A 56253-nucleotide genomic window follows, 5' to 3' on the forward strand; every position below is an offset into this window, starting at 1 on the left:
CGCCTGGAGCGTCGGCGAGCTTGCCTTCAGCCCCCGGAGTCGCGCCGAATAGGCGATGTTGTGGGCGACGATCGCCGAGTTCGGATCGGCCTGGAGGGCGCGGGCATAGTACCGGCCGCTGAGGTCGAAACGGCCCAGTTCGTCATAGACCACGCCCTGGGCGTTCAGCACCCGGACGTCGCCCGGGGCACGGGCGGCGGCCACCTGCAGCAGGTCCAGCGCCAGGGCGTAGTCGCGCGCCCGGATCGCGTCGGCCGCCCGCGCGTAGAGCCGGTTGACCACCGCGGCGGGATCGGGCGGGGCCAGGTCGGGGTTGGGCACGGCGCGGATGCGGACATCCATCGGCGCCCGGCTGGCGAGCTGCCCCTGTCCGGTCAGCCGTCCCCAGATCGAACACCCCCCCAGCGCCGGAAGCACCAGGCAGCAGCACGCCGTCAGCAGGAAGCGTCGCATGTCAGTGATGTCCTTTCAGGGCGGGCAGCAGGTTGTGGGCGACGTCCAGGCCCGCCGGCAACAGCAGGGCCGTGACGATGACCGGCAGGATGCAGGCCACGAGCGGCATGGTCAGCAGCACCGGGATGCGCATGGCCTTCTCCTCGCCGCGCAGGAACCGCCGTTCGCGCAGCTCGCTCGAATAGGACCGCAGGGTCTGGGTGATGCTGGCCCCGAGGCTCTCGGTCTGGATCATCAGCGCGGCGAAGGCCCGCAGGGAGTCGACGTTGATCCGCTCGGCCATCCGTCGCAGGGCGTCGGAGCGGCTGCGCCCGGCGCGCAGTTCCTGGGAGACGCGATTGAACTCGCAGGCGATGTCGCAATGCGAATTGGCGATCTCCTGGCTGACCCGCACGAAGGCCGCGTCGACGCCCAGGCCCGCCTCGACGCACACCATCATCAGGTCCAGGGCGTCGGGGAACTGGTTCTCCAACCGCTCACGACGGTCGGTGGCCCGCAGGTCCACGTAGATGGCCGGCGCCGTCAGGCCGACGCCGCACAGGAGAAGGGCCCCGATGATCAGCTGCGCGCCGGTGATCGGCGCCGAGGTCAGCTTCTGCGAGACGACCAGCAGCAGGGGCAGGCCCGCGGCCGTGATCACGCGGATCAGCACGTACAGGGACGGGGCCGACGGATGGGTGAAGCCGGCCTCGATCAGGGTGCGCGCCTGCCCCCGCGGGGTCTTGTCGGCGGCGCCGGGCAGTCGCGACTGCACCCAGGCCAGGACGGGATTCTTGACCTCGGAGTCCTTCAGCAAGCCTTCGCCGGTCGGACCGGTCAGCGTCCCATCCGCGGTCGGACGATCCTTCATCCGCCGCCGCAGGACGGCCACCCGCTCTATCCGCTGAAGCACCACCCAGGTCACGCCGACCACGCCCAGGAAGATTCCGATCAAGAGGAGCATGTCCATGTCCGACCTCAGTATTTGAAGTTGACGATCCGGCGGATCATCAACTGGCCGATGAGGTAGAGCACCACCACGCCGCCGACGACGGGCCAGAAGGCCGGGTCGGAGAACTTGCTGGTGTAGAACTCGGGATGGAAAATGCTGACCGCCGAGACGCAGAGGATCGGCAGCAAGCTGAGGATCAGGGCCGACATGCGCCCCTCGCTGGACAGCGCCTGGATGCGCTTGTTGAGCGAGGCGCGGCCGCGGATCACCGTCGCCAGACCCGCCAGGATCTCGGCCAGGTTGCCGCCGGTCTCGTTCTGGATGGCGATGCTGACGGCGAAGAAGGCGACGTCGGACGAACCGGTGCGCCGCGCCAGGCTGGCCAGGGCGTCCTTGAACTCGCCGCCATAGGTGGTCTCGTCCATGACCAAGCCGAACTCGGTGCCGATCGGGTCGGACATTTCCTGGGTCACCAGGTTGACCGCCGAGATCACCGGATGGCCGGCGCGCAGGGCCCGCACCATGACGTCCAGCGCCAGGGGCAGTTGTTCCTCCAGCCTGCGCAGGCGGCTGGCGCGACGGCCGACGATCCACATCAGGGCGACGGCGCCCGACAGGCCCGCCGCGCCCACGGCCGCCATCATCACCTGGGGAAAGGGGGTGCTGATCGGCGAGGACCGCAGGAAGACCATGGCCACCAGCCATAGCCCTCCGGCCACGGCGGCGGTGAAGCCGACGACCTGCAGCGGCCCGGCCGTCAGTCCGGCCTGGCGGCAATAGAGCGTGGCGCGGTCGTGCAGCGCCCCGTAGGGCGTGCGGCCGATCCAGCTGGCCCGCGTCTTGCGCAGGAGCGTCTGGTAGACTTGGTCGGGCGCCATGCCGCTGGCCATCAGGGTCAGGCGGCGATTGACCCGCTGGCCGTGCTCGCGAGCGCCCATGTACAGGCCGAACAGCGCCTGGCCGCCCAGCACCACGGCCGTGAAGACCAGAACCAGAACCATGGGGGGGAGAAAGCTTTCCATGGCGTCACGCCGAGACCCGGCCGGGCGCGAACAGGTCGATCGGCAGCTCGATGCCGCGCGCGCGCAGCACCTCCATGAGCCGGGGCCGCACGCCGGTGGCCTCGTACTGGCCGACCACCTTTCCGTCGGTCCCGCGACCGATCCGCCGGAAGCGGAAGATTTCCTGCATGCAGATGACGTCCTCTTCCATGCCCGAGATCTCGGAAATCGAGACGATGCGGCGGGCGCCGTCCTCCATGCGCTCGGCCTGGACGACGACGTGGATGGCCGAGGCGATCTGGCCGCGGATCGAGCGGGCCGGGATGTCGAGCCCCGCCATGCCGATCATCTGCTCGACGCGCGACAGGGCGTCGCGCGCGGTGTTGGCGTGGACGGTCGTCATCGAGCCGTCGTGGCCGGTGTTCATCGCCTGCAGCATGTCGAAGGCTTCGCCCGAGCGGACTTCGCCGACGATGATCCGGTCGGGACGCATGCGCAGGGCGTTGCGGACCAGTTCGCGCTGCTGCACTTCGCCCTGGCCCTCGATGTTGGCGGGCCGGGTCTCCAGCCGCCCCACATGCGATTGCTGCAGTTGCAGCTCGGCGGAGTCCTCGATGGTGATGATCCGCTCGTGGTCGTCGATATAGGCCGACAGGGCGTTGAGCAGGGTGGTCTTGCCCGAGCCGGTGCCGCCCGAGATCAGCACGTTGCGCCGCGCCTGGACGATGGCCTCGAGCACCATCGCCATCTCCTGGGTGATGCTGCCCAGCTCCACCAGGCGGCTCATGGCCAGGGGCACGCGCGAGAACTTGCGGATCGAGACCAGCGGCCCGTCCACGGCCAGCGGCGGGATGATGGCGTTGACCCGCGAGCCATCGGCCAGGCGGGCGTCGACCATCGGCGCGGACTCGTCCACCCGCCGGCCTACCGCCGCGACGATCTTGTTGATGATCCGCACCAGGTGCCGGGTGTCCTGGAAGCGCACGTTGGTGCGCTGCAACCGCCCGGCCCGCTCCACATAGACGGCCTCGTGGGTGTTGATCAGGATGTCGGTGATGCTGTCGTCCTTCAGCAGCGGCTCCAACGGCCCCAGTCCCAGAAGTTCGTCGAGGATCTCGTCGATCAGGAGGTCGGTCTGGCCCGGGGTCAGCAGGCGCTTTTCCTCGGCCAGCAGGCCGATCACCGCGCCGCGGATCTCCATGCGCAGGGTCTCGCGCGGGGTCCTGTCCAGCAGGCTGAGGTTCAGCAGATCGATCAGCCGCTGGTGCAGCCGCACCTTCAGGCCCAGGGCGTCGTCGATCGGCGTGGTCAGCGGATAGTCCGCCGGAACCGCCGTTGCTTCGATATGTCGGGACTCGTCGTTCCAGAACATGACAGCCTCACCTTCCCATGACGGCGGCGGCCGGCCCGGCGTGGACGGGCGCGACGACCTCGGCCAGGCGGGCGATCGCCGCCTCGATCTTGCTGCCGCGCCGCAGGGCGCTCAGCGCCACGCCCTCGTCGATGGCCTGGTGCATCAGCCGGCGGTCCTCGGGGATCACCAGGTCGAACGGGCGACCGATGGCCTGCTGGGCGGCCTTCAGCGAGATGCCGCTGGCGCTCTCGGATTCGACCTGGTTGCAGATCAGGGTGACGGGGATGTCGTCCAGGGCCTGGGCGGCCAGCATGTGCAGCTGCCGGCGGGCCAGATAGACGTGCGGCACCGACAGGCGGGTGACCAGCAGGATGCGCTGCGACTGGCGCAGCAGCCGGTTGGTCCACGCGGTCCACACCGTCGGCAGGTCGATCAGGGTGATCTCGAAATCCCGGCGAAGCCCCGCCAGCAGGCCGTCGATCAAGGCCGGGTTCAGGGTCTCGATCGGCATCAGGTCGTGCGGTGCGGCCAGCACGCAGGCGCCGCTGCGGTGCGACGGCAGGGACGAGGCGAAGGGCACCTCCTCCACGGCGCCGCCGGCCGCCAGCACCTGGGCCACGGTCACCGTGTCCGGCACGTCGAGATAGAGGGCCGCCGCGCCCATCTGCAGGTCGAGATCGGCCAGGCAGACGCCGGCCAGGGCCGGGTTGACGGCCAGCATCACCGCCAGCTGGGCCGCCAGCGAGGTCGCCCCGACCCCGCCCCCGGCCTTCAGCAAGGTGACGACCTCGCCGCGCCGCCGCTGGGCGCGACCGGTGTCGAGGCGGCAGAAGATCCGCTCCAGGGCGATGGCCAGGGCTGTGTCGGTGACCGGCGCGGGCAGCACGTCCGCCGCCCCCAGATGGATCAGTCGGCGCGTGGTCTCGATGTCGGCGGCCCGCACCAGCACCAGCACCTCCACCCGACCGGCGCTGGCGGCGACGCGCGTGGCCAGCCGCTCCTGTTCGGCCACGTCGGCGGCGTCCAGGCCGACGATCAGCAGATCGAAGGTCTGGGCCGCGCGCTCCGGCCAGGCGCCGTCGAGGACCTGGAAGGTGACGGCCGGGAACATGGCCGACAGCATGGCCACCGGCGGTTCCGGGCCAAGGCCCGGCCCGCACAGGCCCACGCGCCAGGCGCAAGGCCGCCTGGGCGCGGCGACGGGATCCTCTGTCTTCGGCCGTCCGAAATGGAGCAGGCTCATGAAAGGCTCTCCCCGCTAAGTGTCGACGCCGTCGCCGGCAAGGTGAACGGCTGAACGCCGAAGATCTGGAGGGCCGCGCTCTGGAAGGTCACGCCGGTCAGGCTGACCGTGACCAGAGGCTCCATGTCGGGCGCGTAGGGGTTGCCCACCTTGCCCAGGCCGACATGGCGATAGGTGATGACCACGTTGGCGGCGGCGATGTCGGGGTCGTAGGCCTGCATCTTGGCCAGCACCGCGTTAAACGTCGTGGTGTCGAAGCCTGGGCTGCCGCCGCTGCCGACGATCTGGGTGCAGGTCGAGCCCGCCCCCGTGCATCTGAAGGCCATGTCGGGCACCACCTGGCCGCCGCCCAAAGTGGCGGAGCCGTCGTAGTTGGCCATGTAGGTCGCGATGATCGGGCTGACGACGGCCAGGCGCACGCCCTCGCGGGTGGCGGCCTTGGCCGTGTTGATGCGCCAGGCCAGGCGGCCCATGTCGACGACGCCCAGCAACATCGAGACGAACACCAGGCACACCAGGCCGAACTCGACGGCGGTGGTTCCCCGCTGTTCACGGACCAGGCGGGAGAAGAGGCTGGCGCGGCGCATCATTCGGTCCACGCTTGCTGGGCGCTGACCGAGAAGGTGGTCAGGCTGACGCCGGTCAGGCCGCCGAAGGCGTCGATATAGGGCGGCGAGGCCGTCACCTTGACGACCGGCACATTGGCCATGTCCTCGTAGCGGCCCAGATAGGTTCCGCCCGCGTTGCTGACGCAGCTGACCGTGACGACGACGCTGGCGTCGCTGGTCCAGTTGGCGATCAGGGGCCCGCCGGTCGCGGTGATGTCGCCGGTGCGCGCCAGGTGCTGCACATGCAGTTGATCGCTCGCCGACAGCCCCGCGCAGGTCATCGGCAGGGGGGCGGCGTAGCGAGCCGCGTCACGCACCGCCGAGACGGCGATGTGGTAGTTCCAGAACAACCGCCCGACGCCGATGAAGGCGAACATCAGCAGCATCAGGAACGGCAGGACCAGGGCGAACTCGACCGCCGCCGAGCCGCCGCGCCCGGCCAGGAACCGGCGCAGGTGGGGGGCGATCCGGCTAATCATAGAGCCGCACCGAATAGAGCTTGGTCTCCGCGCCCACCGACGAGACGTCGGTGGTGGCGCCGATCACCTCGCCGTAGATCGTGTTGTTGACCGCCGGCGCCGTCAGGAACAGGTCGACATAGGAAATGATGTGCACGGTCGAGCTGCCGTGGACGTTGTCGGCCTTGCAGTTGGCGACCACGACCGAGATCGTGCGACGGTCGGGCGTGGACTGGGAGCCCAGCTTGTTGCACTGGGGCGCGGCGTAGTCGTGCGAACCGCTGACGGCCGTCTGGCCGTCGGAGAACGCGCCGGCCGGCGTGGCGATCGCGCCGCTCAGCATGGCCAGCTCCCACTTGTAGACCTGGTAGCGGGTCGGGGACGTGCCGCCGGCCGCCGGGGCGGGTCCGTAGGCGGCCCAGCCCGAACCCGTCGCGCCGGCCGGGACCTGCGGGATGTAGGTGCTGGGCGTGATCCCCGAATGGTTGGTGGCGAAGTACTTGGCGGCGTTCCAGACGCCCGTGCCGACCACGTTCGCGGTGGTCTGGTCACAGTCGAGCGGGAAACTCATGCCGCCGGCGACCGCCGTGGCGTTCGCGCAGGAATTGTCGGGCGTCGAGACGGTCGGCGTGCAGGCGCTGTTGCCGGCGGCGGTCTTGCCGCCGATCATGGTGTTCATGGCCGGGGCGAAGAAGATGTCGTTCTTGTTGCCGCCCGCCGACGACTTGTAGATATCGAAGCGGGTGTTGAACCAGTCGTCGGCCGAGGCGATGTTGCCAGGCTGCGTCTGGGCCGTCGTGCCGAAGCACTCGGTCAGCGGCGGGTTGCGGCCCATGGCGTTCTTGACGTCGGCCGCGCCGGACCCCACCGACAGGAAGCCGAAATTGCCGGGGCCCCATGCGCCGTTGCCGCCGGGCGGCGGGGTCAGCAGGAAGCTGTGGCCGATATAGGCGTCGCCGTCGAAGGTCAGGTTGCCGCCGACTTCCGTCGGATTGCAGATCAGCAGCGGCGGCACCTTGCAGATCGCCGTGCCGTAGCCGGCCACCGCGTGGGCGGTGGCGTTGAAGCCGGTGGCCCCGGTCAGCATCCCGAACACCAGGCCCAGCGACCGCGGCGTCAGGTTGATGCGGATGAACTGGGCGCCCGCATCGGTGGTGGCCACGACGTCCGGCGCGCGGGCGCTGAGGAAGGCGATGTCGGCGGGCACGACCGCGACATTGGTCTCGAAGGCGTCGGCCAGGGCCTCGCGGTTGCCGACCAGGCTGCCCATGGCCGCGGACTGCGCCCGCCCCATCGCGCCGGAGCTTCCGTCCAGCTGGCTGGCCCCAGCCAGGGCCGCGGCGTCGACGGCGCTTTCCAGCTCGGCCCTCAGGGCGTAGGCGCGGCTGATGTCGTAGGCCAGGCCGCCGATCCCCACCAGGGCGATCAGGGCGACCCCCGTGAGGGCCGCCACCGCGCCGGACTGGTCATGCAGAAAACGTTGGACGAGTGACATGATCAGTTACCGGGCGATCCGCCTTTCGCCCCTCCCTTGATTTCGACGCTGGAGGTCGAGGCAGAAGCCGGCTGAATGACCTGGTTCTTGCCGTAGCGGGTGGCGGCCAGCGCCGCCCGGGCCCCGTCGCCGCCCGGCTGCAGCACCCGGTCGTAGCGGGCCTCGGGATCGGCGATCTGGGCGGCCAGGTTGGCGCGCACGGCGTTGCCGAAATCCGGGCTGAGGTCGCGGCTGGCGTCGGCGCAACCGGCCATGGCCAGCAGGGCGGCCAGGGCCGTCAGGGGGCGGACGATCATCCTAGTGGAGCACATAGCCATAAGGTCCATCGACCCCTCCCTTGGCGTTTCCGGTCAGGAGCACGCGATCTTCGGGCGACAGGGCGCCCTTGCCTGACTGGGTCCTGCCCAGCAGGAACAGTTCGGTGTCGGAAGGCGGCACGAAGCCGTCGGCGGGCGTCGCCATCTTGCCGCGCGTCGGCCGGACCAGGTGCGGCGTGACCACGATCACCAGCTCGGTCTGGTTGCGCTGGTAGCTGGTCGAGCGGAACAGGGTCCCCAGCACGGGCAGGTCGCCCAGCATCGGGAACTGGCGGATCTGGTTCTGGTAGTCGTCGCGGATCAAGCCGGCGATCGTGAAGGACTCGCCGTCCCTCAGCTCGACCGTGGTCTTGGCGCGCCGCACCTTGATGCCGGGGATGCGCAGGCCGTTGCTGACGAACGAGCTGTTGGGGTCGATGCTCGAGACCTCGGGATTGACCACCAGGTTGATCATGCCGTCCTGCAGCACCGTCGGCGTGAAGGCCAGGGCGATGCCGAACTGCTTGAACTCGACGGTGATGGTCGTCAGGCCGCCGCTCTGGTTCTGGGCGACCGGCACGGGAAACTCGCCGCCGGCCAGGAAGTTGGCCGTATCGCCCGACATGGCCGTCAGGTTCGGCTCGGCCAGGGTCTTGACCGCGCCCTTGGTCTCCAGGGCGTCGAACAGGACGTCGAGGTCGACGTCGCCGGCCCGCAGCGGGAACTTCAGCAGGCCGAAGCTGTCGAGCACGCCGCCGATCACCCCGGTGTCGCCGGTGCCGATGACGAACTTGTGGTAGCTGGGCGAGGTCGGGTCGGCGGTGGCGACGTTCAGCCGCAGGGCCTTGGCGGTCGCCCGCTCCATCTCGACGATGCGCACCGACAGGGTCACCTGCTGCGAGCCCTGCACCGTCATCAGGTTGACCACCTGCCCGGGAGCGAAGCTCTCGGCCAGGGCGGCGGCGCGGCCGGCGGCGGCGCCGCTGCTGACCGGACCCGACAGCAGGATCGACTGGTTGCTGGCGGCCACCGCCAGGCCATCCTCGCCGGGCATGATGTCGTGCAGGCGCTGCCGCAGCGTGTCGACGTCGGCCGTGACGATCACGTTGGCGGCGGCCAGCAGCGAGCGGCCGGGGCCGTAGACGGTGAGCGTGGTGGTCCCCAGCTTCTTGCCCACCACATAGACCGAACGCGCGGTCAGCGGCAGGACGTCGGCGGTGTCCGGGTTGGCGACCATCAGGTCGGTGTAGGGGCCAGGCAGTTCCAGCACCTGGGCCTTGCCCACCGGCACCCCGACCTCGACCCTGCGGACAGAGGTCTCGGAAACGGCGGCGGCGGGCTGGGCGAGGCCGGTCGCGGGAAGCGTGGTCGCCAGGCTGGCGGCGGCGAGCGCGAGGCCGCAGGCGACCGCGGGGCGGACCAGCAGGAGTTTTCGGGTCATGGTCAAGCGTCCGGTTGCGCGCGGCGTCCGGCCGCGCAGGCAGGGATGGAGCGGGATAGGCGGGGCGGCGGTCACAGCGCCACCTGATAGCCGGTGGTCACCACGCCACGGGTCACCCGCACTTCGGTGGCGCGGGGCTCGAGGCGGGGAGCGGCGGCGCGGCGCGGAGCCGGAGCCGGGGCGCGAGCGCGGACCGGCATGGCCGGCGCCGCGACCCGCGGCGATCCGCCGCGCGCCAGGTCGGCCACGGTGGTGACCTGGCGCAGAAGGGGCGCCTGGTCGGAGATCTGCCGCAGCGACAGCGACACCGCGCCGACGGCCTGGGCCAGGGTGATGACCTGGGCCTGGTCGGGCGTCACCTCGACGGTGATGGCCTTGACCACCACCGGCTTGTCGGCCGCCTGGTTGTCGGACTGGTCCACGCCCACGACACGGACATTCTCGGCCAGCACCTGGGTCAGGCTGGTCTCCGGCGCGTTGGAGTCCGCGCTGCGGGTCAGCAGGACGTCCACCCGGTCGCCGGGCAGGACGAAGCCGCCGACGCCGGCGACGTCATTGGCGCGCAGCGACACCGCGCGCATGCCCTCGCCTAGGGAGCCGGAAAGGTTGGCGCGCCCACCGGGTCCGGAGACGCGGTCGGGCAGGACGGGTTCGTTGGACCCGATGTCCTTGAGCACGATACGCGCGCCGCCCTGGGCCGAGGCGGCCTCGGCGACGGTGCGGAAAGCCCCGGGAGGAACGGCGTCGGCAGGATAGCGGGCTACCTTGAGCACCGCCGGTTGCAGCTTGAAGCCCCGGGCCAGCGGCTGGGAGGCCACGACCACGGGAATTGAGCCCACGTCGCGGGCGGCGGGCTCGGCGTTGTGAGCCGACCCCAGATAGACCCGGGCGGCGAGAACGGCTCCCAAGCCGAGCACGACCGCGACGGCCAGCGAAACGACGGTTCGCGTTTGCATGCGCACCCCTCCCCAGCTCGGCGACGCGACCTCTCGGGCCCGCCGCCTGGATCGGCGACGCGGCGTGCGGGCCGCGTCGCCGACAGTTCAGTCAGCAGTTGGCGGCGGTCGGGTTGGCGACGCAGTTGGCCGCGTCGGTGATCGCCTGGCCGATGTTCGTGCCCAGCAGCACGGCGGCCACCGCGATGGCGCTGCCGATGATCGCCAGGATCAGCGCGTACTCGGCCGCCGCAGCGCCCTCTTCCTCGAGAATGAAGTCACGCAGAATATTCATGGACCTATACCTCGCTATTATTGACCATCCCCAAGTTTGGGGATGTTTTTGAGAAGAGGACACCCCCTTCGGGTCCACATTTAAGGTCTTAATGGATTGTTAAGTAAATAGATATTGGTACGTAATCAATGTTACATATATTAAAATCGAATATTTAGTTAGTTCGCATCATGTGGTGAGGAATGATTATCATTTGGATCGCGCACCCGGCGATTAGTTCAACCGCGAAACGCTCTAAGGCCTGAAGATAAACACTGGAAGTTGGTGCACAACTTCTGGGATACCCAGGCCAAACGGCGTCGATGGAGGCACGGCGGCGCTTCAAAGCATTGTGATCAAGCGCGACAGGCCGGCGACATCGATCAGCGCCATGACCCTGGCGGTCGGCGCCCCGGGGCAACTCCCCCTCCACGCCGCCGATGCGTTCGCCGCAAGCCCCACCCGACGCCAAGCCAGAGCGCCCACACCGGCGCCAGCGCAAGGCCCCGGCGCACGAACCGCACATGCCAATGCTCCAAGATTGAATAGCAACGACGCATTATGGAGCTTTCCAAAACATAAAATTGAGATAGTTGTATCTACAAATGTCCCAATCTGAAGTATCTGTACAATTTTCGTAGATCACTCACAGTGACTACTTTTATCTAGACGCATATACTATTGACATAACCCGGAACCGGGATGATCTCTAATTACTGTTTCGCTTCGCGTTGGCGAACGCGGACCGAGTGGGCGGCAACGGTCGTGGACAAGGGAGGCCTGCCCCCTCCCCCGTCTCCCCGCGTTCACGAGGCCGCGCGCGCCTCCGGCATCGACGCTGGAGTTCTCCCCAGCACGCTCTGGCGTCGATGCCGTGACGGCGCGGTGACCGAACTGTCGATCGACGACCTCTACCGACGGCAAGACCGGCGCCCACGCCTTCGGGAGACGCCGCCATGCGCGTTCGGCATGATCGGCGCCGGCATCGGCATGGGCGTCCGCCGCACCGCTCCCCTAGACTGGCCGCCAGCGGCGCGCAGTCGTCGCGGCGATGGCCTTGGGGGAAACGCACCGATGAAGATCTCGAACACCCGCCGCCGGCTCGCCCTGCTGGCGGGCGTGATGCTGGCGAGCGGCGCGGCGAGCGCCCAGGCCCAGTCGGTCAACCGGTTCCCCGAACGCGTCTGCGACGTCCGCGACCACGGGGCCGGCGGCACGCGGATCTGGTTCGACACCGAGGGCTTCCAGGCCGCCATCGACGCCTGCGCCAAGGCCGGCGGCGGCACGGTGCGGGTGACCCGCGGCGAGTACCTGATCGGCCCGATCTGGCTGAAGTCCAACATCCGCCTGGAGCTCCAGAAGGGCGCCGAGGTGCTGGCCGCCACCGACCCGGCCCTGTTCCCCCAGGGCGAAAGGGCCGGGCTGATCAACGTCAAGGACGCCGACAACGTCGCCGTGGTCGGCGAGGGGCTGATCGACGGCCAGGGCGCGGTGTGGTGGGAGCGGATCCGGGCGATCTGGCGCGCCAACCCCAACTTCGCCACCGACGGCCAGGCCCGCCAGCAGCAGAAGGACGATCGTCCCCGCCTGATCCTGGTGTCGCACAGCACCAACATCCGCTTCGAGGGTGTGCGGATCGAGAACTCGCCGTCGTTCCACCTGGTGCTCAACGACACTGATCACGTGACCATCGACCGCGTGCGCATCACCGCCCCGGCCCACGCCCCCAACACCGACGCCATCGACCCGATCGACAGCCGCCACGTGGTGATCACCAACAACGTCATCAGCGTCGGCGACGACATCGTGGCCATCAAGTCCAACGGCCCCGATCCCCGCCATCCCGACGCGGTGTCGTCCGACATCCTGATCTCGGGCAACACCATCCTGGCCGGGCGCGGCATCTGCATCGGCAGCGGAACCAGCGGCGGCGTCACCCGCGTGCGGGTCGAGAACAACAGCTTCGACGGCTCGATGTACGGCCTGCGGATCAAGACCATGCGCGGCAAGGGCGGCAAGGTCCGCGACGTTGTGTTCAAGAACAACCGCATGAAGAACGTCGAGACCCCGCTGGTCTTCACCAGCTACTACGAATACCGGCCGCTGGACCTGAAGGCGGCGACGGCGCTGTTGCAGCCGGGCGGCTTCCTGCTGGGCAACCAGATCTGGCCGGGCCCGACCGATCCCGCCCAGCCGATCGCCGCCGACAAGACGCCGGACATGGCGGACATCGTCGTCGACGGCCTGACCGCCACCGGCGCCGACCTGGCGGGCATCGTCGTGGGCCTGCCCGAACGACCGATCGCCGGCCTGACCCTGCGCGACGTCCGCATCGAGGCCAAGCACGGCCTGCTGGTCCGCAACGCGGCGATCTCGACGTCGAAGGCGGCGATCACGGCGACGGACGGAACGCCGTACAGGCTGGAGGCCGGCGCGACCGTGGCGCGCTAGCGCATTTTCGAGCGAAGTGGTTTCCGGTTCGCGTGAAGAAAATGCGCCAAGACAAAGATCTAGAGCCCCGGCCTGATGCAATCAGGTCTGGCTCTAGCGCCGCGGGTCGGAAGCGCGGCGCCCATGCCAAACGGGCATCGGTCCCAACCGGATCGGCATTGGCCTCAGCGCTCGCGCCAGGCCTAAGCTGCCAGGCGGCTTCGTCCTTCCTACCCCGGGCGGCGCTCGCGAACTTTCTCCCCCAAACATCAAGGGGCGCCGACCCCGGGTTCGCCCCGGTCGGCGCCCTTCTTTTTTCAGCGAACCGCCAGTTCGCTCCAGAACGCCTCGGCCGCCAGGCTCTGGCGCGCGGTGGGACGGAAGACGCGGATATCGACGGGAGCTTCCCAGTCGGCGCCGGCCGCGCGCACCAGCCGCCCCTGCGCCACCTCGTTCTCGGCCAGGCTGACCGGCAGCCAGGCCACGCCCCGGCCGTCGCGCGCCATGGTCATCAGGCTGGCGGCCAGCCGCGCGGAGAACACCACTCGCAGCCCTTGGGCCCGGTCCGTGAAGCGGTGGGCCTCGATGATCCGCCCCAGTCCCGACTCGTCGCTATAGGCCAGGTAGGGGATCTCGTCCGCCCCGTCCGACAGGCTCCAGCGCGGCCCGCCATCCGGACCCGGCGCGACGAACGGCGCCAGGGCGTCCTGGCCGACCACCTGCGAACGGAACTGCGCCCCGAACCGGCTGGGCGCGGCGGCGTGGTGGTGGCACAGCAGGAACTGCGCCTCGCCATGCAGCATCAGGTCCTCGCAGGCCTGCATGCTGTCGGAGATCAGCCGGATCGGACCCAGCGTCGTCCGCGATTCCAGCTCGCGCATCCATTGCGGGAAGAAGGTGAAGGACAGGGCGTGGGTGGCGGCAAACAGCAGGGTCGCGGCCTCCATCCCACCGGCCTCGCGGCTCTCGCGCCGCAGCTGGTTGATGCGCCGGATCAGCTCGTCGGCGCCGGTGCGGAACTGCTGGCCGGCCGCCGTCAGGGTGACGCCCGGCGTGCTTCGGTCGAACAGCGGCGCGCCCACCCAGTCCTCCAGCGCCCGCACCCGCCGGCTGAAGGCGGGTTGGGTCACGTGGCGGTTTTCAGCCGCCCGCGAGAAGTTTCCGGTCTCGGCCAGGGCGACGAAATCTTCGAGCCAGATCAATTCCATGGATGATGCCTGTTGCGCATAGCGATCGCCGGGAACGGCATTGGCTCGCGATTTGACGCTTGCCTAGGGTCCAGTCGCCAACTGGAGAACACCGTGCGTATCCTCGACATCCGCGAGAAGACCGTCTCAATCGCCTCGCCGATCGCCAATGCCTATATCGACTTCTCGAAGATGACTTGCTCGGTCGTCGCCGTCATCACCGATGTGGTGCGCGATGGCAAGCCGGTGATCGGCTACGGCTTCAATTCCAACGGCCGCTACGGCCAAAGCGCTTTGATGCGGGAAAGATTCCTGCCGCGCCTAGCCGAGGCCGCGCCCGACAGCCTGATCGACCCGGAAACCGGCAATCTCGACCCCTTCGCCATCTGGAAGACCCTGATGGCCAACGAGAAGCCCGGCGGCCACGGCGAGCGCTCGGTGGCGGTGGGCACCCTGGACATGGCCGTCTGGGACGCGGTGGCCAAGATCGCCGAAAAGCCGCTCTATCGCCTGCTGGCCGACCGCTATCGCGGCGGCGTGGCCGACGACAAGGTCTGGGTCTACGCGGCCGGCGGCTACTATTATCCGGGCAAGGACGACGCCCAGCTGCAGGCCGAGATGCGCGGCTATCGCGACCGCGGCTACCAGGTGGTCAAGATGAAGATCGGCGGCGCGCCGCTGGACGTCGACCTGCGCCGCATCGAGTCGGTGCTCGAGATCGTCGGCGACGGCCAGAACCTGGCGGTCGACGCCAACGGCCGCTTCGACCTCGACACCGCCCTCGCCTACGCGCAAGCGCTCAAGCCCTACAACCTGTTCTGGTACGAGGAGGCCGGCGACCCGCTGGACTACGGCCTGCAGGCCGAGCTGTCCCGTCACTACGACCTGCCGATGGCCACCGGCGAGAACCTGTTCTCGCACCAGGACGCCCGCAACCTGCTGCGCCATGGCGGCATGCGGCCCGACCGCGACTTCCTGCAATTCGACTGCGCCCTGTCATACGGCCTTGTCGAATACCTGCGCACGCTGGAGGTCCTGGAGCAGAACGGCTGGTCGTCGCGCCGGATCGTGCCGCACGGGGGGCACCAGATGTCGCTCAACATCGCCGCCGGCCTGCACCTGGGTGGCAACGAGTCCTATCCCGACGTCTTCAAGCCGTTCGGCGGTTTCGCCGACGGCATCGCGGTCGAGGACGGCCATGTCGCCCTGCCCGACGCGCCCGGCGTCGGTTTCGAGGCCAAGTCGGAGCTCATCGCCCTGATGCGCACCCTGACCGAGGACGTCACCGCCGCCAGTCACGCGGCCTGAACCACGCGACGACCCGGCGGTCAAAGCCGGGCGCATTAGGGGGTAACGACCATTCAGACGCTCAAGCGACTGCTGTCCCAGATCTACGTCCAGGTGCTGATCGCCATCGTCGTCGGGGCGCTGGTGGGCCTGTGGTTCCCGCAGATCGGAACCGCGCTGAAGCCCCTGGCCGACGGCTTCATCAAGCTGATCAAGATGCTGCTGGCGCCGATCATCTTCGGCACCGTGGTGGTCGGCATCGCCAAGATGGGCGACCTCAAGGCGGTCGGCCGGATCGGCGTCAAGGCGCTGGTCTATTTCGAGGTGCTGTCGACCATCGCCCTGGTCGTCGGGCTGGTGGTCGTCAACGTGCTGAAGCCCGGCGTCGGCATGAATATCGACGCGTCGAACCTGGACGGCCAAGCCCTGGCCGGCTTCACGGCGGCGGCCAAGGAACAGGGCGTCGTGCCCTTCCTGCTCGACATCATCCCCACCACCCTGGTCGACGCCTTCGCCAAGGGGGCGATGCTGCAGGTCATCCTGCTGTCGGTGCTGATCGGAGTCGGGGTCGGCCAGATGGGCCCGCGCGCCAAGCCCTTGGTCGAGATGATCGACCTGTTCCTGGAGGCGATCTTCAAGGTGGTCGGCATGGTCATGCGCCTGGCCCCGCTGGGCGCGGGCGCCGGCATCGCCTTCACCATCGGCAAGTACGGGATTGGCGCCCTGTGGTCGCTGGCCCACCTGCTGATCGCCCTCTACGTCACCTCGCTGTTCTTCGTGCTGGTGGTGCTGGGCGGAGTGATGCGTTCGACCGGCCTGCCGTTCTTCGCGTTCCTGGGCTTCATCCGCGAGGAGATCTTCGTGGTGCTGGGCACCTGCTCGACCGAGGCCGTGCTGCCCCGGCTGATGCAGAAGCTGGAGGACATGGGCTGCGCCAAGCCGGTGGTCGGGCTGGTGCTGCCGACCGGCTACACGTTCAACGCCGACGGCACCTGCATCTACCTGACCCTGGCGACGGTGTTCGTCGCCCAGGCGACCAACACCCACCTGAGCCTCGTCGACCAGCTGGTGATCCTGGCGGTGCTGCTGCTGACCTCCAAGGGCTCAGCAGGCGTGGCGGGCGCGGGCTTCGTGACCCTGGCGGCGACCCTGTCGACCCTGCACGCCGTACCGGTCAGCGGCCTGGTGCTGCTGCTGGGCGTCGACCGCTTCCTCAACGAGGCCCGCGCCGTCACCAACCTGATCGGCAACAGCGTCGCCACCGTGGCCATCGCCAAGTGGGACGGCGCGCTGGACATGGACAAGGCGCGCGAGACCCTCGCGCGCCGCCCTCAGGCCGACGCGACTTGATCTCGACATCACTTTGAATGACACCGGTTTCCACAACAGACTCGATACGAGCGAATTCAGGGAGGGCGCCATGGCCCGCGTAACCAGACAGACCCTCAGGGCCGCGCTGCTGCTGTCGGCCGCGCTGATCGCCGCCCCGGGGCTGGGCCACGCCGCCCCGGAACAACAGGGCGACGGCGGCCTGCTCTTCCACCTGACCGGCGACAAGGGGCTGACCGCCGACCTCGCCGCCGGCCAGGCCGCGCCCAACTTCGCCGACAAGATCAAGATCCAGACCGACCCCGTCCACGGCCCCTATATCGAGGCCTCGGGCGACGAGGTGCTCAGCTGGATGGCCCCGGGCAACATCTACGCCCAGCGCGGCACGCTCAGCTTCTACTGGCGGGCCCGCGACCCGGTCGGCCCGACGCCCTTCCCACTGTTCCGCGTCGGCTACGCCGACCACACCAGCTGGGACATGGCCTGGCTGCGCATCGACTGGAACGGCAAGGGCTTCGACGCCTTCGTCACCGACAACAACCTGGCGCGCGTCCGCGTGAGCGTCGACGCCCCGGCGCCCCGGCCCGACCAGTGGATCCTGGTGACCTTCACCTGGGACGAGGCCAAGGGGGTCGCCCTCTATGTCGACGGCAAGCCGGTGGCCGCCAAGGCCCAGGCCGCCGCCCTCGACGCGGGCCTGGACCAGTTCGGTCCGCACAGCCGGGTGATCTCGCCCCACCAGGTGCAGAGCGCCTACCAGTTCATCCGCGGCGGCGACGTCGACGACATCCGCGTCTACGACCACGCGCTGGGCGACGCGGACGTCGCGGGGCTGGCGGCCGGCCAGGAACCGACGGCCGCGCCGACGACCGCCGCCGACGCCAAGGCCTGGCTCCACCGCTACGGCTGGGACCGCCCGGCCGATCCGCCGCCCTACCTGGCCGACGTCGCGACCCGCGTGCGCAAGGTCGAGTTCACCGACCAGTACGACCTGAAGGAACGCATGGACCTGGGCTCGGACGGCATCGCCGAGACCACCTGGCCCGGCATCTACAACCGCTCCAAGCTGCCTGGCCGCCACGACTATTTCGAGCTGCCCGACTGGAACGTCTATGTCGAGGGCGGCAAGGCCATCACCTTCACCCTGCCCGACGAGCCCTGGAACCGGCTGGAGTTCCAGGGCGCGGCCTATGGTTCGCTGACCTCTATCGACGCCGCCGGCAAGGAGACCCCGCTGGCCAAGCGGGCCCAGGGCCCGTTGCGCACCGTCAACCAGTTCGCGCCCCTGAAGGGCGGCAAGCTGCGGTTCGACAATGTCGTCCAGGAAACCCCGATCCAGGAACTGGCCGCCTACGACGTCACGGCCGGCGCCGAGCCGGACGAGTTCACGCTGAGCTATGTCGTGCGGCCGGGCGCCGATCCCGCCGCCTATCCGACGCTGGACGACCTGACCACCTTCGTCAGAGGCCGGTTCGCGGCCGGCGAGCGGACCCTGGTCGCCGCCCTGCCCGGCTCGGCCCCGGTCAAGGCCCGAGCCGAGGCCCCGGGCCCGAAGCTGCCGATCGTCCACGTGCTGATCCCCGCCGACTTCCGCCTGGGCCGGGCCGGCGGCCCGGTGGGCAAGTTCCAGTACGGCTGGCAGGGCATGGACGCCGGCCTCGACGGCGTGGCGATCGACATCCCGGCCCTGAACGTCAAGGCCACCCACGGCGGGCTGTTCCCGCTGAACATCAAGGTCAAGGACCCGCTGTGGCCGGGCCGCGACCTGATCGACGTCAACGTCTCGGTCAAGCCGGGCGAAGCGCGCACGGTGTTCCTCGACACCCGCGACCGCCTGTTGCCGCCGGACAGGAGCCTCCTGCTGACCATCGCCGGGGCCGGCGGCGACTTCGACGCCCGGCAGCTGGACGGCATGGCCGTACGGTTGAAGTTCAAGCCCGCCCAGGACGCCAGGCCCGAGCACGTCGCCGACCGCCTGGTCCAGGCGCGCGACAACCTGGCCTTCCTGGTCGAGGAGCACGACGTCTCCAAGCGCCTGGCCCGCTACGCGCGGCTGGACCTGGAGCTGTCGAACCTGTTGCGGGTCGATCCCCAGAACCGGCACGGGCGCGAGATGTGGGCCGAGCTCAATCCGGAGCAGCCGGGCGCTCCCGTCACCCTGCCGGTCGCCCCGGCCGGGGTTCCGAAATGGGCCTTCCTCCAGGTCGAGGACCTCAAGCGGGTCCGCCACTTCATCGAATGGTGGATCGACAACCGCCAGGTCCCCTACGGCGATTTCGGCGGCGGCATCTCCGACGACAACGACCTGACCCAGCAGTGGCCGCCCCTGGCCCTGATGGGCGACATCCCCGACAAGACCACCGCCTCGCTCAACGCCCTGGCCGACGCGGCCTACAAGAACGACATGCTTCCGCTGGGCCTGTCGAAGATCAAGACCGACGAGCTGCACTCCTACGAGGAGGGGATCAACCTCAAGGCCGAGGCGATGTACACCGGCTACGGCGACCCCAAGGTCGTCGAGCGGCTGATGGAAACCGCCCGCGCCTATCCGGCTGTCATGGGCAAGGGCGAGGACGGCCACGTCCACGCGCTCAGCCGATTCTTCTCGGCGACCGACGTGTCGCGCGACGGCCCGTGGGGCTGGTCGCACCCCTATTCCTACCTGATCCTGCATCCCGGGATCATGCTGGCCGACTTCAACGGCGACCCGACCCTGCGCAAGCTGGTCATCGACCTGGCCGACGGCCACATGGCCCACGGCAAACAGGATCCGGACGGGACCTGGCGCTATCCGGAGGACATCAACGCCGCCACCGGCCAGTCGCGCGGCGAACTGGCCGGCAAGGCGCGCGGCAACATCTCGGCCATTCAGCTGTTCTGGGCCGCCTGGCGCTGGACCGGCGACGAGAAGTACCTGCTGCCGCTGAAGGGCGAGATGGCGCACGGCAAGCTGCGCGGCATGGACGAGCTGAACAGCGACGTTGTCGACATGCTGGGCCAGCGCGCGACCTGGGGCGCCGAGTTCGAGCGTCGGGCCAAGGCCGGCGACGACGATCCCTTCACCCTCTACGAGGCCTGGCGGACCAGCGGCGACACCCGCTTCCTGGAGAAGGTCTATAGCGACGAGATCACCACCGCCGAACAACGGATGTGGATGATGACCGACGCCCACTGGTGGTCGGACCGGGTGGAGCTGTTCAGCGACATCCTGCAGCGCTCGCGGCTGGGCGGCATGGCCCTGCGGCGCAACCAGATGTTCCCCGGCCACCTGGTCAGTTGGCGCTTCGACACCCCGACCGGCGCCGAGGACGTCGGCATCCTGGTCACCGGCGGCCCCAAGGGGTTCAGGGTCACCGGCTACAATCTGACCGGCCGACCGATCCACGCGATGCTCACCGGCTGGGACGTCGCCGCCGGCCAGTGGAAGATGGTCCGCGCCGTCGAGGGCGCCGCCGATCCGGAGGTCAAGCTGGCCTTCGAGCGCACTACCGGCGTCGACGTGACCTTCGCGCCCGGCCAGACCACCACCTGGGACTTCGCGCTGGAAACCCCCGCCGCCCCGGTGACCGAGCGCGCCGACCTGGGCATCGGGCGTGACGACGTCAAGGCGACACGTTCAGGCCTGAGCGTCACCGTCCACAGCCTGGGCGCCAAACCGGCCCCGGCCAGCGTCGTGGTGCTGGAAGACGCCGACGGCCGCGAACTGGCCCGCGCCACCACGCCCGCCCTGCCCGCGCCGCTGGACCTGAAGCCCAAGACCGCCCAGGTGAGCCTGGCGTCGAAGGCCGGCTGGAAGACCGGCTACCGCGTGCGGATCGTCACCCCGGCCGGCGCGCCGGAGATCACCCAGCTCAACAACGTCGTCACCGCCCCCTGACCAAAACCGGAGACCCCGGAGCGAACGCGCTCCGGGGGCGTTGCCTAACCCATGGCCGAAACCCTCACCGTTCCCCGCGATCTCTTCCTGCGCCTGCGCGCCCGGCTGCCGGCCGTCACTCGCGAGCACCTGTTTGACTGCTACGCGATCAGCGAAACCACCTGGACCAAGCTGCGCGACGGCAAGCCCGTCAAGCGCTCCACCCTGGAGCGGATCCTGCACCGCTACGAAGGGCTGATCGCCCGCGCCGCGTGATGCCGGACCGGCATCAACAGGTTCGAGAACGGCATTGGCGGCGCGCCGCCGCCGGCTCCTAGTCTCCCGGCGGGATGAGGTCCCGCCGCCGAACCGAAAGCCGGTCGGCGCCCGGCCCCTCCCGAGAACAAGACCGAGCATCGGTCAGAAAATGTCCCGTCGGGAGGGAAATGGGTATGCATACTGTTCAACGCCGCACATGGCTGGCGAGCGCGTCCTTGGCCGCCGTCTGCCTGGGCCTGGCCGCCACGCCGGCCCTGGCGCGGCAAGAGGCGGCGCCGGCCGCGCCGGCCACGCCGAACAATGACGCCGTCTCGGAAGTGGTGGTCACCGGCTTCCGCTCCAGCCTGGCCAAGGCCCTCAACGTCAAGCGCCAGGAGTCCGCCGCCGTCGACTCCATCCTGGCCGAGGACATCGGCAAGTTCCCCGACCTCAATCTCTCGGAATCCATCCAGCGCATCCCCGGCGTCGCCCTGGCGCGCGACGGTGGCGAAGGCCGGCAGATCTCGGTGCGGGGCCTGGGTCCCCAGTTCACCCGCGTGCGCATCAACGGCATGGAAGCCCTGACCACCGGCGGCGGCTCGGACGCCGGCGGCGGCATCAACCGCGGCCGCTCGTTCGACTTCAACGTCTTCGCCTCGGACCTGTTCAGCGCCATCACCGTGCGCAAGACCGCCGAGGCGGCCACCGAGGAAGGCTCGCTCGGCGCCACCGTCGACCTGCGCACCGCCCGCGCCTTCGACTATCACGGCTTCAAGATGGTCGGCTCGCTGCAGGGCAGCTACAACGACCTGGCCAAGTCGACCAATCCGCGCGGCGCCTTCATGGTCTCCAACACCTGGAAGGACGACACCTTCGGCGCCCTGCTGTCGGTGGCCTACACCAAGCGCCAGCTGGACGACGAGGGCTCCTCGACCGTCCGCTGGGCGACCGGTAACGCCTTCGGCCCCGGCTTCGACGCCCTGCCCAACGGCGCGGGCCTGCCGACCACCGTCAACCCGGCCGCCGCCGCCAACAACGCCGCCTTCCACCCGCGCTTCCCGCGCTACGACAACTATATCGACGACCAGGAGCGCATCGGCGGCACCCTGTCGCTGCAATGGCGGCCCAGCGACAAGACCCTGATCAGCTTCGACGGCCTCTATGCCGACTTCAAGGGCACGCGCGAGGAACAGTACCTCGAGGCGCCGTCGTTCAGCGTCGGCGGGGCCTGCACCGCGGCCAACGTCGCCACCTCGTGCGGCATCGCCCAGACCCACGTGGTGTCCTCGACCATCGACAGCCACAACACGATGATCGCCGGCAAGTTCGACAACGTCGACCTGCGGGTCGAGAACCGCTTCGACGAACTCGACACCAAGTTCACCCAGCTGGGCCTCAACCTCGACCAGCAGATCACCGACGACATCAAGATCACCGGCCTGCTGGGCCATTCGAAGTCGGACCACCAGAACCCGGTGCAGACGACGGTCCAGTTCGACCAGTTCAACGTCCAGGGCTATGCCTACGACTACAGGAACGGCAACCTGCCGGTGATCGACTACGGCAGCGCCCAGCTGACCAATCCCTCGCGCTGGGTGCTGACCCAGATCCGCGAGCGGCCGCAGACCGCCGTCAACACCTATGACGTCGCCCAGATCGACGGCGAATGGGCCAATCTGGGGATCTTCAAACTGAGCGGCGGCGCGGCGTTCAAGGAATACAAGTTCACCACCACCGAGCTGCGCCGCTCCAACGGCACCAGCACCAATCTCGAGCCCACCGTGCCGGCGGCCCTGGTGGCCCTTCCGACCTCGTCCTACGGCAAGATCGCCAGCTTCGCCGGCGCCGACGTGCTGATCCCCGACGTCCAGACCGCCGCCGGGGTGCTCAGCCTCTATGACCAGACCGCCTATGGCGGTGCGTTCCATCTGGGCAAGGAGCCGGCCCTGGGCAACAACCGCGGCGTCACCGAGAAGGACGCCGGCGGCTACGTACAGGCCGACTTCGACACCCAGGTCGGCGGGCGTCCGCTGCGCGGCAATTTCGGGGTGCGCTACGTCAAGACCCAGCAGCAGTCGCAGGGCTACACCTATGTCAGCGGCGCGCCGCTGGCGATCACCGCCGAGCGCGAATACAGCGACACCCTGCCGTCGATGAACGTGGTCTACGAGCCGATCGACAACGTCCTGATCCGCTTCGGCGCGGCCAAGGTGATGTCGCGGCCCGACCTGGGCAGCCTGACCCCGGGCGCGACGATCAGCGTCTCGGGCGCCGGCCGCAGCGTCACCGCCGGCAACCCCAACCTCGACCCCTTCCGGGCCAAGGCCTACGACCTGTCGTTCGAATGGTACTTCCAGCAGTCGGGCCTGCTGTCGCTGGCGGTGTTCAAGAAGGAGATCGGCAGCTTCGTCCAGACGCTGCAGACCAACTCGACCTTCACCGGCAATGCGTTCGGCCTGCCCGACAGCGTGGCCATCGCCGCCTGCGGCGCGACCAACGGCTGCAGCCCCGGCGCCCAGTGGCAGTTCACCGTGCCGAGCAACACCCCCGGCGGCGACCTGACCGGCTACGAGATCAACTACCAGCAGCCGCTGACCTTCCTGCCGGGCTTCCTCAAGCACACCGGCGTGCTGCTGAACTACACGCACGTCAAATCGTCGATCAACTACCTGAACGGCGCCGGCGCGGTGGTGGCCACGGCCAACCTGACCGGCCTGTCGCCCAGCTCGTACAACGCCACGGTCTATTACGAGGACAGCAAGTGGAGCGCCCGGGCCTCGGTGGCCTACCGCGACGCCTACCTGACCCGGATCCCGGGTTCGGAGGCCGGCACCGACGCCGACGGCACCAGCGAGACCCTGAACGTCGACGCCTCGCTGCAGTACACGGTCAACGACCACTTCAAGCTCACCCTGGAGGGCGTGAACCTGACCGACGAGAACCAGGACCAGTTCAACGACTCCGTCGCCGACCGGTCCTCGTTCTTCCACCACACCGGTCGCGAGTTCATTCTGGGCGTCCGTTACACCTACTGACGACCAGATGAAGCGAGGACGCGGCGGCTTGTCCCCGTCGCGTCTCGACAGCAGAGGTGCGCGGACGTCCCTCCCGGCGTCCGCGCGCTTTTCCGTTTCCCCAATCGCGGTGGCGCGGGATGCGTCGCTCGTCCAGGATCAGCCATGCTCGTTCGCGCCCTTCTCGCCGCCGCCGCCTTCAGCCTTGCGGCCGGCGCCCAGGCCCAGATCGCGGTCTCGGCCAATGACGGCAAGCAGGTGCTGGACGACGGCGAGCAGGTGGTCCCGGCCCATCCGGCCCCGGACTCCGTCACCCTGATCGACATGTCCGCCTCGCCGCCCCGGATCATCGGCGAGATCGCCGCCCCGACCAGCGTCATCGGCCCGCCCTCCAGCGTGGCGGTGGCGCCCGACGAGTCCTTCGCCCTGGTCACCGCGGCCCGTCAGCTGACGCCCGGCGATCCCACCACCATCAGCCCGGACGACGTGGTCAGCGTCATCGACCTGAAGACCCGGCGGGTGACGGCCACCCTGCACGCCGGGGCCGGCGCCTCGGGCGTCTCGATCAACCGCGCCGGAACCCTGGCCCTGGTGGCCAACCGCGCCGAGGGCACAGTCAGCGTCTTCACCGTCGCCGGCGGCGTCCTGACCCCGGCCGGCAAGGTCCGGGTCGGCGAGCCGGACTCCTCGCCGGCCATGCCGATCTTCTTCGACGACGACCGCCGGGCCCTGGTGTCACGCGACCGCGATCACAAGATCGTCCAGCTGAGCATCGACGGCGCGACCGTCACCGTCACGCCGGTGATCCTGGCCCCCGGCCTGCGCCCTTACCAGATCGACACCGACGGCCCGCGCCGCTTCGCCGTGTCAGGAAACATCGGCGGCGGCGGGCGCGACGTCGATACGGTCAGCCTGATCGACCTGGCCCCGCCCGTTCCCCGCGTCGTCGACGTCGTGGCCGTCGGCCTGACGCCGGAGGGCCTGAAGATGTCGCCCGACGGCCGCTACGTGGCCGTCAACGTCAACAACGGCTCCAACCTCGGCGTCAACGCGCCGGGCTATCACCCCAGGGGTCTGGTCCAGATCTGGCGCATCGACGGCGAACGCCTGACCAAGGTCACCCAGGCCGGCGTCGGCGGCTGGGGCCAGGGCGTGGCCTGGTCGCGCGACTCCCGCCGCCTGCTGGTCCAGTGCGTGGTCGGCCAGACGATCGAGGCCTTCGCCTTCGACGGCCGTCGCCTGCGCCACACCGCCACCCTGCCCATGCCCGCCGGCCCGGCGGCGATCAGGACCGCCGAACCCTAGGGGCCTTGGCCTTCCTCCGTCAGGCCGGGGCGATCGGGCAGTAGCGGTTCACGAAATCCTGGTGGCTGGGCATCCTGTCCACCGCGCGGGCGATATTGCCCTTCAGATCGTTCAGCGCCTGGCGCAACTGCTCGGGCGGCATCAGGCGACCCATGTGGTGGTGGCCGCCGGGTTGCAACCTCTGCCCCAGCATCACCTGCAGCCAGGAGTCGGTCTGGAACAGTTCGCCCGGGGCCCTGAACACGTGGCCGTTGTCGCGGAACAGAGCGATGCGATGGGCCAGGCTGTCGGGGATTGCCATGGTCCGGCAGTGGTCCCAGAACGGGCTGTCGGTCCGCTCGGTCAGCTTGTAGTGCAGCACGACGAAGTCGCGGATCTTCTCGATCTCGTCGTCGGCCAGGTGATTGAAGCGGTCGCTGAGCGCCTCGTTGCAACCGGCGAACGGAAACAGCTGAAGCAGCCGGTGCACCGCGACCATGATCATGTGGATCGAGGTCGATTCCAGCGGCTCGATGAAGCCAGCGGCCAGGCCCAGGGCGACGCAGTTCTTGTGCCAGGCCTTGCGACGGCGGCCGGCGCGGAAGCGGATGAGCCGAGGCTCGGCCACCATCTCGCCCTCGATCATGTCGCGCAGTCCCGCCTGCGCCTCGTCGTCGCTCATGTGGTCGCTGGAATAGACGAAGCCGTTGCCGATCTTGCCCTGCAACGGAATGCCCCACAGCCATCCCGCCCGGTGGGCGATGGCGCGGGTATAGGGATAGGCCGGAGCGTCCGAACGCGTCTGAACCGCCAGGGCGCTGTTGTTGGGCAACCAGTTGGTCCAATCCTCGAAGCCGACCTCCAGGGCGCCTCCCATCAGCAGCGACCGGAAGCCGGTGCAGTCGATGAACAGGTCCCCCTCGATCACCTCGCCCGACTCCAGCACCAGGGCCTCGATGAAGCCGTCGTCGGAGCGTTGCCTGACGCTGGTGATCTTGCCCTCGACCCGCCGGACGCCCTTGCCCTCGCTCTTCGCGCGCAGGTACCGGCCGTAGAGGGTGGCGTCGATATGATAGGCGTAGTTCAACGAGGCGTTTTCGTCGGTGAAGAACCGGTGATCCTCGGCGGCCTTCAGCTCGAGACAGTAGTCGCCAAGGTCGCCGCCGAACCCCTGCGCCTTGGCCTGAAGCCAGAAGTGGTGGAAGTCACCGAGCCAGGTGGACTTCCCGATCTGGCCGAACGAGTGGATGTAGCGGTCGCCGATCTCGCCCCAGTTCTCGAACGAAATCCCCAGCTTGAAGGTCGCCTGGCAGGCGCTCATGAATTCCGGTTCGTCGAGATTGAGCAGGGCGTTGAAGGTGCGCGCCGTGGGCACGGTCGACTCCCCCACCCCGACCGTGCCGATGTCGTCGGATTCGATCAGGGTGATGTCCAGCAACGGCCCCAGTTGCTTCGACAAGGCGGCGGCGGCCATCCAGCCGGCGGAGCCGCCGCCGGCGATCACCACCTTCTTCACGACCTGTTCGGCCATCGCAGCCTTCTCCTCGTTCATCGGTTCAGTCGGTTGAGCAGGTAGGCGCGCAGGCGGCGGGCCTTGAGGTCGTCCATCGGACCCAGCGCGCCGCGCGCCGCCTCGGGCAGGTGGGCGCCCGCGCGGTCGGACGGCCCGAAGACGTAGTGGTCGAACAGTTCGCGCCAGGCCCGCTTCTCGAAATCGGGGCGATCGCGCAGGCTGAGCAGGCCGTGCAGCAAGGTGTTCATGGGCGTGTCCATGAAGCCCGGCGCGCTGTTCCACCAGTAATTGACCAGCACGTTGAAGGCGTCCAGGGCCTCCACCTGATGCCACCACAGGGCCGGGTAGACCAGCACGTCGCCCGGCTCCAGTTCGGCGACCTGGGCGGCGGCCAAGGCGTCGCGGAAACCCGGGAAGCGGTCGTGGTCGGGGTTCTCGAAATCGACCATGCTCACGGCCTGGCCGCCGGGCGTCGGCTCCAACGGACCGGGATAGAGGTTGTGGACCTGGTCGGGCGGAAACAGCGTGAAGCGGCGGCGTCCGACCACGCAGCAGGCGATGTTGTTGGACATGTCGTAGTGGGCGGCCGCCGTCGTGCGATTGCCGATCCAGATGCTGACCAGCGGCGGCTCGCCGCCGAACGTCTCGGGATCAAGCCCCAGGTCGTTGCGCGCGCGAAAGCCCGGCAGATAGGTGTCCAGGTCGGTGGAACCGACATAGACAGAGGGGCCAGCCTCATCATCGAGATGACGCCGGATGTCGTCCAGGACGGCGTCCAGCGGCTCGCGCCCGGCCTGGAAGTTCATCCCGGTGACGGTGTCGTCATAGAAGAACCGTCCCTTGATCTCCGGCGCGCCGCGATAGGCGACCACCCGCTGGCCCTTGGCGAAACCGGCGAGGTAGGCCATCGCCGGCTCCGGGCCCTCCAGGCCCAGCCGAACCAGCGGCCAGTCGCGGGCCAACCCCCTGAAGATCATCGGCCTCTGCTCGCGCAGGATCTCATCGAAGGGGATGTCCTTCGGCGACGAGACGGCGACCACCGGGGTCCTGCGCGCGATATCGACCATGTGTTCAGACCGCCGTCAGCCGGCGGTTCTTCAGGTCGATCAGGGTCCGCAGGTTTCCCATTGACGACACGACCCACTGGGCCGCGCGCAGAAGCCCGGACCGGTGAAGCCGCAGGAGGTCGGCCGCGTCCAGCCCCACCAGGCGCTCCTGGGAGATCGTGTAGAGGTCGGGCAGGTCGTAGGACCGCTCGTCGTCGAGCTTGATCTCGACCGCGACCGGCTCGATCAGCGCCAGGTCGTCGAAGGCCGCGAACATCGACGGGGCGATCTCCAGGCCGTCATAGATGGCGCCGAGAAGACCCACGACGCCCTGGAGGTAGGGCGCGTTGCCGCCGGCCGGCAGGAATACCGCCTCCCCTTCCGTCCGGCTGATCCGGGGATGATCCAGGTCGACATGGATCATCAGTTCGGGCTGAGCGGAGTCGGCCGAGCGGTCGCCCTGCAGCGCGATCGAGAACGGCCCGCGTTGCTGCACGGCAGGGACATAGCGGGCCCGCCAGCCCCCATCGTCCAGGAACAGGTTCTCGTCGCGGTCCAGCCCCAGCAGGGCGATCGTCTGGTAGGCGCCGTTCGCGTCCTTGCGGAAGAACATCGGGTATTCCCGCTGGACGTCCTCGAACTCGGTCGGCAGCACCAGAACCTGGTTGATGTCGTCGCCGAACCGCGCGCCATGCCCTGTGAGGACGCGCAGGTCCCCATGGTCGACATTGTTCAGCAGCACTCTGTTGGTCATGTCCGCCTTCCGGGCTCACGAAAAGCCGAGCCCTTGCCCCGCGCCTCCAGAAGAAAAAGGTCGCTGCGAACAGCGACCTTTCCCTCATCTTGGATCGACGTCCACCGCCTAGAAGCGATAGCGCGCTCCGAGCAGGAAGCGGCGATCCAGTTCCTGGGCGAACCACAGCTGGTTCTCGTCGCGGGCGTAGGTCCGCAGGCTCTCCTTGGTCAGGTTGATCCCTTCCAGCGAGATGGCCAGTTTCTCGGTCACGTCGTAGCTGATGTTGATGTCCAGCTGGCCGAAGGGCTCGACGAAGACCGGGTTCCGGGAGCCGCCGCGGTTGGTGGCCTGCAGGAAGCGGTCACGCCAGTTATAGGCCACCCGGGCCGAGATGCCGTGCTTGTCATAGATCAGCGTGGCGTTGGCCGTGTCGCTGAGCCCGAGCAGCGCGAACTGGTCCTGCGACGGGTCCGCGGCGATGTCGAAGCCGATGTCGCCCCGGACCATGGTGTAGGCCGCGGCCACGCCGAACCCGGTGTCGCCGAAGAAGTGCTGGGCGGCGATTTCGAAGCCGTGGATCTTGCCGGTCTCGTTGTTGATCGGCTGCGCGACCTGGAAGTTGAACAGCGGATCGGTCGCGGTCGGCTCGATATCGACGGTGGCCAGGATGTTATCCACGAACGCCTGGTTCAGGTCGCCGCTCGGTCCGCGGTTGGCCTGGAACTGGGCGGTCGCGGCGGCCACGGAGCCGGTCTGCTGGATCAGGGCCGTCATCGTGAACAGGTTCACGTCGGTCTGGTCGGCGCCGATCGTCGTGAGCGAAGCCTTGGCGTCGCCCGAACGGGTGCCGGCCGCGCCGGAGCTGGGATCGCGCAGGCCGAACAGGTTCTGCGTGACCGTGCCCGTCCCGACGAAGTTGTTGACCCGCTTCTCGAAGAAGCCCGCCGAGATGAAGCTGCTGGGCTTGTAGTACCACTCCAGCGAAACATCGAAGTTGTCGGAGATCAGCGGCTGCAGGTTCGGGTTGCCCGAGGTGCCTAGCGGGATGGCGCCGTTGGCGATCGGACGGTTGGGCGCTCCGGCGGTCTGGGCGGCGAACAGGTTGCCGTAGTCCGGTCGAGCGATCGTGCGGCTGAACGAGAAGCGACCCACGATGTCGTCGGTCAGGTCCACCTGGAAGTCCATCGCCGGCAGCAGGTTCGAATATTTGCCCTTGCCGGAGATCGGCGCGTAGGTGGAGAGCGTATCGACGCGGAAGTCGTTGTCGGCGGTCCAGATGATCGCGCGCGGCGAACGGACCAGCGACGTGGACGTGACCTTGGTCTCTTCGTAGCGCACGCCGGCCACCAGGGTCGCCGGGCGTCCCGCCAGTTGCGCCTTCCAGGTCAACTGGAAGTATCCGGCCAGGATATCCTCGTCGACGCGGTTGTTGGCCTGGCTGGTGACGGCGACGGCGTTGCCGCGCTGGGCGTAGACCGGCGACAGGGCGTTGTAGAGGTCGACCGCGTTGGCGCGGAACGAGATCAGGCCGGGACCGCTCTGTTTCGGATCGAAGCTGTCGAACTTGCAGGCCATGCAGAAGGTGCTGACCAGGCTGCCGGCGTACTGGTTCACGTCACGCGGGTTGGAGATGCCCCAGCTGCCCAGGTCCTGTTGGGTGTTGATGGCCGACTGGGTCATCTTGGAGGTGCGGTAGTTCACCCCGAAGTCGAACCGGCTGCCGCCGTCGTCGTCCAGATCCCAGGTGGCGTCGGCGCGGATTTCCTTGATCTCGTGCTGCTGGCGCTGGGCGGAGGTGCGGGCCACCTGGCTGCCGAGGTCGCCGACATCCAGCACGCCGTTGGCGTTGCCGCGCGGCAGGGCGTCGTTGATCGTGAAGCTCTGGACCGGGATCTTGCCGCTATAGTCCACCGAGTGGCTCGAAACGATCGGCGCGCCGATGCTGACCGAGGTCGAGCTGGTTCCGTTGGGAGCGTCGGGCGCGCTGTCGGCCTTGGAGATGTGGCCGTCCACCACGACCTTGAACCGGTCGCTGAGGTCCCAGGCGGCGTTCAGCCCGTAGGACTTCAGGGTGTCCTCGTTGGCGCGATACTGCTGCTCGAAGCCCATGTCCTTGGTGCCGCTGAGCGTTTCCTGCAGCAGCACGGCCGTGGCGACGACGGGGTTGTCGTCGAACGTCACCTTGTCGAACGGACGGTTGAACCAGTTGGTGCTGTCGTTGCGCTTCTCGTAGGTCTTGTTGCGGGCGTAGAGGGCGTCGGCCGTCAGGGTCAGGTTTTCGATCGGGCGATACTGCGCCGTGAACTGGCCGTTCAGACGTTCGCGCTGGCCTTCGGAGAAGTGGTAGCGGCTGTCGTTGGGGATCGCGACCAGGGTGTTGAGATCCTTCGGCGCGTTGGTGATCTGGGTGGCGCCGCCGTTGCGGACGAAGCCGTTGGCCGGATTGATGAAGTCGGCGTAGCGGCGGATGTTCCAGTCGTTGGAGGTGGCGGCGCGGCTGGTGTAGTTGCGCTTCTGGTAGGCGCCGAACAGGGCGACGCCGAACTTGTCGCTGTCGTCGGTCCAGTTGAGCAGGCCGGAGACTTCCGGCGTCAGCTTGTCGGCGTCCTCCAGGCTCTTGTCGACGCCGGTGTCGTAGACCGCCTTGACGCCGATGCTGCCCGAAAGCCCGGACTCGCGCGCCTCGAACGGGTGGCGCGTCTTGACGTTGATCGTCGCGCCGATGCCGCCGGAGGGGATCGCGGCGCGGCCGGTCTTGTAGACCTCCAGCGTGCTGACGCCTTCCGAGGCCAGGTTGGAGAAGTCGAACGAGCGGCTGGTGCCGCCGGCGAAGTCCGCCGCTTGGTCGCCGCCGACGGTCACCACGTTGGCGGTCGGCATGGTGCGGCCGTTGACCGTCACCAGGTTGAACCCGCCGCCGAAGCCGCGCACCGTGACCTGGGAGCCCTCGCCGTTCGTGCGGTCGATGGACACGCCGGTGATGCGCTGCAGCGACTCCGCCAGGTTGGTGTCCGGGAACTTGCCGATGTCCTCGGCCGAGATCGCGTCGACGACGCCGCTGTTGCTGCGCTTGATCTCGATGGCGCGGTCGAGCGAGGCCCGAATGCCCGTGACGATGATCTCTTCCACGCTATCAGATTTAGGCGCCTCCTGGGCCGCGGCATGGCCTGCGGCAAGCGCCGCCGACAAGGCCAACAGAGACGCAGACGTAGTCCACCGACGGTGCCGCTTCATGATCGTTTCCCCGCGCTGTGCCCGTGAATTGGGCTTCAATTTTTTTGTTGCGACGCCGTCAAAAAACCTCCGGGACGCCTTGCGGAGGCCCCAAACTTCAACTTGACGACGAAGTCATCGGTAGCGGTAACATCGCTATATGAAACAGGTCAAGCACTCCGAAAGGTCTTTCAGACACTTTTTGACAGCGCTGTTTTGCCGATTTGTCGCGAATATTCGCCAAACCGTTACGGCGTCAGTGGTTCCGTCACTTTTCGACACAATTGTATTATTATTGCTACATCAGCACAAAACTACTTTTGCGCGCACTCAAAACCGGCTTGTCAGGCGCTTGAGCGCGCCGTGACGCCGTGTCGCCCGGGAATCGCGGCCGGACCGGCCGCCCCGGGACGAAGACCGTCCGAACCCCGCCTAAGTTGTCGGCCGAACGGGCATCTGGATCAAGTTGAAGAAGGTCAGCACGACGACGTCGTCCTGGTTGACAACGGTGGTGGCGGTGCGGACCGTGCCGCGATCAGGCCGGGTCCGGGACGGGGTCACGGCGACGAGCTCGCGTCGCACCAGCAGCGCGTCGCCCGGCCGCACCGGGTGCAGCCAGCAAAGCTCGTCGATCCGCATGCCCAGCATCGGCGTGGCGCCGAACGGCGCGAGCTCGACATATTCGCGCATCACCCGCGAGGCCACGTGCCAGCCGCTGGCGATCAAGCCCCCAAACCGCCCCCGCGCGGCCGCGACCGGATCCAGGTGCATCGGCTGCGGGTCGAACTCTCCGGCGAAGGCGATGATCTCGGCCTCCGAGATCGTGAAGGGCTCGCCTTCCCAGGCCTCCCCCACCCGAAGGTCGTCGAGATAGCGATCGGGATAGGCCAAGGCCTACCGCCCCGGCTCGGTCATCGACGGCGGATCGCTGGCGGGAAAGCTCTCCTCCAGGGCCTCGTCCAGCCGCGCGTCTTCCCGGGCCTTGGCGTTGATCGCCAAGCTGGCCTCCATGCGGGCCAGCTGCTCCGGGGTGGCCGACTTCTGATGCCGGGCCTTCCAGTCGGCGAAGGGCATGCCGTAGATCGCCTCGCGCGCCTGGTCGCGATCGAGCGCGCCGTCCGAGGCTTCGCTGACCCAGTCGGCCAGGCAGTTGCGGCAAAACCCCGCCTCGCCCATCAGGTCGACATTCTGGACGTCGCGCCGCAGCCGCAGGTGCTCGATCAGCCGCCGGAACGCCGCCGCGGCCACCCGATCGTCCAAGGAAATCTCGCTCATCACCGCCTCGCTGGTCCGCACGCGCCTGACCTATCCCACCCTTCGCGCGCGACGCAACGCCGGCCGGTCGCTTCAGGCGCCGAGCAGCGCTTCATAGCGGGCGATGTTCTCGATCAGCCACTGTTCGAGCCGTTCCAGTTCGTTGATGTGGGTGGGGGTCTCGTCGCGCTCGCCGCCATCGCCCTCACGGGCCTTGACCTGCAGATCGCCGCTGCGCAGGGCGCCCAGGCGCTCGGCCAGGGCTTCCTGTTCCTGCTTGTGGCGCTCGATGACGCGATTGAGTTCGGCCTTGTCCATACGCGGTCTCCACGGCGGGCCTGACGCCACGGCCAGACCCCAGGCGTCGAGCTTACGACCACCGCCCCCGCGCGTCGATCAAGCCGCCGGGGTACAGGCAAAAAAAAGCCCGGCGCAAAGGCCGGGCAGTCATTAGGGAGGAAACGCCCAGGAAGGGCAGGAGCGCCAGAGGCGGCTCCACGGGTTGATATCTAGTGGGCCCGGTTCGAGGATCAAGGTGGGTCTCCACCTTTGATGCGCACATCGCCCAGAAAGGATGACCTCGCCGACAAACCGAGCAAGCTGCGCCATGATGCCCAAATCATGGGCGCGAAAACCCTCGACCCCGGACCCCGAGGGGAATCGCGGCGGCGTCGCCTCAGCCCTTCAGGCGCACCTTCACGGTCGTCGACAGGCCCGGACGCAGGCGCTCCAGCCCCGCCTGCCCCGGTTCGATGCGAATCCGCACCGGCACGCGCTGGACGATCTTGGTGAAGTTGCCCGTCCCCGGCTCGAACGGCAGCAGCGAGAACTGCGAGCCCGAACCCGGCGCGAAGCTTTCCACCGAGCCCTTCAGGGCCGGACCGTCCAGGGCGTCGACCTTGATGGTCGCGGCCTGGCCGATGACCATGCGCGACACCTGGGTCTCCTTGAAATTGGCCACCACATAGAGCGCCCGCATCGGCACCACGGTCAGCAGGCGCGTGCCCGGCTGCACATAGTCGCCCGGCTCGGCCTGGCGGTCGCCCACCACCCCGTCGATCGGGGCGCGGATCAGGGTGTGGGCCTGGTCCTGACGCGCCAGGTCGAGGGCCGCCTGGGCGCGGGCGACCGAGGCCTGGGCCTGGGCCAGGGCGGCGTTCAGCGAGGCCCGCTTGGCGGTCGTCACCGAGGCCTGGTTGCGGCTGACGTCGAACTCGGCGCGGCTGCGCTCGGCGGTCGACTGGGCGGTGATCGCCGCGGCCTGGTAGCGCTCGACGTCGCGACGGGCGACCGCGCCGCTGCTAGCCAGGGCGTCGAAGCGGGCCCGGTCGGACTGGGCCTGGACGTTCTGGGCGTCGGCGGCGCGGATCGAGGTCTGGGCGGCGCGGATGTTGGAGGCGGCCAGCTGCTCCTCGGCGTCCAGGGCGACCAGGGCCGCGCGCGCGGCCTCGACCGAGGCCTGGGCGTCCTGAAGGTCGGCGCCGGCCGAGGCGACGCGAGCGTCGAACTCCTCGGGGTCGATGCGCACCAGCGGATCGCCGCGCCTGACGGTCTGGTTGTGGGCGACCAGCACCTCGGAGACCAGGCCGCGCACCTTGGGCGCGATGGTCGAACTGTCGGCCTGGACGTAGGCCGCGTCGGTCGAAACCACGGCCTTGGGCGCGGCCAGGTAGACGCCGCCGGCCACGGCCAGCACGATCGCGCCACCGACCATCAGGGCGGTGCGCGGCGAGAACGGCAGGCCCTTGCGGGTCTTGGCCGTCGGGGCGACCGGAGCGGCGACGCCGACCGGCGTATCGAGGATCGCGGCGGTCATCGCTCGAACACCAGCAGGGTCGAGGTGGCCGAGGCGTAGAGCCGCCCCGCCGCGTCCTTGATCGTCGCCTCGGTGAAGGCCGCCCGTCGGCCGAAGGTCACCACCCGGCCCTCGGCGCGAACCGGGCCGGTCTTGTCGGTCATCGCCCGGTGATAGGTCACCTTCAGCTCCAGGGTGGTGTAGCCCTGGGTGGCGCTGAGCTTGGAATGGGCCGCGCAGCCGCAGGCGGAGTCGAGCAACGTCGCCGCATAGCCGCCATGCACCGTGCCGATCGGGTTGTAGACGTGCTGGCCCGGCGTGCCCTCGAAGGCCGCCCAGCCGTCACCGGCCTCGACCAGGGTGAATTCCAGGGTGTCGCCGATCGGCGGACGGCCTCCGGCCGCCACCATGGCCCGCAGTTGCTCCAGCCCGGTGACGCCGGGGGCGAGTTGGTCGGCCAGGGTGGTCATTGGGTCAGCTCCAGGCCGAGACGGCGTTGCAGGGACGTGCGGGTGCGCGCGAGGATGGCGTCCGACCGCGCGGGGTCGGGCTCGGCCCGGGCCAGGGCGACGGCCCCGACCATCTCCGACAGCATCGAGCCCGCGGCTTCCTCGGCGTCGGCGCGGCCCAGCTCGGCCAGCACCTGGGCCAGGCGGCCGGTCAGGTCGGCCACGCCCTGGGCGAAGCGCTCGCGCGACGGGGTAGCCAGGCGCGGGGCGTCGGCCGACAGGAACGGCAGGGGGCAGCCGGCGGTGCGCGTGTCGCGATGGGCGGCCGACAGGTAGAAGTCGAGATAGGCGGCCAGCCCTTCGGCGGGCGTGCGCCCCTCCACCGCCCGGTCCAGCCGCGCCCGGCCCTCGACGAACATCTGGCCGACGGCGGCGGCGACGAAATCGTCCTTGGACTTGAAATGGGCGTAGAAGCCGCCGTGGGTCAGGCCGGCCTCGGCCATCACCGCGGCGACGCCGATCCTGTGCGGCCCCTCGGCCCGAAGGGCCTTGGCCGCCGCCTTCAACACCCGCTCCCGGGTCTGCTGCTTGTGGTCCGCATCGTAGCGCATGGCTTGCGATCTCCATTGCATGATGCATATAATATTATGTCGATCATACTTTCAAGAGGGCGTCATGCGCGACACCGCCGAAATCCCCGGTCCGCCCCCCTCGCCCCCAGCGCCGGCGGCGATCAACCCGTTGAGCCTGCCCGACGCGACCAAGTACCTGATCTTCGCGGTGATGGCCTTTGGCCAGTTCATGGCTCTGATTGACATCCAGATCGTCGCCGCCTCGCTGAACGACGTGCAGGCCGGGCTGTCGGCCGGCCCCGACGAGATCAGTTGGGTGCAGACCGGCTATCTGATGGCCGAGCTGGTGATGATCCCGTTCGCGGCCTTCCTGGCCCAGGCCCTGTCGACCCGCTGGCTGTTCGCCCTGTCGGCCGGGCTGTTCACCCTGTCCAGCGCCCTGTGCGGCATGGCCTGGGACATCAATTCGATGATCCTGTTCCGGGTGATCCAGGGCTTCGTCGGCGGGGCCATGGTGCCGACGGTGTTCGCCACCGGCTTCGCGATGTTCGAAGGCAAGCAGCGGGCGATGATCCCGGCGATCCTCGGCATGGTCTCGGTGCTGGCCCCGACCCTGGGCCCGACGGTCGGCGGCTGGCTGACCGACGCGGCCGGCTGGCGATGGATCTTCTACATCAACATCGTACCGGGGATTCTCGTCACCCTGCTGGCCGCCAGGTTCATCCGCGTCGACGCGCCGAAGCTGTCGATGCTGAAGACCATCGACTATTCCCATCTGGCGGCCATGGCGGTGTTCCTGGGCGGGCTGGAATATGTGCTTGAGGAAGGCCCGCGCCACGACTGGTTCGGCGAGCCGTCGATCACCATCGCCGCCTGGCTGTCGTTCGTGGGACTGCTGCTGTTCCTGGAGCGCTCGTTCAACTCCGGCGGACCGGTCGTGCGGCTCAGCCCGTTCCGCAAGCCGACCTTCGTGTTCGCCTGCGTGTTCAACCTGGTGATCGGCTTCGGGCTCTATTCGGCGACCTACCTGATCCCGGTCTTCCTGGGCCGGGTGCGCGGCTATAACAGCCTGGAGATCGGCACCACCGTGGTGGTCACCGGCGTCGCCCAGATCCTGTCGGTGGTGATCGCCGCGCGACTGTCGCAGCGGGTCGATCCGCGCATCCTGATCACCGTCGGCCTCAGCGCCTTCGCCGGCAGCCTGTTCCTGACCTCGCACCTGACCCCGGAATGGGGCTTCCACGCCCTGCTCTGGCCCCAGGCCCTGCGGGGTTTCGCGATCATGCTGTGCATCGTGCCCAGCGTGAACCTGGCCCTGTCGGGCTTCGCCATGGCCGAGCTGCGCTACGCGTCGGGCCTGTTCAACCTGATGCGCAACCTGGGCGGCGCCATCGGCATCGCCGTGGTCAACACCTGGCTGGGCGACAACACCCGCATCCACGTGGCGCGGATGGGCGAGAGCCTGGGCGAGGCCGGCCGCGTCGCCCCCGACTTCGTGGCCGGCCTCGCCGCCCGGATCGGCCAGCTGACCCCCGACCCGACCCACGCCGCCCTGCTGGCCCAGGGCGAACTGGCCAAGGTCATCGGCCGCGCCGCCACCACCCTGGCCTTCAACGACGTCTTCCGCCTGATGTCGTGGATCTTCCTGGCCGCCCTGATCATGGTGCCGTTCTGCAAGCCGGCCCCGCAGACCTCAGCGCCGCCGCCGGACGCGCATTGAGGCGGCGCGTGGACACCCAAAGCTTGGCCGGGTAAGGATTCGGCCGCTCAACCCGACGAGGCGAAGATCGATGAACGCTCCCCTGGCCAGCGTCTTCGCCGAACGGGTGTCCAGCGCCCACCGCTTCGGCCTGGAGCGCGTCCGCCGCGCCGTGCGCTTCGCCGTCGCCCATCGCGACCGCAAGCTTCCGCGCCTGGGCCAGATCCGCAACCTCGACTATCCGGCGCCCAGCGGCCGCCGCGCCGCGCGGCTGTATGTGCCGATGGACGCTCCCGCGACCGGTCCGGCCGTGCTGTTCCTGCATGGCGGCGGCTTCGTCATCTCCGACATCGAGACCCACGACGCCCTGTGCCAGCGCCTGGCCCACGCCTCGGGCCTGCGGGTCGTTTCGGCGGCCTATGGCCTGGCGCCCGAACACCCCTTCCCGTCGCAGATCGCGGACGCCAAGGCCGCCTTCGCCTGGATGCGCGACGAGGCCGCCGGCCTGGGGATCGACCCCGAACGCCTGGCCGTGGCCGGCGACTCGGCCGGCGCCTACCTGGCCGCGACGGTGGCGGCCGACGCCAACGCCGAGCGCCCCGGCGCCGTGCGGGCCCAGGCCCTGCTCTATCCGCTGCTGCATCTGGACGACGAGGTCTGGGCCCAGACCCTGCTGCGGGACTCCCGCCTGATCGGCCGACTGGCGGTGGCCTACATCAACGCCCAGTTCGCGGGCGTCGTCGCCCCTTCCCTGCTGGACGCCATCGGCCCCGCGACGCCGCCGACCTTCCTGGTCAGCGGCACGGTGCTGGATCCCGTCCACCCCGACACCGCCCTCTATGCCCAGCGCCTGGCGGCGGCGGGGATCGCGGTCGATCTGCGGGAGTATCCCAGCCAGGCGCACGGCTTCGCCAACTTCACCCACGTCTCGCCGGTCGCCGTCGAGGCGATCACCGCGCTTGGCGAACGGCTGGGGAAGGCGCTACGAGACGGCGCATGACCTCCGCCCCTCACAAAACGACGCTCTACATCGACGCCGACGCCTGCCCCGTGAAGGACGAGGTCTACAAGGTCGCGGCGCGCTACGGCCTAAAGACCTTCGTGGTCTCCAACAGCTGGATCCGCGTCCCCCTGACCCCGGCCATCGAGCAGGTGGTGGTCGACGCCGGCCCCGACATCGCCGACGACTGGATCGCCGAGCGGGCCGGACCGGGCGACGTGGTGATCACTAACGACATCCCCCTGGCCGACCGGGTGCTGAAGGCCGGCGGCCAGGCCCTGGGCACGACCGGCCGGCTGTTCACGACAGACACCATCGGCTCGGCCCTGGCCTCGCGGGCCATCGGCGAGCACCTGCGCTCGATGGGCGAGGTCACCAGCGGCCCCAAGGCCTTCGGCCCCGCCGACCGCTCCAAGTTCCTGCAGGCGCTGGACACCGCCGTGGTCAAGGCGCGGCGCGTGGTCCGATGATCGAGATCACCAGCTGGCTGCGGATCGACGACGACGAGCTCGTCGAGAAGGCCACCCGCGCCTCGGGCCCCGGCGGCCAGCACGTCAACAAGACCTCGACGGCGATCGAGCTGCGCTTCGACGTCAGGAACTCCCCCACCCTGCCCGAGGACGTCAAGACCCGGCTCGAGGCGCTGGGTGGCAGCCGCATGACCCTGGACGGGGTGCTGGTGCTGTTCGCCCAAGGCAGCCGCTCGCAGGAGATGAACCGCCAGGAGGCGCGCGAGCGGCTGGTGGAGCTGATCAGGCGGGCGACAGAAAAACCGAAGCCCCGGCGGCCGACCAAGCCGACCTATTCCAGCAAGCTCAAGCGGCTGGAAACGAAGGGCAAGCGGGCGGGGATCAAGTCGCTAAGGGGAAGGCCGAAGGGGGACGATTAGTGGGAGGCTGGCGATGGTTAAGTTGAATCCAGAGAGGGAGGCGACCAACCGCCTCGTCTCGTTCGTGCGATCCGTGGCCATGAAGCGCGCCATTGAAGCGGCCAACCCCGGCCCCACCGCGAACTATTGGCTCGTCATCCGGTCGGGTCTCTTCGACCAGGCCGTGGTCGAGTGGTGCGTCATGTTCGGCAACCACAATCAGCCGCTTCACTGGAAACAGCGGTTCGATGAGAACGCTTTCCGCGACGGCCTCATGAAGACTACGGGCAAGACGCGTGACGAATGGGACGAATACGGTGCGGCGCTGACAACCTACCGCAACGAGATTGCCGCTCACGTCGATCTGACGCCGACCACGGTCAAATTCCCGAACATGGACGCGGCCCTTGCCGCCGCGTTCTACTACTACGAACGGCTCTGCGATTTCGGCCAAGGCGACCCGGCGGCACTCCGGCGCGAATACGATGACAACCTGAAAACCTTTACCGCCTTAAGCGAGGCGGCTGTTGCGGCCACGACCGGGACCGGCATTCTAGGGGGTTAGGCGTAGGGTTTCAGCGAACCCTAGTTGTTGCGATCACCGGCCAAGCCTGCGACCGTTGGGCGAATGCCGGGGGACCAACGTGAAGAAAATCGCCTGTCTGATCGCCACGATGGTGGCCATGTCGCCAGTCACCGCTTCCGCCAACTTCATTGAGAACCGGGCGAGCTGGAACGAACTATCTGCGCAGCAGAAAGAGGGCTACGCGGTCGGGGTCTTCGACGCCCTGCTATTCGTCTACCAAAACGACAAAGACCTATCGGCAGCGGCGCTAGGGCGTTTGGATTGCGCCGGCGAACTGGCCATCACCGGCCCTGATCTGTCGAAGATGATCAGCGACGCCTACGTCCGCGACACTGCCAATTGGCAGCAACGCCCCTCGGCGCTCCTCTACACAGAGACCTATCGGACCTGCAAAATCTACATCGACGCCGAGCGCGTCAAACTAGGCTTGAAGGTCATACCGTGACGACCGCTCCATCGGTCAGTAATCTTGGTTAGGCTCCGGCGTGTACGCGCCGCCCCTCGTCGGCTCATACGGCTGGTCGGCAAAGGCCTGATCGAGTTCCTTCTTCACGCCGCGCAACTGTCGGCGCGGAATGCCGTGAAAGCGGCCGAAGTTGTCGAGAACTCCGGCGCGGTGCAACTGCTCTCTGGCGAACGACGTAGATTCATAGGGAAAATAGAGGGTATGCTGATCGCCGACCTTCAGCGGCTTCGGCAAATCGCCCCCGAATGGTCCTAACATCGCCTCGGGGCGAACCAAGCTTTGGATCGGGTTGACGTAAGCCGCCTGCCCCTTCCGGAACAGCCCGCGCTTGATTGTGACGACGAAGTTCTGAACGCTGATGTCAGTGGGGCCGAAGTTCGTGGCGAATGCGCAGATGTAGGTTGGCCGCGTCGCGCCTTGGTAGCCACCAGTGATATAACCGATAGCGAACTGGAGCCGGATGCGCGCTTTGGGGAAAAGGAACTTTGACCAGACGTTCCAAATGAACCCGGCCAACGAAATCGTCGCCGAGAACAGGCTGATGATCAGAGCATAGTCGGCCGTGTTCAGCTTCATGGTCGTCCCCTGTCATCCGCCTCGAACCTAGGATGACGCCCGTCCACGGTCCAGCTACGGTTGAGCATGGATTGGACAACGATCATCACGTCATCGGTCGGCGCTGGCGCGAGAGGAAGGACAGAGAACAGCTTGAATTTCACCAAGTCCGTCATCGCCCGGTTCATCCGGGCGACCCAAGCTGAACTTGCCGTCTCGGCATAGGTCCCCCGAACAAGTCGGGGGATGACGACGGTGGGGTAAAGACTACCCCTGTTCCCAAGCCGCGCCATGCGGCGCCGGGCCATACGACAGCACCTCGTGCTTCCATTCGGGTTCGGAGATCAGGCCACCGAGGATCTTCTGCAGGTAGGTCGCCAGGTTGGCCTGTTCTTCCTCGGTCAGTTCGGCGCAGACTTCCTGGTTGATCGGCCGGATGTCATCGCCCACGCGACCCAGAAGTTCCGCCCCCGCCGGCGTCAGTCGCACCACCACCTTGCGGCGGTCCGACGCCTGGGTTCCGCGCTCGACGAGGCCGTCGCGGATCAGGCCGTCGATCGAGCGGGTCAGGGTGGTGCGGTCGGCGGCCGACAGCTTGGCCAGGCGGGTCATCGAGCATTCGCCGAACCGCGCCAGCGAGGCCAGGGCGACCCACTTGCCGAAGTTCAGCCCGTGCTGAGCGATGCAATCGGCCGCCAGGGCGCGCCGGTGCTGCTCGGTCTGGTACATCAGATAGCTGACATAGGTCGGCAACGGCAAACCGCGGCCCTCCTCATGGTCCTGATCTGACATGGTTCCCCCCACGCCGTTCGGGCGCTGTCTTCTCACAAGCTTGGCCGTCGCACAATCATCGCGCGCGGATCGCCCGCGCGGTCGCGCTCGAATGCACGTTTCATGGAAACTCCCGACGCCGATCCCGTGGCGTGAACGGTGATAGCGTCACCGTTCGCAAAATCCTAACGCCACGTTAACCACCCGGTTCCAGACGACAAAAACCCCGCGAACGGATTCGCGGGGTCGATGTGTCTTTCGCCTTGAAGCGAGGCGGCGGCGCCCTTCTGGCGCGCGCGCCTCTCAGTTGGGGATGGTGGCGTTGCGGGCCCGGGCCCGGGTCAACCAGTCGTCCGGATAGGTCTCGCGCACCACGATCGACTTGAACTGGCCCACCGGGATGTGGGTGTTCTCGCCGGGATTGAGGTCGCGCGACACGGAGTGGCCGGCGAACTCCTCGATGATGGTGATCACCTGGCTGCTGCCGGCGGTGTTTTCGATGAAGACCATGTTCATTGTCGTCGTTCCGAAAGCTCTGGGGTCAGCTTGAGGGTTCAGCGAAAGGCGATCAGGCGATGTGCAGTTCGATGGCCGGCGCCGAGGTCGGCTGGCGGGCCCAGGTCTTGATGTCCGAGGCCGTCTGCGGCCGGCGGAAGGCCCCGCGGGCGTGGTCGTCGCAGTAGGAGCCTCGGGCGGTCTTTTCGCGGCCGCAGAAGCCGAAGTCGTTGGCGTCGGGATTGCCGATCGGCCAGCGACAGGAATGGGTGGAGAGACCCAGGATGGTCGAGGTCGGCGCCATCTCGGCCAGTTCGATCAGGCGAAGGGCGGTCCGCGGCGCGGCGGCGATGTCGCGGACGGGACGGGTGCGGGCCGGGGCCCGGCTGGCGGAGCGCGCCGCGGTGCGCTGGCGGACCGGAACCTCGCGGACCGTGATGCCCAGGCGGTGCACCTTGCCGATCACCGCGCTGCGGCTGACGCCGCCCAGTTGCCGCGCCACCTGGCTGGCGCTCAGGCCTTCGAGCCACAATTTGCGTAGCGTGGCGGTGCGCTCATCGTTCCAGTCCATGACCTTGTTTCCATCCCGGCGCCAGAGCAGCCCCTCCGGCCCTATCTGGGTACGTTTATGGTTAATTAGGGTCAATTTATTATGTGCATACCCACGGTTTGCGATTGCCCATTTTGCGTTTGCAATCTGTTAGATAGCCCTCGTTGTCGCAGGGCGTTCTCTGAAAGGTGGCGAGACCTTGACCGAATAACGGCGTTATATATTGGATGCGAGACCCATAGTTGGGCAGGAAAATGAATGCGGCGCGGCGCCGCACAGCTTGCGACATAGTGTCAGTCGGGAACCCTTGGATGCGTCAGTTTCACCTCGCCGCGACGGCGGCTTTTTGCGTCATTCTAGCCGGCTGCTCGAAGCCCGCCGACAGCGGTTCGGGCGCCACCTCGGCGACTCCGCCCGCCGCGGCGCCGACCGACACCGAGAAGCAGGCGCTGCTGGCCGCCCTGCCCGCCCCCTACAACACCGGCAACCTGCTGAACGGCCAGAGCAAGTTCGCCCTCTGCCGCTCGTGCCACACCATCACCCAGGGCGGACCCAACATGACCGGCCCCAACCTCTACGGCGTGTTCGGTCGCAAGGCCGGGACCCTGGCCAGCTACAAGTACTCGCCCGTGGTCGCCGCCGCCGGCTTCGACTGGGACGCCGAGCACCTGGACAAGTGGCTGGCCGACCCGCGCGGCTTCATGCCCGGCACCAAGATGACCTTCGCCGGCCTGAAGGATCCCAAGGACCGCGTCGACCTGATCGCCTATCTGAAAGTTGAGACCGGCTACAAGCCTCCCAAAGGCTGAACTGGGACTGACCCATGGACGACGCGCAAGCGCTGCTGACCAAGGTCTACGACGCCTATAACCGGCAGGATTTCGCCGCTTTCTCGGCGTACCTGACGCTGGATGTCGATTGGCCCAACCAATTGCAGGGCGGCCGGGTGGTCGGTCGCGACGCCGTGGCCGCCCAGTGGCGAGAGAACGCCAAGTCGATCCAGGTGGATCTGGCCCCGGTGACCTTCGCCCTGCAGCCCGACGGCCGGGTCGCAGTGAACGTCAACCAGGTCGTGCGCAACCTCGGCGGCCAGATCTGGTCCGACAGCTGCGTGCGGCACCTGTTCACGCTGGACGGCGGGATGATCGCCCGGCTGGACGTCGAGCCGCTGAATGGAGGAACCTGACCATGAGCGCGGCGTCGGACCTGATCACCCGGTTGCTCGACGCCCTCAATCGCCGCGACCTCGACGCGGCCATGGCCCAGATCCATCCGCGGGCCCGGTTCCGTGACTATCTCGAGGGCGGCGAGGTCGAGGGCCACGTGGCCATTCGGGACTTCTACCAGCGCCTGTTCGACATGCTCGCGCCCGACCTGGCCCTGATCACGCTCAAGACCCTGCCCGGCGGCCGGGTCCGGGCCGACATCCAGTCCTCGGTCCGCGACCGTTCGGGCCACCTGTGGTCCGACACCCGCGTCGTGGCGGTCTACACGATCACCGACGGGCTGATCTCCAGCGTCGAACTTCTGGACGGCACGGGGTAAGAGGCGACCTAGGGCCGGGGACACACACATGTGTGTGTCCCCGGCCGCATCCCCGCCTTCAGATCAGCAGGTCCGCGCAGGCGTCGAGGATCGCGTCGGCGTCCAGCCGGTACTTGGCGTAGAGGTCCGGCAGGTCGCCCGACTGGCCGAAGGTCTCCAGGCCCAGGGCCCGCAGGCGCATGCCGCGCACCGAGCCCAGCCAGGACAGCGTGGACGGCGCGCCGTCGATCACCGTCACCAGCCCGGCGTCGCGTGAGAGCGGGGCCAGCAGGGTCTCGATGGTCGAGGTCCGCGCCGCGCCGTCGGTCCAGCGCGAACGGCCGGCGGCGGTCCAGTCCTGGTGCAGGACGTCGGCCGAGGTGATCGCCAGCAGGCCGGCGCCGGGCTCGTCCTCCAGCACCGCCTCGAAGGCGGCCAGGGCCTCGGGGGCCAGCGCCCCGGCATAGGCGATGGCCAGGCGCGCGCCGGGGGCCGGCGGCCGCAGCCAGTAGGCCCCTTCGACCACGCCCCGGCGCCAGGCGTCGTCGGCCCGTTCGGGCTGGGCGATCACCCGGGTGGACAGCCGCAGATAGGTCGAGGCCCCCTGCTCGGCCTGGATCCGTTCGAAGGCGTGGGCCATCAGCACCGCCGTCTCGTCGGCGAAGGCGGGCTCGTAAGCGTCCAGCCCCGGCTGGCTCATGCCGATCAGCGGCGAACCGATCGACTGGTGCGCCCCGCCTTCCGGAGCCAGGGTCAGGCCGGACGGCGTCGCCACCAGCAGGAACCGGGCGTCCTGGTAGCAGGCGTAGTTCAGCGCATCCAGGCCCCGGGCGATGAACGGATCATACAGGGTGCCGACCGGGAACAGGCGCTCACCGAACAGCGGCGCGGTCAGGCCCAGGGCCGCCAGGACGATGAACAGGTTGTTCTCGGCGATGCCCAGCTCGACATGCTGGCCGGTCTCGACCTTGGACCACACCTGGGACGAAGGGATGCGCCGGCGCTTGAAGACGTCCTCATGGGCCCGGCGCTGGAACACGCCGCGCCGGTTGACGAACCCGCCGAGATTGGTCGAGACCGTGACGTCCGGCGAGGTGGTCACCACCCGGCCGGCGAACTCGTCGTCGCGGCGCGAGATCTCGAACATCACCTTGCCGAACGCCGCCTGGGTGGACTGCTCGCCGCCGCCCAGCACCGGGACCAGCAGTTCGTCGGCCGTCGGGGTGGCGACGGTGGGCGCGAGGTGGCGGCGCTGGACGTCGGCGGCGAACGGCGCGCGGGCGACCAGGCCCTTGAGCGCCGTGCGCTCGGCGCTGGACAGGCCCGACAGCGCGTCCCACTCCTCGCCCTCGGTCACGCCCAGCCGGCCGCGCAGTTCGGCGATCTGGGTCTCGGTCATCAGGCCGGCGTGGTTGTCCTTGTGGCCCTGGAACGGCAGGCGCAGGCCCTTGACGGTGTAGGCGATGAAGAAGCGCGGAGCGTCGTCCTGGCCGGCCCGCTCGAAGGCCTCCAGGATGGTCTCCATGCAGTGGCCGCCCAGCTCGGTCATCAGTTCGCCGAGGTCGAGGTCCTTGTAGCCGGCGACCAGCGCCAGGGCGTCGGCGTCGCCGGCCAGGTCGGCGGACAGTCGCTCGCGCCAGGCCGCGCCGCCCTGGTAGCTGAGGGCGGCGTAGAGATCGTTGGGGGCGGTCTCGATCCAGGCCTTCAGGGCCTCGCCGCCCGGCTTAGCGAAGGCCTCGCGCTGGCGCTTGGACCATTTCAGCGTCTCGACCGTCCAGCCGGCGGCCTCGAAGATCTCGCCGTAGCGAGTGAACATCCGGTCCTGGGTGGTCGCGTCCAGGCTCTGGCGGTTGTAGTCGACGATCCACCAGGTGTTGCGGATGTCGTGCTTGCAGGCCTCGATCAGGGCCTCGTAGATGTTGCCCTCGTCCAGCTCGGCGTCGCCCAGCAGCGAGATCATCCGGCCCATCCGCTCGGGCTTCACCGCGCCGCGCGCCGCCAGGTAGTCCTGGGTCAGCGAGGCGAAGGCGGTCATGGCCACGCCCAGCCCCACCGAGCCGGTGGAGAAGTCGACGTCGTCGGCGTCCTTGGTGCGCGACGGATAGGACTGGGCCCCGCCCAGGGCGCGGAAGGCTTTCAGCTTGTCCAGGCTCTGGCGGCCGAACAGGTGCTGGATGGCGTGGAACACCGGGCTGGCGTGCGGCTTGACCGCCACCCGGTCCTGCGGCCGCAGCGCCTTCATATAGAGCGCCGTCATCAGGGTGGTCATCGAGGCGCACGAGGCCTGGTGGCCGCCGACCTTCAGGCCGTCACGGCTCTCACGCAGGTGGTTGGCGTTGTGGATCGTCCACGAGGCCAGCCAGAGAATGCGTTCCTCGATGCGACGTAGAAGCGCAAGCTCCTGCCGTTTCGCCGCCAAAATGGCTTCAGCCATGCTTCCTCACCCAACTCAGACGGGTGAGGCTTGCCCTTCCCCGTTCTTCTCACGGGCTTCATAGTCCTCGATCTGCCGCGCCGTCCACTCCGGAGACTTCGTGAAGCGGGCGAGCAGGTTGTAGAACACCGGCACCACGAACAGCGTCAGCAGGGTGGCGAAGATCGCGCCCATGAAGATCACGGCGCCGATCGTCTTGCGGCTGCCCGCCCCCGCGCCCGTCCACAGCATCAGCGGCAGGGCGCCCATGGCCGCAGCGATCGAGGTCATGATGATCGGCCGCAGGCGCAGGGCGGCGGCCTCGATCACCGCCTCCTTCACCTTCAGGCCCTCGTCGCGCAGCTGGTTGGCGAACTCGACGATCAGGATGCCGTTCTTGGCGGCGATGCCGACCAGGATGATCAGGCCGATCTGGCTGTAGGTGTTGATGGTCGAGCCGGTGACCAGCAGGCCGAACAGCCCGCCCAGCACCGCCAGGGGCACGGTCAGCATGATGACGGCCGGGTGGATCCAGCTCTCGAACTGCGCGGCCAGCACCAGGAAGACCAGCAACAGCGCCAGGCCGAAGGCGACGCCGACGGCGCCGGAGGCTTCCAGGAAGTCCTTGGCCTGGCCACCCCACTTGACGCTGACGCCGGGGGTAGGCCGCGCGGCGGCCTCGTCCTGGAAGAACCTGACGGCGTCCTCGACGGTGTAGCCCGGCGCCAGTTGCGTCGTCAGGGTCACCGAGCGCAGCCGATCGACACGGGGGCGGTCGGGCGCGTCGCCGCGCAGCTCGGTGGTGACGACGGTCGACAGCGGCACAAGGGCGCCCGACTGGGTGCGGACCTGCAGCTGGTCCAGGTCGGCGACGCTGCGGCGCTGCTCGAGGGTGGACTGCAGGATGACGTCGTATTCCTGGCCGTTCTTGATGTAGGTCGTGGCGCGGCGGGAGCCGAACATCGTCTCCAGCGCCCGGCCGATCGATTGGGCCGAGACGCCCAGGCTGGCGGCCTTGTCGCGGTCGATCCGCACCGACAGGCGCGGCGAGGTTGGCTCGTAGTCGATGCGCGGCCGCGACAGGCCCGGATTGTCCTGAGCGGCGGCCAGGATCGGCTTGAGCCAGTCGGCCAGCTCGACATAGTCGTTGCCGGTGGCGATCAGGTCGACATTGGTGCCGCCGCCCCCGCCGCCCCCGCGCTGGAAGGCGCCGCGCACGCTGGCCACGGCGCGTACGCCGGTGATCTTGCTCAGGGACTTGTTGAGTTCGGCGGCCACCTGGTCGGCGGTCTTGTCGCGCTCGCCCCAGCCCTTCAGCACCAGCACGCCGTTGCCGGTGTTGAACTGGTTCTGGCCGAAGCGCGGCACGGCGATGATGGTCCGCTCGGCGACGCCGTCGGCGCGGTACTTCTCCAGTTGCTTCTCGACCTGGTTGGCGGCCTTGACGGTGTAGTCGAAGCCGGAGCCTTCCGGGCCGTTGATCGAGATGTCGACCCGGCCGCGGTCCTCGGCCGGCACCAGTTCCTGCGGCAGCACCGCGAACAGCCCGCCGGCGACCAGCGCCAGGAACAGCACCACCAGACCCGTGCCGATGCTCGCCGAGCGCGCGGCCAGCAGGCCTTCCAGCGAATGGCGATAGCTGTCCTTCAGCCGGTCCATCGCGTAGTCGACCTTGCGGTTGAACCAGTTGCCGCCGGCGGCCGGCCGGAGCAGCTTGGAGGCCAGCATCGGCGACAGGCTCAGCGCCAGCAGCGCCGAGAAGCCGACGGCCGCCGCGATGGCCACGGCCAGCTCGACGAACAGCCGGCCGATATAGCCGGGCAGGAACATCAGCGGCGCGAACACCGAGATCAGCACGATGGTGGTGGCGACGACCGCGAAGAACACCTGCCGGGTGCCGCGCAGGGCGGCGACGTTGGCGGGCTCGCCCTCGTCCACCCGGCGCTGGATGTTCTCGACCACGACGATGGCGTCGTCGACCACCAGGCCGACGGCCAGCACCAGGGCCAGCAGGGTCAGCAGGTTCAGCGAGAAGCCCAGCGGGGCCAGGACGATGAAGGTCGACAGGATGCAGATCGGCGCGACGATCGAGGGGATCAGGGCCGAGCGCCAGCTGCCCAGGAACACCAGGTTGACCAGGGCCACCAGACCGATTGAGATGCCCATGGTGACCCACACCTCGTGGATCGCCTCGGCGGTGAAGATCGAGTTGTCGACGGCCTTGATCAGGTGCGTGCCGGCCGGCAGCGTCTTGTTGATCTCGACCAGTTCCTTGTCGACCACCTTGGAGATGGCCACGTCGTTGGCCTGGGACTGGCGGGTCAGGAAGATGCCGACCTGGTTGACGCCGTTGCCGCGGAAGATCTTGCGACGCTCGTTGGAGCCTTCCTCGACCCGCGCCACGTCGCCCAGGCGCAGCACGAAGCCGCTGGCGTTGGCCGGGCGCAGCGGCAGCTTGGCGAAGTCCTCGGGCCGCGAATAGCTGCGGGCGACACGGATGGTGAAGTCCTTGGCCTCGCCTTCCAGCGCGCCGGCCGGCAGTTCGACGTTCTGGTTGTTCAGCGCGGTCTCGACGTCGTCCACCGTCACGCCGCGCGCCGCCATGGCGTCGGGGTTGAGCCAAATGCGCATGGCGTAGAGCTGGCCGTTGAGGCCGGCCTGGGCGACGCCGGGCACGGTGGACATCCGCTCGACCAGGTAGCGGTCGGCGTAGTCAGCCAGCTCCAGCGGCGACAGGGTGGTGGAGGTCAGGTTAAGGATGATGATCGGCGAGCTGTCGGCCTGGGCCTTGGCGATCTGCGGCGGGTCGGCCTGGTCGGGCAGGTTGGCGGTCACCCGGCTGACGGCGTCGCGCACGTCGTTGGCGGCGGCGTCCAGGTCGCGGTCCAGGGTGAAGGTGATGGTGATCTGCGAGCGGCCGTCGCGCGAGCTGCTGTTGACCCGGTCGATGCCCTGGATGCCGGCCACCTGGCGCTCGATCACCTGGGTGATGCGCTCCTCGATGACCTCGGCCGAGGCCCCCGTATAGGTGGTCGAGATCGACACCACCGGCGGATCGACGTTGGGCAGTTCGCGGATCGGCAGGCTGGTGAAGGCGGCCAGGCCGATGACGCAGAGGATGATCGCGGCGACGGCCGCGAAGACTGGGCGGCGGACGGAAAGGTCGGACAGCATCAGCCGGCCTTGACCTGGTCGAGCTTGTGACCCTGGGGCTTGCCGCCCTGGGCCTTGTCGCCCTTGCCGCCGCCGCTGATCGGTGCGCCGTCCTGCACGCGGTTGAGGCCGTCGCCGACGATCCGGTCACCAGCCTTCAGGCCCGAGACGATCTCGACGAAACCGTCGGCGCTGAGGCCGGTCTGCACCGTGGTGCGCCGGGCGATCTGGCCCTTGGGCCCCTTGGCGACCAGGAACACCGAGGCCTGCGTGCCCTCGAACTGGACGGCGGCCTCCGGGACCGCCACGGCCTGGCGCTGCCCCTGGTCGATGCCGACCTTGATCAGCATGCCGGGCTTGAGGCGTCCGCCGGCGTTGGCGAACTCGGCCCGGGCCTTGAGGGCGCGGGTGGTCGGGTCGATGCGGGTGTCGATCTGGGCGATATGCCCCGTGAAGCTCTCGCCCGGCAGGGCGTCGGGCGCGGCGGTGATCGTCAGGCCCTCGCGCAGGATCGGCAGGTAGCGGTCGGGCACCGAGAAATCGACGCGGATCAGCGAGACGTCGTCCAGGCTGACGATGGCGGTGCCGGGGCTGATCAGCGTGCCCGGCGCGATGTCGGAAATGCCCACCCGGCCGGCGAACGGCGCGCGGATCACCCGGTCCAGCTTCTGGGCGCTGGCGGAACTGAGCGCGGCGCGGGCGGTGTCGCGGGCGGCCAGGTACTGCTCGGCGGTGGCGCGGGGGGCGACGCCCTTGTCGGCCAGCGCCTTCCACCGCGTGTATTCGCGGTCGGCCTGGGCCAGCTGGGCCTGGGCCTGGGCGATGCCGGCGTTCTCCTGGTCGGCCTTCAGCTCGACCAGCACCTGGCCCTTGGACACCGCCTGGCCGTCGGTGAAGTGCACGGCCGTGATCAGTTCGGCGGTGTTGGAGGTGATGGTCACCGATTGGCGTCCCTTGGCCACGCCCAGCACCTCGATGCGGTCGGTGAAGGCGCGCGGCTGCACGGTGATCTGCGAGACCGCCGTGGCGCGTCCGCCGCCGCCCGGTCCGGCCTGGCCCTTGGCCTTGCCGCCGAGGCCCAGCTTCAGCCCGCCGATCACCAGCATCAGCAGGACCGCGACGATCGCCGCGACGAGGAAGAAGTGTCTGCGGATCACGAAAAGCTCCGGGCGCCGAAAGGAGTCGGTCTAGCTGTCTGAGTGCGGCTCATAGCCGCCTGCCCTAACCCACGTCCAGTGACACACGGATGACCGAATATTACGGTTTTGACACAGTCAGAACCGACGCCACGCCGCGATGACGGCGCCCTGGTCGGCGGGGGTTTCGCGACCCGACAGCGCCTGGCGCCACCCGACCTGCAAACTCCAGTCCCCCAGATCGCGCACCACCGACAGCTCGGCCTTCATCCAGCGCGATCCGACCGGCTTGGATTCCGCCTTGCCGGCATAGGTCTGGGCCAGGATCAGCCAGGGTTTGGCGGGGCGGAGGCCCAGGGTGAGGTCGGCCCGGGTCTCGTCGGCCAGCCCGCCACGTTTCAGTCGCGCGACCTGGATTTCACCGAAGACATGCCGGCCGCGCCAGTCCCGCGAGGTTCCCGCCAACAGCCTCGCTTCGAGGTCGGTGTCGCCCCGGCCGGGCGCCGCATAGCCCGCATTTCGCCCCACCCCGTCCTTGGCGGCGCCCAGATAAAGGCTGACCGCTGATCGATCCGTATGCAGCAGGGCGTAGCGCAGGCCCAGTTCGATCGGCCCGCGCCCATCATAGGCGACGAAACGATCGTGGCCGCGTGTCACGCCGGCCTTGGCCTGCAAGGTCAGGCGATCGGTCAGGCCGTATTCGCTGTAAAGCGACAGGTTCTCGTCGCGCCGACGGTCGATGGCGACGCGCGCGCCGTCCGGATCAAAGCCCTCGTCGGCCTGCTGGTCCTCGTATTTGAGGATGGCCAGCCCCTCCCCGTCCTTCATCGGCCAGGCCCCGGCCCAGGCGGGCTGCGCGCAAAAGAAAGCCGCCGCGACCCCAGGGATCGCGGCGGCCCATCGTTTTCGCCGTTTCGGCGTCAATCCGCGTAGCCGGGGGACTCCCGGTCGAGCTTGCGCAGGTTGCCGGGCCAGGCCAGGCCGGCGATCATGCCCATGCCCATGCCGGTCTGGTTGCGGACCTCGGCCTGGGCGGCCTCCGGCGCTTCCAGCACGTTGTCGCGGCCGGCGCTCAGGGCCATCACCTGCTGGGCGCAGGCGCGTTCCAGGAAGAACATCCCCAGCCAGCACTCGGCCGCCGTCATCCCCACCGACAGGGTGCCGTGGTTCCGCAGCAGCATCAGCTTCTTCTCGCCGAGGTCGGCCACCAGCCGTTCTCTTTCGTCAAGGTTGAGCGCAATGCCTTCATAGTCGTGATAGGCGAGCTGAGGCAAGACAATTAGCGACTGCTGCGACAGCGGCAGCAGGCCGTCCTTGTTGGCCGACACCCCGACGCCCTGGTCGGTGTGGAGGTGCATGACGAAATGGGCGTCCTCGCGGGCGGCGTGGATCGCCGAGTGGATCGTGAAGCCCGCCGGATTGATGAAGTACGGCGTCTTGTCGATGACATTGCCGTCCAGATCGACCTTGACCAGCATCGAGGCGGTCATCTCGCCGAAGAACATGCCGTAGGGATTGATCAGGAAGTGGTGCTCGGGCCCCGGGATGCGGGCCGAGATGTGGGTGAAGATCATGTCGTCCCAGCCGTGGACGGCGACCAGGCGATAGAGCGCGGCCAGGTCGACGCGGGCCTTCCACTCGGCCTCGCTGACCTTGTCCTTGAGCGACGTGGCGATGGGCGATGCACCGTCGGCCATGAGCGGATCCTTCCTAGGTTATCGTTGTTCCCTTGAAGGTCGCGCCGCGAGGCTCTTGCGTCAAGCGGGCGTTGGAGGTGACGGGGACACACACTCACCCCACGGCCGTTGATCATGGGCCCCGGCGCGGGCAATGAGTGTGTGTCCCCAACCGCGAGTCCCCCATGATCCCCTGGCAGCATCTCGACACCGCCCAGGTTCCCGGCGACGGCGACGAACTGCGGCTGATGCGGCGCGGGACCGAATATTCGATCATGACCGGCGGGATCGAGCTGATGAACAGCCGGCTCAGCGGGTCGGAAGAGGCCCTGGCCACCCTGGCTTTCGAACGCATCGGCGGCCGGCCCGGGGCGCGGGTGCTGATCGGCGGCCTGGGCATGGGCTTCACCCTGCGCGCCGCCCTGGCCGCGTTCGGCCCGGACGCCAGGATCGTCGTCGCCGAACTGGTCCCCGCCGTGGTCGCCTGGGCGCGCGGCCCGCTCGGCGGTCTCTACGGCGACAGCCTGTCGGACCCCCGCGCCCAGATCCATGCGGGCGATGTCGGTGAACTGATCCGCTCGGGCGAAGCGGCCTTCGACGCCATCCTGCTCGACGTCGACAACGGCCCCGGCGGCCTCAGCCGCAAGGAGAACGACGGCTTGTATAGTCCGGGCGGGTTGGCGGCGACCAAGCGGGCGCTGCTTCCCGGCGGCGTGCTGGAGGTTTGGTCCTCAACCCGCGACAGCGCCTTCACCCGGCGGCTGAAACAGGCCGGCTACGCGGTCGAGGAGGTCGGCGTGCGCGCCCACAAGGGACGCGGCGCGCGGCATGTGATCTGGATGGCGACCAGGCCCTAGCTGACCCTCCCCCACAGGAGCAGGACTTAGTCCGACCGGTCGCCCTTCATCAGCCGCGCCTTGTCGCGCTGCCAGTCGCGGGCGGCTTCGGTTTCGCGCTTGTCGTGGTTCTTCTTGCCCTTGGCCAGGCCAACCTCGAGCTTCACCAGGCCCTTCTCGTTGAAATAGATCTTCAACGGGATCAGCGTGCGGCCGTCGCGCTGCACGGCGCCGATCAGCTTGTCGATCTGCTTGCGATGCAGCAGCAGCTTCCGATGGCGGCGCGGCTCGTGGTTGAAGCGGTTGGCCTGGCCGTAGGGCGGGATGTCGGCGTTGATCAGCTTGATCTCGCGCCCTTCGACCGAGGCGTAGGACTCGGCGATATTGGCCCGACCGACGCGCAACGACTTCACCTCGGTGCCGGTCAGCATGATGCCGGCCTCGAAGGTCTCCTCGATGAAATAGTCGTACCGCGCGCGGCGGTTCTCGGCGATCGGCTTGGTCATCAGACCAGACCAGCCTCGCGCATGGCCTCGAGGATCACCGGCTTGGCTTCGTCGGCGCAGGGCGAGATCGGCAGACGCGTGGTGGGCTCGCACAGGCCCAGATGCGCCATGGCGAACTTGGTCGGCGCCGGCGAGGCGTCGAGGAACAGCGCCTTGTGCAGCCGCACCAGGCGGTCCTGCCAATAGAGCGCCGTTTCCCACTCGCCGCCCAGGCAGGCGTTGATGAAGGTGGCGCAGGCGTCGGGCGCGACGTTGGAGGTCACCGAGATCACCCCGTGGCCGCCGTGGGCCACATAGCCGAGCGCGGTGGGATCGTCGCCCGACAGCATCACCCAGTCGGGGCCGCACAACACCCGCTGCATGCTGGCCCGGGTCATGTCGCCGGTGGCGTCCTTGATGCCGACGATGTTGGGCAGCTTGGACAGCCGCGCCAGGGTCTCGTTGGCGACGTCCGAGCCCGTACGGCCCGGCACGTTGTAGACCAGCACCGGAAGCTGCACGGCGTCGTTGATCGCCTTGTAGTGCTGGTAGATCCCCTCCTGGCTGGGACGCACATAGTAGGGCGAAACCACCAGGGCCGCGTCGGCGCCGACCGCCTTGGCGTGGGCGACCAGTTCGATGGCCTCGGCGGTCGAGTTCGAGCCCGCCCCGGCGATCACCGGCACGCGGCCGCGCGCGGTGTGCACGCACAGCTCGACCACGCGCTTGTGCTCGTCGTGCGACAGGGTGGCGGTCTCACCCGTGGTGCCCACCGGCACCAGGCCGTGGACGCCGCCGGCGATCTGGCGCTCGACCAAAGCCACGAAGGTTTTCTCGTCCACCGCGCCGTCGCGGAAGGGCGTGACCAGCGCCGGAATGACGCCCTTGAACGGAGAATGAGCCATGACTTGCAATTTGCCGTGAGAAACGCGCCGCGACGGTTGCGGCTGGAGAATGGGGGCGGACAATATCTTGGTCGCAGCGTCCCGCAACTGCTCCGTCGTCCTCTGATGTGATTTGGGGACGTTTCCGAGGGGGTCAATCCTCGGCGAAGCGGTCTATAGGTGCTGGGAAGGACGGCGATCGCCGCAAATCGGCCCCGTCCCCCCTCGAAAAAGGACATAGCCCCGCTCCGCGAGAGCCGGGAGGTTAGGGAGACAAAGTTTTGGCGTCAGGGCTGGGTAAGGTGTTGCTGGGCGGAGCCGGCCCTATTGCGGCTTTGGGGGTCGTGGCCTTCGGGGTGGCGGTCGCCCAGGAGGATGTCGCCGACCTGCCCCGCGCGCCCCAGCCCTACACCGGCTCGGCCACGCCGCGTGGCCTGATCACCACCCCGCCGATCGCCAGCTACGCCACGCCCGCCGAGGCCGACGCCGGCAACCTGCGCATCGCGGTGACCAGCCGCGACCCCTCGACCATCCGCATGGCGATGAGCGGCATCCAGGACCCGCTGTCGCGCAAGATCGCCCTGTGGGCCCTGGTCGACGCCGGCGCCGAGACCATGAGCTTCTTCGAGCTGGACCAGGCGCGCCGCGACCTGTCGGGCTGGCCACGCGGCGGCCGTCGCGACGCCGCGGCGGAAAAGGCCCTGGCCACCTCCGGCCTCGACGCCCAGCGGATCATCGCCTGGTTCGGCGGAGCCGATCCCAAGACGGCGGAGGGCGCCATGGCCCTGGCGGCGGCCTACCAGGCCGCCGGCCGCACCGCCGACGCCACCAACCTGATTCGCCGCTTCTGGCGCGACCAGGTGTTCGAGCTGGACGCCCAGCGCGGCATGTATGCGCGGTTCGGGACGCTGCTGACCGCCGACGACATCACGCGCCGCGCCGATATCCTGCTGTATGGAGCCCAGGGTCCGGCCGCCCGCGACGCGGTGGCCCTGCTGCCCTACGACCAGCAGGCGCCCGCCCAGGCGCGCCTGGCCCTGCGCGGCAACGCCACCAACGCCAACGACCTGTTCGCCGCCCTGAGTCCCGCCCAGCAGGCCTCGCCCGGCGTCGCCTTCGAGCGCGCCGCCTATCTGCGCCGCAAGGGGCTCGACACCCTGGCCCTGCCCTTGGTGCGCCAGTTCCCCTCGCCGCCCCCGACCGAGGACGCCGCGGCCGCCGTCTGGCGCGAGCGTCGCGCCCTGGTGGTCGGCGCCCTGAAGAACGGCGACAGCGCCGGCGCCTACGCCGCGGCCAATGCCGGGCTGAAGGCCGGCGCCGACGCGGCCGAGGCCGAGTTCTACGCCGGCTGGATCGCCCTGACGCGGCTGCGCAACCCCGACGCCGCCGCCCGCCACTTCGCCCGCATCGCCGAGATCGGCGCCTCGCCGATCACCCGCGGCCG

52 protein-coding genes (2 of these 52 running past the window's edge) are annotated in these 56253 nt (G+C 68.6%); 18 read left to right on the plus strand and 34 right to left on the minus strand.

Annotation, left to right across the window (positions count from 1 at the left end; translation table 11 throughout):
* The 12 genes from PMI01_RS21350 to PMI01_RS21405 all read right to left on the minus strand — a co-directional run.
* Window positions 1-453 carry the 5' portion of a tetratricopeptide repeat protein gene (locus PMI01_RS21350; RefSeq protein WP_007674071.1) on the minus strand. Its footprint begins 123 nt before the window's first position, so the window shows 453 of its 576 coding nt (coding positions 1-453); the start codon lies at window positions 451-453; its stop codon lies beyond the left edge, outside the window.
* Window position 454: 1 nt separating this feature from the next.
* Window positions 455-1396 carry a type II secretion system F family protein gene (locus PMI01_RS21355; RefSeq protein ID WP_157223836.1) on the minus strand — a complete coding sequence of 314 codons (942 nt, stop codon included), beginning with the start codon at window positions 1394-1396 and terminating at the stop codon, window positions 455-457.
* Window positions 1397-1410: 14 nt separating this feature from the next.
* Window positions 1411-2385 (minus strand): type II secretion system F family protein, encoded by a 975-nt coding sequence (locus PMI01_RS21360; RefSeq protein ID WP_051990008.1) that lies wholly within the window; start codon window positions 2383-2385, stop codon window positions 1411-1413.
* Between the two features lie 25 nt (window positions 2386-2410).
* Window positions 2411-3757 carry a CpaF family protein gene (locus PMI01_RS21365; RefSeq protein WP_007674090.1) on the minus strand — a complete coding sequence of 449 codons (1347 nt, stop codon included), beginning with the start codon at window positions 3755-3757 and terminating at the stop codon, window positions 2411-2413.
* A 7-nt stretch (window positions 3758-3764) separates the two neighbouring features.
* Window positions 3765-4982: an AAA family ATPase gene (locus PMI01_RS21370; RefSeq protein WP_007674092.1), complete on the minus strand. Its 1218-nt coding sequence runs from the start codon at window positions 4980-4982 to the stop codon at window positions 3765-3767.
* The gene (locus PMI01_RS26215; protein ID WP_007674094.1) at window positions 4979-5569 is read right to left on the minus strand and encodes a TadE/TadG family type IV pilus assembly protein; all 591 of its coding nucleotides are present in this window, start codon (window positions 5567-5569) and stop codon (window positions 4979-4981) included. The genes PMI01_RS21370 and PMI01_RS26215 overlap by 4 nt, the downstream gene beginning before the upstream one ends.
* Window positions 5569-6069 (minus strand): TadE/TadG family type IV pilus assembly protein, encoded by a 501-nt coding sequence (locus PMI01_RS21380; protein WP_007674095.1) that lies wholly within the window; start codon window positions 6067-6069, stop codon window positions 5569-5571. The genes PMI01_RS26215 and PMI01_RS21380 overlap by 1 nt, the downstream gene beginning before the upstream one ends.
* On the minus strand, window positions 6062-7543 hold the full coding sequence (locus tag PMI01_RS21385) for a pilus assembly protein TadG-related protein (RefSeq protein ID WP_007674096.1): 1482 nt from the start codon (window positions 7541-7543) through the stop codon (window positions 6062-6064). The genes PMI01_RS21380 and PMI01_RS21385 overlap by 8 nt, the downstream gene beginning before the upstream one ends.
* Window positions 7544-7545: 2 nt before the next feature.
* Window positions 7546-7839 carry a hypothetical protein gene (locus PMI01_RS21390; RefSeq protein ID WP_035037614.1) on the minus strand — a complete coding sequence of 98 codons (294 nt, stop codon included), beginning with the start codon at window positions 7837-7839 and terminating at the stop codon, window positions 7546-7548.
* A gap of 1 nt (window position 7840) precedes the next feature.
* On the minus strand, window positions 7841-9280 hold the full coding sequence (locus tag PMI01_RS21395; RefSeq protein ID WP_007674100.1) for a type II and III secretion system protein family protein: 1440 nt from the start codon (window positions 9278-9280) through the stop codon (window positions 7841-7843).
* A gap of 71 nt (window positions 9281-9351) precedes the next feature.
* The gene (gene cpaB / locus PMI01_RS21400; protein WP_007674104.1) at window positions 9352-10236 is read right to left on the minus strand and encodes a Flp pilus assembly protein CpaB; all 885 of its coding nucleotides are present in this window, start codon (window positions 10234-10236) and stop codon (window positions 9352-9354) included.
* Window positions 10237-10327: 91 nt separating this feature from the next.
* Entirely contained in the window at window positions 10328-10510 is a 183-nt protein-coding gene (locus tag PMI01_RS21405) for a hypothetical protein (protein ID WP_007674106.1), read from the minus strand.
* Window positions 10511-11563: 1053 nt separating this feature from the next.
* Between PMI01_RS21405 and PMI01_RS21410 the strand changes: the two genes are divergently transcribed.
* Entirely contained in the window at window positions 11564-12940 is a 1377-nt protein-coding gene (locus PMI01_RS21410) for a glycoside hydrolase family 28 protein (RefSeq protein WP_007674108.1), read from the plus strand.
* 296 nt (window positions 12941-13236) lie between these two features.
* Here PMI01_RS21410 and PMI01_RS21415 read toward each other — a convergent pair whose 3' ends face one another.
* Window positions 13237-14127: a LysR family transcriptional regulator gene (locus tag PMI01_RS21415; RefSeq protein WP_007674111.1), complete on the minus strand. Its 891-nt coding sequence runs from the start codon at window positions 14125-14127 to the stop codon at window positions 13237-13239.
* Window positions 14128-14220: 93 nt separating this feature from the next.
* Between PMI01_RS21415 and PMI01_RS21420 the strand changes: the two genes are divergently transcribed.
* From PMI01_RS21420 to PMI01_RS21445, 6 genes are all read left to right on the plus strand, one after another.
* Window positions 14221-15414, plus strand: a complete 1194-nt coding sequence (locus PMI01_RS21420) for a mandelate racemase/muconate lactonizing enzyme family protein (protein WP_007674113.1) — start codon at window positions 14221-14223, stop codon at window positions 15412-15414.
* 51 nt (window positions 15415-15465) lie between these two features.
* Entirely contained in the window at window positions 15466-16743 is a 1278-nt protein-coding gene (gene dctA / locus PMI01_RS21425; RefSeq protein ID WP_081497727.1) for a C4-dicarboxylate transporter DctA, read from the plus strand.
* Between the two features lie 70 nt (window positions 16744-16813).
* The gene (locus PMI01_RS21430) at window positions 16814-20599 is read left to right on the plus strand and encodes a LamG-like jellyroll fold domain-containing protein (RefSeq protein WP_007674117.1); all 3786 of its coding nucleotides are present in this window, start codon (window positions 16814-16816) and stop codon (window positions 20597-20599) included.
* A 51-nt stretch (window positions 20600-20650) separates the two neighbouring features.
* Window positions 20651-20854: a hypothetical protein gene (locus tag PMI01_RS21435; protein ID WP_007674119.1), complete on the plus strand. Its 204-nt coding sequence runs from the start codon at window positions 20651-20653 to the stop codon at window positions 20852-20854.
* 218 nt (window positions 20855-21072) lie between these two features.
* Window positions 21073-23871, plus strand: a complete 2799-nt coding sequence (locus tag PMI01_RS21440) for a TonB-dependent receptor (protein ID WP_051990009.1) — start codon at window positions 21073-21075, stop codon at window positions 23869-23871.
* 144 nt (window positions 23872-24015) lie between these two features.
* The gene (locus tag PMI01_RS21445) at window positions 24016-25155 is read left to right on the plus strand and encodes a YncE family protein (protein ID WP_007674123.1); all 1140 of its coding nucleotides are present in this window, start codon (window positions 24016-24018) and stop codon (window positions 25153-25155) included.
* Window positions 25156-25174: 19 nt separating this feature from the next.
* Here the strand turns inward: PMI01_RS21445 and PMI01_RS21450 are convergent, their stop codons facing one another.
* The 10 genes from PMI01_RS21450 to PMI01_RS21495 form a co-directional block, all read right to left on the minus strand.
* The gene (locus tag PMI01_RS21450) at window positions 25175-26665 is read right to left on the minus strand and encodes a tryptophan halogenase family protein (protein ID WP_007674124.1); all 1491 of its coding nucleotides are present in this window, start codon (window positions 26663-26665) and stop codon (window positions 25175-25177) included.
* A gap of 17 nt (window positions 26666-26682) precedes the next feature.
* The gene (locus PMI01_RS21455; protein ID WP_007674125.1) at window positions 26683-27714 is read right to left on the minus strand and encodes a cupin-like domain-containing protein; all 1032 of its coding nucleotides are present in this window, start codon (window positions 27712-27714) and stop codon (window positions 26683-26685) included.
* Window positions 27715-27718: 4 nt separating this feature from the next.
* A complete protein-coding gene (locus tag PMI01_RS21460) occupies window positions 27719-28447 on the minus strand; it encodes a SapC family protein (RefSeq protein WP_007674126.1) in 729 nt (242 codons plus the stop codon).
* Between the two features lie 108 nt (window positions 28448-28555).
* Window positions 28556-31663, minus strand: a complete 3108-nt coding sequence (locus PMI01_RS21465; RefSeq protein ID WP_007674127.1) for a TonB-dependent receptor — start codon at window positions 31661-31663, stop codon at window positions 28556-28558.
* A gap of 411 nt (window positions 31664-32074) precedes the next feature.
* On the minus strand, window positions 32075-32533 hold the full coding sequence (locus tag PMI01_RS21470; protein WP_007674129.1) for a MaoC family dehydratase: 459 nt from the start codon (window positions 32531-32533) through the stop codon (window positions 32075-32077).
* 3 nt (window positions 32534-32536) lie between these two features.
* Window positions 32537-32917 carry a DUF1244 domain-containing protein gene (locus PMI01_RS21475; protein WP_007674131.1) on the minus strand — a complete coding sequence of 127 codons (381 nt, stop codon included), beginning with the start codon at window positions 32915-32917 and terminating at the stop codon, window positions 32537-32539.
* Window positions 32918-32989: 72 nt separating this feature from the next.
* Complete coding sequence (locus PMI01_RS21480; RefSeq protein WP_007674133.1) at window positions 32990-33214, minus strand: hypothetical protein; 225 nt, start codon at window positions 33212-33214, stop codon at window positions 32990-32992.
* Between the two features lie 358 nt (window positions 33215-33572).
* Entirely contained in the window at window positions 33573-34712 is a 1140-nt protein-coding gene (locus tag PMI01_RS21485; RefSeq protein WP_007674135.1) for an HlyD family secretion protein, read from the minus strand.
* Window positions 34709-35161, minus strand: a complete 453-nt coding sequence (locus PMI01_RS21490; protein ID WP_007674137.1) for a PaaI family thioesterase — start codon at window positions 35159-35161, stop codon at window positions 34709-34711. The genes PMI01_RS21485 and PMI01_RS21490 overlap by 4 nt, the downstream gene beginning before the upstream one ends.
* A complete protein-coding gene (locus tag PMI01_RS21495) occupies window positions 35158-35751 on the minus strand; it encodes a TetR/AcrR family transcriptional regulator (RefSeq protein ID WP_007674139.1) in 594 nt (197 codons plus the stop codon). The genes PMI01_RS21490 and PMI01_RS21495 overlap by 4 nt, the downstream gene beginning before the upstream one ends.
* Before the next feature lie 64 nt (window positions 35752-35815).
* On the opposite strand from PMI01_RS21495, the gene PMI01_RS21500 reads away from it, so the two are divergent.
* From PMI01_RS21500 to PMI01_RS21525, 6 genes are all read left to right on the plus strand, one after another.
* Window positions 35816-37432 (plus strand): DHA2 family efflux MFS transporter permease subunit, encoded by a 1617-nt coding sequence (locus tag PMI01_RS21500; RefSeq protein WP_007674141.1) that lies wholly within the window; start codon window positions 35816-35818, stop codon window positions 37430-37432.
* 70 nt (window positions 37433-37502) lie between these two features.
* Window positions 37503-38411: an alpha/beta hydrolase gene (locus tag PMI01_RS21505; protein WP_007674142.1), complete on the plus strand. Its 909-nt coding sequence runs from the start codon at window positions 37503-37505 to the stop codon at window positions 38409-38411.
* Entirely contained in the window at window positions 38408-38881 is a 474-nt protein-coding gene (locus tag PMI01_RS21510) for a YaiI/YqxD family protein (protein ID WP_007674144.1), read from the plus strand. Before PMI01_RS21505 ends, PMI01_RS21510 begins: the two co-directional genes overlap by 4 nt.
* A complete protein-coding gene (arfB, locus tag PMI01_RS21515; protein ID WP_007674147.1) occupies window positions 38878-39300 on the plus strand; it encodes an alternative ribosome rescue aminoacyl-tRNA hydrolase ArfB in 423 nt (140 codons plus the stop codon). Before PMI01_RS21510 ends, arfB begins: the two co-directional genes overlap by 4 nt.
* A 13-nt stretch (window positions 39301-39313) precedes the next feature.
* Entirely contained in the window at window positions 39314-39844 is a 531-nt protein-coding gene (locus tag PMI01_RS21520) for a hypothetical protein (protein ID WP_007674150.1), read from the plus strand.
* A 79-nt stretch (window positions 39845-39923) separates the two neighbouring features.
* On the plus strand, window positions 39924-40310 hold the full coding sequence (locus PMI01_RS21525) for a hypothetical protein (protein WP_007674151.1): 387 nt from the start codon (window positions 39924-39926) through the stop codon (window positions 40308-40310).
* A 15-nt stretch (window positions 40311-40325) separates the two neighbouring features.
* On the opposite strand, the gene PMI01_RS21530 is transcribed toward PMI01_RS21525, so the two are convergent.
* The 4 genes from PMI01_RS21530 to PMI01_RS21545 form a co-directional block, all read right to left on the minus strand.
* Window positions 40326-40907 carry a hypothetical protein gene (locus tag PMI01_RS21530; RefSeq protein ID WP_007674152.1) on the minus strand — a complete coding sequence of 194 codons (582 nt, stop codon included), beginning with the start codon at window positions 40905-40907 and terminating at the stop codon, window positions 40326-40328.
* A 246-nt stretch (window positions 40908-41153) separates the two neighbouring features.
* Window positions 41154-41678, minus strand: a complete 525-nt coding sequence (locus PMI01_RS21535) for a MarR family winged helix-turn-helix transcriptional regulator (protein WP_007674153.1) — start codon at window positions 41676-41678, stop codon at window positions 41154-41156.
* A 282-nt stretch (window positions 41679-41960) separates the two neighbouring features.
* Window positions 41961-42173 (minus strand): hypothetical protein, encoded by a 213-nt coding sequence (locus PMI01_RS21540; RefSeq protein WP_007674156.1) that lies wholly within the window; start codon window positions 42171-42173, stop codon window positions 41961-41963.
* A gap of 52 nt (window positions 42174-42225) precedes the next feature.
* Window positions 42226-42723 carry a GcrA family cell cycle regulator gene (locus PMI01_RS21545; RefSeq protein WP_007674159.1) on the minus strand — a complete coding sequence of 166 codons (498 nt, stop codon included), beginning with the start codon at window positions 42721-42723 and terminating at the stop codon, window positions 42226-42228.
* Between the two features lie 290 nt (window positions 42724-43013).
* On the opposite strand from PMI01_RS21545, the gene PMI01_RS21550 reads away from it, so the two are divergent.
* The 3 genes from PMI01_RS21550 to PMI01_RS21560 are packed head-to-tail and all read left to right on the plus strand — an operon-like array spanning window position 43014 to window position 44247.
* Complete coding sequence (locus PMI01_RS21550; RefSeq protein WP_007674161.1) at window positions 43014-43511, plus strand: c-type cytochrome; 498 nt, start codon at window positions 43014-43016, stop codon at window positions 43509-43511.
* A 14-nt stretch (window positions 43512-43525) separates the two neighbouring features.
* Window positions 43526-43888, plus strand: coding sequence for a nuclear transport factor 2 family protein (locus PMI01_RS21555; RefSeq protein ID WP_007674170.1), 363 nt, complete (start codon window positions 43526-43528; stop codon window positions 43886-43888).
* A 2-nt stretch (window positions 43889-43890) separates the two neighbouring features.
* On the plus strand, window positions 43891-44247 hold the full coding sequence (locus PMI01_RS21560; RefSeq protein ID WP_007674172.1) for a nuclear transport factor 2 family protein: 357 nt from the start codon (window positions 43891-43893) through the stop codon (window positions 44245-44247).
* A 58-nt stretch (window positions 44248-44305) separates the two neighbouring features.
* On the opposite strand, the gene PMI01_RS21565 is transcribed toward PMI01_RS21560, so the two are convergent.
* The 5 genes from PMI01_RS21565 to PMI01_RS21585 all read right to left on the minus strand — a co-directional run bounded on the left by PMI01_RS21565 (window position 44306) and on the right by PMI01_RS21585 (window position 52625).
* Entirely contained in the window at window positions 44306-46660 is a 2355-nt protein-coding gene (locus tag PMI01_RS21565; RefSeq protein ID WP_007674174.1) for a transketolase, read from the minus strand.
* Between the two features lie 15 nt (window positions 46661-46675).
* Window positions 46676-49813: an efflux RND transporter permease subunit gene (locus tag PMI01_RS21570; protein WP_007674175.1), complete on the minus strand. Its 3138-nt coding sequence runs from the start codon at window positions 49811-49813 to the stop codon at window positions 46676-46678.
* Entirely contained in the window at window positions 49813-50949 is a 1137-nt protein-coding gene (locus tag PMI01_RS21575) for an efflux RND transporter periplasmic adaptor subunit (RefSeq protein WP_007674177.1), read from the minus strand. Before PMI01_RS21575 ends, PMI01_RS21570 begins: the two co-directional genes overlap by 1 nt.
* Window positions 50950-51066: 117 nt before the next feature.
* On the minus strand, window positions 51067-51756 hold the full coding sequence (locus tag PMI01_RS21580; protein ID WP_007674179.1) for a hypothetical protein: 690 nt from the start codon (window positions 51754-51756) through the stop codon (window positions 51067-51069).
* A 92-nt stretch (window positions 51757-51848) separates the two neighbouring features.
* The gene (locus PMI01_RS21585; RefSeq protein ID WP_007674180.1) at window positions 51849-52625 is read right to left on the minus strand and encodes a class II aldolase/adducin family protein; all 777 of its coding nucleotides are present in this window, start codon (window positions 52623-52625) and stop codon (window positions 51849-51851) included.
* A gap of 164 nt (window positions 52626-52789) precedes the next feature.
* Here PMI01_RS21585 and PMI01_RS21590 point away from each other — a divergent pair, with 164 nt between their 5' ends.
* Window positions 52790-53461: a spermidine synthase gene (locus PMI01_RS21590; RefSeq protein ID WP_007674183.1), complete on the plus strand. Its 672-nt coding sequence runs from the start codon at window positions 52790-52792 to the stop codon at window positions 53459-53461.
* 26 nt (window positions 53462-53487) lie between these two features.
* Here the strand turns inward: PMI01_RS21590 and smpB are convergent, their stop codons facing one another.
* Together smpB and dapA are read right to left on the minus strand one after the other, a co-directional pair.
* Window positions 53488-53946 (minus strand): SsrA-binding protein SmpB, encoded by a 459-nt coding sequence (smpB, locus tag PMI01_RS21595; protein ID WP_007674185.1) that lies wholly within the window; start codon window positions 53944-53946, stop codon window positions 53488-53490.
* Window positions 53946-54830 (minus strand): 4-hydroxy-tetrahydrodipicolinate synthase, encoded by an 885-nt coding sequence (dapA, locus tag PMI01_RS21600; protein ID WP_007674187.1) that lies wholly within the window; start codon window positions 54828-54830, stop codon window positions 53946-53948. Before dapA ends, smpB begins: the two co-directional genes overlap by 1 nt.
* Before the next feature lie 260 nt (window positions 54831-55090).
* On the opposite strand from dapA, the gene PMI01_RS21605 reads away from it, so the two are divergent.
* Window positions 55091-56253, plus strand: partial view of a lytic transglycosylase domain-containing protein gene (locus tag PMI01_RS21605; RefSeq protein WP_007674189.1) — the 5' portion only. Its footprint extends 1021 nt past the window's final position; the window shows 1163 of its 2184 coding nt (coding positions 1-1163); the start codon lies at window positions 55091-55093; its stop codon lies off the right edge, out of view.

It is taken from the genome of Caulobacter sp. AP07 (assembly GCF_000281955.1).
In the GTDB taxonomy this organism is placed as follows: Bacteria; Pseudomonadota; Alphaproteobacteria; order Caulobacterales; family Caulobacteraceae; genus Caulobacter.

Excerpts from the sequence above, each read along its gene's own strand:
- PMI01_RS21355 (WP_157223836.1), bottom strand. The coding sequence starts at position 1,396 with ATGCTCCTCTTGATCGGAATCTTCCTGGGCGTGGTCGGCGTGACCTGG.
- PMI01_RS21360 (WP_051990008.1), bottom strand. The coding sequence starts at position 2,385 with ATGGTTCTGGTTCTGGTCTTCACGGCCGTGGTGCTGGGCGGCCAGGCG.
- PMI01_RS21365 (WP_007674090.1), bottom strand. The coding sequence starts at position 3,757 with ATGTTCTGGAACGACGAGTCCCGACATATCGAAGCAACGGCGGTTCCG.
- PMI01_RS21370 (WP_007674092.1), bottom strand. The coding sequence starts at position 4,982 with ATGAGCCTGCTCCATTTCGGACGGCCGAAGACAGAGGATCCCGTCGCC.
- PMI01_RS26215 (WP_007674094.1), bottom strand. The coding sequence starts at position 5,569 with ATGCGCCGCGCCAGCCTCTTCTCCCGCCTGGTCCGTGAACAGCGGGGA.
- PMI01_RS21380 (WP_007674095.1), bottom strand. The coding sequence starts at position 6,069 with ATGATTAGCCGGATCGCCCCCCACCTGCGCCGGTTCCTGGCCGGGCGC.
- PMI01_RS21385 (WP_007674096.1), bottom strand. The coding sequence starts at position 7,543 with ATGTCACTCGTCCAACGTTTTCTGCATGACCAGTCCGGCGCGGTGGCG.
- PMI01_RS21390 (WP_035037614.1), bottom strand. The coding sequence starts at position 7,839 with ATGATCGTCCGCCCCCTGACGGCCCTGGCCGCCCTGCTGGCCATGGCC.
- PMI01_RS21395 (WP_007674100.1), bottom strand. The coding sequence starts at position 9,280 with ATGACCCGAAAACTCCTGCTGGTCCGCCCCGCGGTCGCCTGCGGCCTC.
- cpaB (WP_007674104.1), bottom strand. The coding sequence starts at position 10,236 with ATGCAAACGCGAACCGTCGTTTCGCTGGCCGTCGCGGTCGTGCTCGGC.
- PMI01_RS21405 (WP_007674106.1), bottom strand. The coding sequence starts at position 10,510 with ATGAATATTCTGCGTGACTTCATTCTCGAGGAAGAGGGCGCTGCGGCG.
- PMI01_RS21410 (WP_007674108.1), top strand. The coding sequence starts at position 11,564 with ATGAAGATCTCGAACACCCGCCGCCGGCTCGCCCTGCTGGCGGGCGTG.
- PMI01_RS21415 (WP_007674111.1), bottom strand. The coding sequence starts at position 14,127 with ATGGAATTGATCTGGCTCGAAGATTTCGTCGCCCTGGCCGAGACCGGA.
- PMI01_RS21430 (WP_007674117.1), top strand. The coding sequence starts at position 16,814 with ATGGCCCGCGTAACCAGACAGACCCTCAGGGCCGCGCTGCTGCTGTCG.
- PMI01_RS21435 (WP_007674119.1), top strand. The coding sequence starts at position 20,651 with ATGGCCGAAACCCTCACCGTTCCCCGCGATCTCTTCCTGCGCCTGCGC.
- PMI01_RS21445 (WP_007674123.1), top strand. The coding sequence starts at position 24,016 with ATGCTCGTTCGCGCCCTTCTCGCCGCCGCCGCCTTCAGCCTTGCGGCC.
- PMI01_RS21450 (WP_007674124.1), bottom strand. The coding sequence starts at position 26,665 with ATGGCCGAACAGGTCGTGAAGAAGGTGGTGATCGCCGGCGGCGGCTCC.
- PMI01_RS21455 (WP_007674125.1), bottom strand. The coding sequence starts at position 27,714 with ATGGTCGATATCGCGCGCAGGACCCCGGTGGTCGCCGTCTCGTCGCCG.
- PMI01_RS21460 (WP_007674126.1), bottom strand. The coding sequence starts at position 28,447 with ATGACCAACAGAGTGCTGCTGAACAATGTCGACCATGGGGACCTGCGC.
- PMI01_RS21465 (WP_007674127.1), bottom strand. The coding sequence starts at position 31,663 with ATGAAGCGGCACCGTCGGTGGACTACGTCTGCGTCTCTGTTGGCCTTG.
- PMI01_RS21475 (WP_007674131.1), bottom strand. The coding sequence starts at position 32,917 with ATGAGCGAGATTTCCTTGGACGATCGGGTGGCCGCGGCGGCGTTCCGG.
- PMI01_RS21480 (WP_007674133.1), bottom strand. The coding sequence starts at position 33,214 with ATGGACAAGGCCGAACTCAATCGCGTCATCGAGCGCCACAAGCAGGAA.
- PMI01_RS21485 (WP_007674135.1), bottom strand. The coding sequence starts at position 34,712 with ATGACCGCCGCGATCCTCGATACGCCGGTCGGCGTCGCCGCTCCGGTC.
- PMI01_RS21490 (WP_007674137.1), bottom strand. The coding sequence starts at position 35,161 with ATGACCACCCTGGCCGACCAACTCGCCCCCGGCGTCACCGGGCTGGAG.
- PMI01_RS21495 (WP_007674139.1), bottom strand. The coding sequence starts at position 35,751 with ATGCGCTACGATGCGGACCACAAGCAGCAGACCCGGGAGCGGGTGTTG.
- PMI01_RS21500 (WP_007674141.1), top strand. The coding sequence starts at position 35,816 with ATGCGCGACACCGCCGAAATCCCCGGTCCGCCCCCCTCGCCCCCAGCG.
- PMI01_RS21505 (WP_007674142.1), top strand. The coding sequence starts at position 37,503 with ATGAACGCTCCCCTGGCCAGCGTCTTCGCCGAACGGGTGTCCAGCGCC.
- PMI01_RS21510 (WP_007674144.1), top strand. The coding sequence starts at position 38,408 with ATGACCTCCGCCCCTCACAAAACGACGCTCTACATCGACGCCGACGCC.
- arfB (WP_007674147.1), top strand. The coding sequence starts at position 38,878 with ATGATCGAGATCACCAGCTGGCTGCGGATCGACGACGACGAGCTCGTC.
- PMI01_RS21520 (WP_007674150.1), top strand. The coding sequence starts at position 39,314 with ATGGTTAAGTTGAATCCAGAGAGGGAGGCGACCAACCGCCTCGTCTCG.
- PMI01_RS21530 (WP_007674152.1), bottom strand. The coding sequence starts at position 40,907 with ATGAAGCTGAACACGGCCGACTATGCTCTGATCATCAGCCTGTTCTCG.
- PMI01_RS21535 (WP_007674153.1), bottom strand. The coding sequence starts at position 41,678 with ATGTCAGATCAGGACCATGAGGAGGGCCGCGGTTTGCCGTTGCCGACC.
- PMI01_RS21540 (WP_007674156.1), bottom strand. The coding sequence starts at position 42,173 with ATGAACATGGTCTTCATCGAAAACACCGCCGGCAGCAGCCAGGTGATC.
- PMI01_RS21545 (WP_007674159.1), bottom strand. The coding sequence starts at position 42,723 with ATGGACTGGAACGATGAGCGCACCGCCACGCTACGCAAATTGTGGCTC.
- PMI01_RS21550 (WP_007674161.1), top strand. The coding sequence starts at position 43,014 with ATGCGTCAGTTTCACCTCGCCGCGACGGCGGCTTTTTGCGTCATTCTA.
- PMI01_RS21555 (WP_007674170.1), top strand. The coding sequence starts at position 43,526 with ATGGACGACGCGCAAGCGCTGCTGACCAAGGTCTACGACGCCTATAAC.
- PMI01_RS21560 (WP_007674172.1), top strand. The coding sequence starts at position 43,891 with ATGAGCGCGGCGTCGGACCTGATCACCCGGTTGCTCGACGCCCTCAAT.
- PMI01_RS21565 (WP_007674174.1), bottom strand. The coding sequence starts at position 46,660 with ATGGCTGAAGCCATTTTGGCGGCGAAACGGCAGGAGCTTGCGCTTCTA.
- PMI01_RS21570 (WP_007674175.1), bottom strand. The coding sequence starts at position 49,813 with ATGCTGTCCGACCTTTCCGTCCGCCGCCCAGTCTTCGCGGCCGTCGCC.
- PMI01_RS21580 (WP_007674179.1), bottom strand. The coding sequence starts at position 51,756 with ATGAAGGACGGGGAGGGGCTGGCCATCCTCAAATACGAGGACCAGCAG.
- PMI01_RS21585 (WP_007674180.1), bottom strand. The coding sequence starts at position 52,625 with ATGGCCGACGGTGCATCGCCCATCGCCACGTCGCTCAAGGACAAGGTC.
- PMI01_RS21590 (WP_007674183.1), top strand. The coding sequence starts at position 52,790 with ATGATCCCCTGGCAGCATCTCGACACCGCCCAGGTTCCCGGCGACGGC.
- smpB (WP_007674185.1), bottom strand. The coding sequence starts at position 53,946 with ATGACCAAGCCGATCGCCGAGAACCGCCGCGCGCGGTACGACTATTTC.
- dapA (WP_007674187.1), bottom strand. The coding sequence starts at position 54,830 with ATGGCTCATTCTCCGTTCAAGGGCGTCATTCCGGCGCTGGTCACGCCC.